This window comes from Stutzerimonas sp. LR2 (assembly GCF_055755175.1).
In genome coordinates this window covers 57,672-112,158 of record NZ_JBVTRR010000006.1, presented here as the reverse complement: position 1 = coordinate 112,158, position 54,487 = coordinate 57,672, and the positions used below count along the sequence as shown (strand labels likewise).

Genomic DNA, 54,487 nt, shown 5'->3' with positions numbered 1-54,487 from the left:
CCGTTGTTCCAGTAGGCCAGGCCGTAGACGCCGTGATCGGCCATGGAGCGCAGCAGCTGGCGCGCGGCCTCGCGCTTCTGGAAACGCTGCAGCGCCTCGGCGTCATCGAACAGGAACGGCAGATCGAACACTTGCAGTTTCTTGGTGTAGGGCGCGAACTTCGACATCGACGGCGCCAGCAGCTGCACCTTGTTGTCGAACAGCGCCTGCATCTCGTCGGCGTCGCCCACCAGCGTCGAGTTCGGATAGACCTCGACCTTCACCTTGCCGGCCATACGCTCCTCGACCAGCTGCTTGAGCAACAACGCCCCCTTGCCCTTGGGGGTGTCGTCCGCCACCACGTGGGCGAACTTAATGACGATCGGCCCGCCTTCGGCAGCCATTACGGGAGCACTCAACCAATACAGGGCTGCGACCAGCGCAGCGACACAAGACTTGTACATCCAACCCCCAATGGGAAAAGCCCGAAGGCGCCTCGTGAGCACCGTCCGAGTGGTTAGTCGATATGGATTGAAAAGGCCCGCTGACGCGCAACGCCAAGGGTCTTTTGCTGAGGTGGCCCGATCGACACGCGTGCCGCGGTCGTCGCTGGCCTTTCTTGGAATGCCGCTGCGGTGAATGCGGCGCGAGAGCCATCCGCAGCTATACGAAAGTCTTAGGGAACGCCGCAGATGGCACAAGGCCAGAAAGTGCGACCAGCTCTCAAAATGGCGTTTTGCTGGCGCATGAAAGCCCGGCGACGAGCCTGATCAGGCTCATCGCAGCGCTCTGGGCTGGGCGGCTCCGGCCGGTGAACCGGAGCCGTGGAGCTCAGCGGCGGTTGACGGTCAGCGCGGCGCGCATGATGTCCGCGCCGATCTGGCTTTCGAACGACTTCCACACCGGCTGCATCTTCGTGCGCCAGGCCTGGCGCTGTTCCGGCGTCAGGGTGACCAGCGTGGCACTGCCGCTGGCGATCAGTTGTTCGCGTTCGCGCTGGTTGATCGCCGCCGCCTCGGCGTTCACCGTCTGGGTGACTTCAAGAACGATGTTCTCCAGCTCCGAGCGCAGCGCGAAGGGAATGCTGGTCCAGAACTCGGAGTTGGCCACCAGCATGTAGTTGAGCACCCCGTGATTGGTCTCGGTAACGTAGCTCGGCTTGCCGGCGGCGCTCTGCCCGCGCAGGTTCGACCAGGGCCCTTCGGTTCCCTGCACCGTGCCGCTCTGCATGGCCTTGGACACCTCGGAGAACGGCAGGCGCACGGCCTTGGCGTCGACCGCGGCGAACTGCGCCTCGAGCACTGGCGAGGGCTGGATACGGAAGGCCAGACCCGCGGCATCGGCCGGGTTGCGCAGCGGCTGGCTGGCGGTCATCTGCTTCAGGCCGTTGTTCCAGTAGGCCAGGCCGTAGATGCCGCGCCCGGCCATCGAACGCAGCAGCTCACGGCTGGCCTCGCGCTTCTGGAAGCGCGCAACCGCGGCGTCGTCATCGAACAGGAAGGGCAGGTCGAATACCTCCAGCTTCGGCGAATACTCGATGAGCTTGGAGAGCGATGGCGCCAGCATCTGCACCTTGTTGTCCAGCAGCGCCTGCATTTCGTCGGCATCGCCGACCAGCGTCGAGTTCGGGTACACCTCGACATCCACCTGACCGGCCAGGCGCTGGCGCACCAGCTTCTGGAAAAGCAGTGCGCCCTTGCCCTTGGGCGTGTCGTCCGCCACCACATGGGCGAACTTGATGACGATGGGCTCGGCGGCTTTCGCGGCCATTGGCGAAAGCATGAGCAACAGCGCCGCACAGGGCGCAACAACCAGAGACTTGAACACGATCTACCCCCACGGGAAATAAGCCCGACACGGCGCCTCGTGAGCACCGTTCGAGTGGTGTTTGCAATTCGATATGGTTCAGCCGGCGCCGGGTGTGGCGAGGCTGGGGTACAGCGAGGGGACCAGTGCACCGCGAGCGGAGCCGCAGGCTGGTCTTTATTGGAATGGCGGTGACCGATCGGTACGGGTTGGACCCGACGGTCACCGAGCCGCGCAGTTTTGGCCATCGACGGCTCTGGCACAAGGGTTGAAGCTCCAACCAGCTCTCAAAACCGCACATTGCATCCATCGGCCGGACCGAACTTTCTCGTCACGCCCCCCTTCTACTGGCAACCACCCGCCACCGGCCAACGCCATGCCCCCCGAGCAAGCGAACCCGCAAACCGCCGTGACCGACTGCCTGATCGTCGGCGGCGGTCCCGCCGGCCTCACCGCCGCGCTGTACCTGGCGCGCTTCCGACGCAGCTGTCTGGTGGTCGATGCCGGCAGCAGCCGCGCCGCGTGGATACCGCGGTCGCGCAACTACCCGGGCTTTCCACCGGGCATCAGCGGCAACGACCTGCTGGCCAGGCTGCGCGAACAGGCCGCTGGCTATGGCGCACGCCTGGAGCACGGCCAGGTCGAGCACATCGAGCCGCATGTCGAGGGCTTCAGCGTGCGTTACGGCGAGCGCAGCTGCATCACCCGGCGGATCATCCTCGCCACCGGCATCGAGGACCGGCTGCCGGACATGCCCGACATCGAGCCGGCCATTCACGCCGGCAAGGTGAGGCTGTGCGCGATCTGCGATGGCTATGAGGTCGATGGCGACAACGTTGCGGTCTACGGCGAAGCGGAAAGCGCCATCACCCACGCGGTGTTCCTGCGCACCTTCACCGACCGGGTCACCGTCGTGGTGCACGGCGACCAGGCGGCATGCGAACAGGCCATCGCCCTGGCCGAGCACTACGCCATCCGCGTGATCGGCGACCGGGTCGAGTCCATGCAGCCCTGCGAGAACGGCATCGACCTGCTGACCTGCCGCGGCGAGCGGCACAATTTCGACATCATCTACCCCAGCCTGGGCGCACGCTTTCGCTCGGAGCTGGCGCTGCAGCTGGGTCTGGACTGCGACGAATGCGGCGGTGTGAAGGTGGACCAGCACCTGCAGACCTCGCTGCGCGGCCTCTATGCCATCGGTGACGTGACCCTGGGCCTGAAGCAGATCAGCGTCGCCATCGGCCAGGCCGCGCAGGCCGCGACCGCAGTGCACAACAGCCTGGAGGCCAACCCCTGGGGCGGCTCGCGCCAGGCCGCGGACCAGCCCGGCGCCGCGACCGCCCGGAACGACAACGAAAGCCTTCCCGATCAACCTTGACGGGCGGCCGAGGGTCTAGGCTTATACAAGCCTCGCCTGGAGCCTCCCAATGTCCCTCAGTGTCTTCGACCTGTTCAAGATCGGTATCGGCCCGTCCAGTTCGCACACGGTGGGCCCGATGCGCGCCGCCCTGCGCTTTGCCGAAGGCCTGCGCCGTGACGAGCAGCTGGCAGCGACCCGCACCATCAAGGTCGAGCTGTACGGCTCGCTCGGCGCTACCGGCAAGGGCCACGGCAGCGACAAGGCCGTGCTGCTCGGGCTGGAGGGCGAACATCCCGAATCGGTGGATACCGACAGCATCCCGGCGCGCCTGGCGACGATCCGCGAGCGTGGCGAACTGCGCCTGCTCGGCGAGTACCCGATCCCGTTCGACAGCCGGGCGCAGCTGGCCTTCATCCGCCGGCCGCTGCCCTTCCACCCCAACGGTCTGATCTTCCGCGCCTTCGACGCCGCCGGCCTGCAGCTCTGTAGCCGCGAGTACTACTCGGTGGGAGGCGGATTCGTGGTCGACGAGCAGGCCGCCGGCAGTGATCGCATCGTCGAGGACGCCACCGCGCTGGCCTACCCCTTTCGCAGCGCCGCCGAGCTGCTCGATCACTGCGCTGCCCATGGGCTGTCCATCAGCCAGCTGATGCTCGCCAACGAGGCCGCCTGGCGGCCGGAAGCAGAGACCCGCAGTGGCCTGCTGCGCATCTGGCAGGTCATGCAGGACTGCGTCGAGGCCGGCTGCCGTACCGAAGGCGTGATGCCCGGCGGCCTCAAGGTGCGTCGCCGCGCGGCGGGCCTGTATCGCCAGCTCAGCGAACACCCCGAGGCCAACCTGCGCGATGCGCTCAACGTGCTCGACTGGGTCGATCTCTATGCGCTGGCGGTCAACGAGGAAAACGCCAGCGGCGGGCGCGTGGTCACGGCGCCCACCAATGGCGCGGCGGGCATCATTCCGGCGCTGCTGCATTACTACATGCGCTTCGTCCCGGGTGCGGACGAGGACGGCGTGGTGCGCTTCCTGCTCACCGCCGCCGCCATCGGCATCCTCTACAAGGAGAACGCTTCGATTTCCGGCGCCGAGGTGGGCTGCCAGGGCGAGGTAGGCGTGGCCTGTTCGATGGCTGCCGGCGCCCTGTGCGAAGTGCTCGGCGGCACGCCACAACAGGTCGAGAACGCCGCCGAAATCGGCATGGAACACAACCTCGGGCTGACCTGCGACCCGGTCGGCGGGCTGGTGCAGGTGCCCTGCATCGAGCGCAACGCCATGGGCGCGGTGAAGGCGATCAACGCCGCGCGCATGGCCTTGCGCGGCGATGGCCGACACTTCATCTCGCTGGACAAGGTGATCCGCACCATGCGCCAGACCGGCGCCGACATGAAGAGCAAGTACAAGGAAACCGCCCGCGGCGGTCTGGCGGTGAACATCATCGAGTGCTGAGGACATGGGCCGCGCCACGCGAGCCGGCCGCACAGTAATCGCGTGCGCAAAGCCGTATCATCCGTTCGGCAGCACTGCTCGGCAGCGATGGACTCCCTGCTTCGTTCTGCTGTCTGCCCTTTAATGCCCGGAAGTCCCAATGCACCCGAGGATTCGATGAGTACCAGCCCTGAGCCGTCCGTGCCGAAGAACAGCAACCTGACCCGCAGCACGCTGCAGTTTCCGGTGGTCGGTATCGGCGCCTCGGCGGGCGGCCTCAAGGCGCTTATCACGCTGTTCGAAAGCATGCCGGCCGATTGCGGCATGGCCTTCGTGGTGATCATGCACCTCTCGCCCAAACACGAGAGCAAGGCCGACCAGATCCTGCAGAAGGCGACCCGCATGCCGGTGCTGCAGGTCACCCAGCCGACGCCCATCGAGCGTAACCACATCTACGTGATTCCCCCGGCGCTGGACCTGTCGATGAACGACGGCTACCTGCGCCTGACCGAGCCGCAGCGCGAGCGTGGCGTGCAGGTGGCCATCGACCTGTTCTTCCGCACGCTGGCCGACACCCACCACACCCACGCCATCGGCATCGTGCTTTCCGGCAGCGGTGCCGACGGCTCGGTGGGGCTGTCGCGCATCAAGGAACAGGGCGGCATCACCCTGGCGCAGGAACCCGGTGATTCGGAGTTCGAGTCGATGCCGCGCAGCGCCATCGAAACCGGCATGGTCGACATCGTTCTGCCGGTGGCCGACATCGCGCAGAAGCTGGTCGAACTGCGCCGCAACATGCAGACGCTGCTCGAGCAGTTCCGCCCGGTGCCGGCGCCCGAAGACGGCGAGCACCCCGCGGTCGAGCCGGGCGAGATGTACTACATCCAGGCGCAACCCCAGTCCAAGCCCAACGAGCTGGCGCTGCGCGAGATCCTCGCCGCGCTGCGCACCCGCACCGGCCACGATTTCCGCCATTACAAGCTGGCCACGGTGCTGCGCCGCATCGAACGGCGCATGCAGGTCAATGCCCTGCCCGACATGCCCAGCTATGCCCGGTACCTGCAGGGCAACCCGGAGGAAACCCCGGCACTGCTGGCCGACATGCTGATCGGCGTGACCAACTTCTTCCGCGACCGCGAGGCCTTCGAGGCGCTGGAACGCGACATCATCCCCGTGCTGTTCGAGCAGAAGCTCGCCACCGATGACCGCGCTCTGCGGGTCTGGGCCGCGGCCTGCTCCACCGGCGAGGAAGCCTATTCGCTGGCCATGCTGCTCACCGACCAGGCCGCCCACAGCGGGGTCGACATCCAGACCCAGCTGTTCGCCACCGACATCGACGATCGCGCCCTGGAAACCGCGCGCGCCGGCGTCTACCCCGAGGCCATCGTCACCGACGTCACCCCGGCCCGACTGCGCCAGTACTTCGTCAAGGATCAGAACCAGCTGCGCCTGCAGAAGGAGCTGCGCGAGCGAATCCTCTTCGCCCGTCACAACATCCTGCGCGACCCGCCATTCTCGCGGCTCGACCTGATCTCCTGCCGCAACCTGATGATCTACCTGGACCGCGACATCCAGATCGAAGTGCTGCGCATGTTCCACTTCGCCCTCAACCCCGGTGGCTACCTGTTTCTCGGCAGCTCCGAAACCGCCGACGTCTGCAGCCAGCTGTTCACCGCGGTGGACAAGAAGAACCGCATCTACCGCGCCAAGGAAGTGGGCTCCTCGCTGCGCCGCGCGCCCCTCGGCCCGGTGCACGGCTTCACCCTCAGCACGCCGCCGCGCCCGCCGTTCAGCGAGCCGCACCGGCGCCACCGCAAGTTCTCCTTCGCCGACGTGCACCAGCGCGCGCTCGAGCAGTACGCGCCGCCCAGCGTCATCGTCAACCAGGAGGCGGAGATCGTGCACATGTCCGACCGCGCCGGGAACTTCCTGCGCTATGTCGGTGGCGAGCCCTCATTGAACCTGACCACCCTGGTGCATCCCCAGTTGCGCCTCGAACTGCGCACCGCGCTGTACCAGGCCGCCCACACCGGCAAGAGCGTCGAGGCTCGGCGCGTGCGTCTGGAGCGCGACGGCCGCAGCTACTATGTGAACATGGTGGTGCGCCCGTTCCGCGACAACGAGGCAGGCAGCGACTACATGCTGGTGCTGTTCGACGAAGTGGAAGCCTGCATGGACAGCAGCACACTGGAGGATCCGGACACCAAGGACAGCGTGCTGACCCAGCTCGAGGCGGAACTGCAGCACACCAAGGAGCGCCTGCAGATCACCATGGAGCACTCGGAAACCTCCACCGAGGAACTGCGCGCCTCCAACGAGGAGCTGCAGGCGATCAACGAGGAATTGCGCTCGGCCACCGAGGAGCTGGAAACCAGCAAGGAAGAGCTGCAGTCGATCAACGAAGAACTCACCACCGTCAACTACGAGCTCAAGAGCAAGGTCGACGAGACCAGCAAGATCAACGACGACCTGCAGAACCTGATCTCCTCCACCGACATCGCCACGGTCTTCGTCGACCGCAAGATGCGCATCAAGTGGTTCACCCCGCGTGCCAGGGACATCTTCAACGTGATCGGCAACGATGCCGGCCGTTCGCTGTTCGACATCACCCATCGGCTGGACTACCCGCTGCTGGCCAAGGACGCCGCCGAAGCCTTCGAAGAGCTGCACCTGGTCGAGCGCGAGGTGCGCGACCGCGAGGGCCAGCACTGGTACCTGGCGCGCTTCCTGCCCTATCGCACGCTGGACGACCGCATCGAAGGCGCCGTGCTGACCTTCATCGACATCAGCGACCGCCGCCGGGCCGAGGAAGAGCTACGCGCCGGCGAAGCCCACCTCAAGCTGCTGGCGCAGAGCACCAAGGGCTACGCCATCATCACCCTGGACTGTGACGGCCTGATCACCACCTGGAACTGCGGTGCCGAGCTGATCCTGGGTTACCGCGAAACCGAAGTGCTCGGCCAGACGGTGGACATCATCTACACCGAGCAGGATCGCCAGGCCGGTGTTCCGGAAGCCGAACGCCAGCGCGCACTGCAACATGGCCAGGCCACGGACGAGCGCTGGCACGCCCGCCGCGATGGCAGTCGGTGCTTCCTCAGCGGCCTGCTCAATCCACTGGTGGATGGTACGGGCAAGGTCATCGGCTTCGCCAAGATCGCCCGCGACCTCACCGAGGAACGCCAGCGCAGCTCCGAACAGCAGAACGAACTGGAGAGTGTGCAAGCGGCCAACCTGCAGAAGGACCAGTTCTTCGCCGTACTCTCCCACGAGCTGAAGCACCCGTTGAACCTCATCCAGCTCAACACCGACCTGGTCGCCCGCTCTCAGGCGGTGAAGAACAACCCGAGCCTGCACAAGGCGACGCAGTCGATCCAGAACGCGGTGCGCAGCCAGTCGAGGATCATCGACGACCTGATGGATGTCTCGCGCATCCGCACCGGCAAGCTCAAGCTGCACTTCGCCACGCTGCGCTATCAGGACGTGCTGCGCGGCATCGAAGCGGTGTTCGCGCCGCTGGCACAGAGCGAGAACATCAGCTTCGAGAGCTTCAAGCCGGACGCCCCCATCTACATCCAGGCCGACCCGACACGCCTGGACCAGATCATCTGGAACCTGCTGAACAACGCCTGGAAGTTCTCCAAGGGTGGCGAACGCATCTGCATGCAACTCGAGCGCGAGGGCGACCAGGCCCGGCTCGACGTCATCGACACCGGCGAAGGCATCAGCGCCGACTTTCTGCCCAAGGTCTTCGATATGTTTGGCCAGGCCGAGATGCAGCATGCGCAGCGTGCCAAGCACGGGCTGGGCATTGGCCTGGCGCTGGTCAAGCAGCTGGTCGAGGCGCACAACGGGCGCATCGAGGCCTATTCGGAAGGCATCGGCCGCGGCGCGCGCTTCAGCGTCTGGCTGCCGGTGCATCTGCAGACCGAACTCGAACTCAGCGACCTGGCCAATGCCGATGACGCCGGTGGGCTCAGGGGCATCCGCATCCTGCTGGTGGACGACTCGCCGGACATCCTCGAAACCATGTGCGAGCTGCTGCAAAGCGAGGGCGCCGAGGTCACCACTGCCGACGGCGGTGCGCGGGCCATCGAGCTGGCCGAGCAGACGCCGTTCGATGTGATCGTCTCCGACATCGGCATGCCGGAGATCGACGGCCACAAGATGATGGCCATCATCCGCCAGCAGGGCGCCAATCGGGACACCCCGAGCATCGCCCTGACCGGCTACGGCACCTTGCGCGACGTGGAAAAGGCCATGGCCGCGGGCTTCACCCTGCACCTGCGCAAACCCATCGACCTGCAGGCGCTGATCGACGCGGTGAGCCAGGCGGTGCACTGACTGCCACGCTCGGTAGCAGGTTGATGGCTCGCGGACGTTCATGCTCCCGCCGAGCATGAAGCGCTCTGCGCGGCCGCCAGCAGGCCTCAGCCGTCGGCCCTGCCCACGCCATGCTCGCGCAGCTTGTTGGCGATGGTGGTATGCGACACGCCAAGGCGCTTGCCCAGCTGACGGCTGCTCGGAAACTGCTTGTACAGCCCCTCCAGCACGGCCTTCTCGAAGCGCCCGACGATGCTGGCCAGGTCGCCCTCCAGCGAAAAATCACCCAGTGGCTGCGCCGCGCCGTAGCCCGGCAGACGGATGTGCTCGGACTTGATGATGCCGCCCTCGCACAGCGAAACCGCCTGGAACAGGGTGTTCTCCAGCTGCCGCACGTTGCCCGGCCAGTGATAGCCGGCCAGGCGCTCCAGCGCCTGCGGCGAGAGCGTCGGCAGCGCACAGCCGATCTGCCGGCTGGCCTGATCGATGAAGTGCAGCGCCAGCGGCTGCAGTCCGTCCAGACAATCGCGCAGCGGCGGAATGTGCAGCGACAACACGTTGAGCCGGTGATACAGGTCCTGGCGAAATTCACCCTTGGCGCAGAGCTCGGACAGGTCCACCTGGGTCGCGCAGATCACCCGCACATCCAGATAGACCTCTTCGTCGCTGCCGACCCGGCGGAAGCCGCCGTCCTGCAGGAAGCGCAGCAGCTTGGCCTGCAGCCGCGGGCTCATCTCGCCGACGCCATCGAGAAACAGCGTACCGCCTGCGGTCAGCTCCAGCAGGCCGAGCTTGCCTTCCGGCCGCGCGCCCTCGAAGGCGCCGGGGCCGTAGCCGAACAGCTCGGTCTCGGCCATCGACTCCGGCAGGCCGGCGCAGTTGAGCGCCATGAAGGGTGACTGCCCACGCGGGCTCGACAGGTGACAGGCGCGCGCCAGCAGTTCCTTGCCGGTGCCGGTCTCGCCCTCGATCAGCAGCGGCGCATCCAGCGGTGCCATGCGCCGCGCCTCGCGCACCACCGCGGCCATCACTTTCGAGCTCTGGAAGATGCTGTCGAAGCCGCGCAGCTCCTGCTTGCGCACCTGGTAGATGCGTTCACCGACCCGGTCGGCGCGATGCAGGGTCAGCACCGCGCCGGCCAGCGCCTCGCTGTCGTCGTGTTCGGATTGCAGCGGGGCGATGTCGGCGAGGAACACATCGCCCTTGATTTTCACCCGCAGCCCGTTGATCCGCGCCTTGTTGGCGCGCACCAGTTCCGGCAGGTCGAAGTCCTCGGCGTAGCGCGACAGGCTCATGCCCGGGACCTCGTCGACGCGCACGCCGAGCAGCTGCGCAGCGGCACGGTTGGCGGCAACGATGGCACCGCTCATGTCGATGGAGAGGACGGGGAATTCCAGCGCGCCGAGCAGTGCATTGAGTTCCAGGGAATGCCGCTCGCTGGGCATCAGGCTGACCTTGCGCAGCTCGAACACGCCGGGCAGCGCCTCGATCTTCGGCCGTAGCGCCTGCAACTGCAGGTTCATCAGGTTGGGGCAGTGCAGGTAGACGGCATTGCCCTGCTCGCCGCCCACCTCGCCGCGGGCCACGTTGATGCCGTAATCCACCAGCAGGTTGAGCATGTCGCGCAGAATGCCGACGCGGTTCTGGCAGAGAATTTTGATACGCATGGCGGAGCCCTGTTGTCTTGTTGTGGGGCCGGCGCTGCAGTGCAGCGCAAATTATCGTCAAGATTATTTGACAGTTTGCTCGATTGGCAACGCCGCCGATCCAGCTGCCGACCTCTCTGTCATGGATTTCTTACAGCGCAACACCACGCACATGCGACATTGCGCCACAGCGCCTCTCCCCTGCGGCACGCCTTCGCGTTCGAATGAGGGCAACAACAAGATGCCCAAGCGGCCCAGGAGAAGCGATGAAGACCACCCACTACGTAGCCCGCGAACCGGACGCGCAGGGGCATATTCATTACCCCGACGCCGAGCACGCGGTGTGGCAGACGCTGGTCGAGCGTCAGCTGAAACTGCTCGACGGGCGCGCCTGCCAGGAATACCTCGACGGCCTCGACCAGCTCGCCCTGCCCCACGAGCGCATCCCGCAGCTCGGCGAGATCAACCGCGTGCTGGCCGCCACCACGGGATGGCAAGTGGAGCGCGTACCGGCGCTGATCCCCTTCCAACGCTTTTTCGAACTGCTGGCGAGCAAGCGTTTCCCCGTCGCGACCTTTATCCGCACCCCGGAAGAGCTGGACTACCTGCAGGAGCCGGACATCTTCCACGAGATCTTCGGTCACTGCCCGCTGCTGACCAACCCCTGGTTCGCCGAATTCACCCACACCTACGGCCAGCTCGGCCTCGAGGCCAGCAAGGAGGAGCGGGTGTTCCTCGCCCGCCTGTACTGGATGACCGTCGAGTTCGGCCTGGTGGATACGCCCGCCGGCCGGCGCATCTATGGCGGCGGCATCCTTTCCTCGCCGAAGGAAACGCTCTACAGCCTGTCCGCCGAACCCGAGCACCAGCCGTTCGACCCGCTGGAGGCGATGCGCACGCCCTATCGCATCGACATCCTGCAGCCGCTGTACTTCGTCCTGCCGGACCTCAAGCAGCTGTTCGACCTCGCCCAGCAGGACATCATGGCGATGGTGCGCGAGGCCATGCGCATGGGCCTGCACCAGCCGAAGTTTCCGCCGAAGGCGGCATGATTCGGCCCTGTGCGGCGCTCGTGGTGGGCTGAGGCTCACCACGGCCGTCATCCGTTCGACAGGGTGGGCGTCAGCCCGCCCTCTTGCCTAAGCTTCAACCTTCAAAAACGACTTCGATCATCAAGAAAGGGACCTACACCATGACCGCCCTCGCCCAAGCCCAATGCGAATCCTGCCGCGCCGATGCACCCAAGGTGTCCGATGAAGAACTGGCCGAGCTGATCCGCGAAATCCCCGACTGGAACATCGAAGTGCGCGGCGACCACATGGAGCTGGAACGTGTCTTCCTGTTCCGCAACTTCCGCCACGCCCTGGCCTTTACCAACGCAGTCGGCGCCATCGCCGAGGAAGTCGGCCACCATCCCGCCCTGCTCACCGAGTGGGGCAAGGTCACCGTCACCTGGTGGAGCCACGAGATGCGCGGCCTGCACCGCAACGACTTCATCATGGCCGCCCGCACCGACCAGCTCGCCGCCAGCGCGGAGGGCCGCAAGTAATGCACTTCGGCCAGATTCCCCGCGTGCCCGGCGACCCGATCCTCGGCCTGATGGACCTGTATCGCGCCGACACCAACCCGGCCAAGCTCGACCTCGGCGTCGGCGTCTACAAGGACGCCCAGGGCCTGACGCCGATCCCGCGCGCGGTGAAGCTGGCCGAGCAGCGCCTGCTGGACAGCGAGCAGACCAAGAGCTACATCGGCGGCCACGGCGACGCCCAGTTCGGTGCCCTCTTGCTGCGTCAGGTGCTCGGTAGCCGCGCCATTGCCCTCGGCGAGCAGCGTGCCGGCTGCACCCAGGCGCCGGGCGGCACCGGCGCGCTGCGCCTGGCCGGCGAGTTCATCGCCAAATGCCTGCCAGGGCGCAGCATCTGGCTGAGCGATCCCACCTGGCCGATCCACGAAACCCTGTTCGCCGCCGCCGGCCTGCGCGTGCAGCACTACCCCTACGTCGGTGCCGACAACCGCCTCGATGTCGACGGCATGCTCGCCACGCTGCAACAGGTGCCGCCTGGCGACGTGGTGCTGCTGCACGCCTGCTGCCACAACCCCACCGGCTTCGACCTGAATCACGACGACTGGCTGCGGGTGCTGGACGTGGTGCGCGCGCGCGAATTGCTGCCGCTGTTCGACTTCGCCTACCAGGGCTTCGGCGATGGACTGGAAGAGGATGCCTGGGCGGTACGGCTGTTCGCCGAAACGCTGCCGGAGATGCTCATCACCAGTTCCTGCTCGAAGAACTTCGGCCTCTACCGCGAGCGTACCGGCGCGCTGATCGCCGTCACCAGCGATGCCGAGCGCCTGCTCGACGTGCGCAGCCAGCTCGCGTCGCTGGCCCGCAACCTCTGGTCGACGCCACCGGCCCACGGCGCCGCGGTGGTGGCGACGATCCTGGCCGATGAGCCGCTGCGGCAGATCTGGCAGGACGAGGTGGAGCGCATGCGCCGGCGCATCGCCAGCCTGCGGCAGGGGCTGGTCGAGGCGCTGACGCCCTATGGGCTGGCCGAGCGCTTCGCGCACATCGCCCGGCAGCGGGGGATGTTCTCCTATACCGGCCTGACCGCCGAGCAGGTACGCCGGCTGCGCGCCGAAGATTCGGTGTATCTGGTGGAAAGCGGTCGCGCCAACGTCGCCGGGCTGGATGCCGAGCGCCTAGACGATCTGGCCAGGGCCATTGCACGGGTGGTGCAGGCCTGAACGATGTGAAGGTGCGCGCCGGTGACGCCGCTTCTGGCGACGCCGCCGGGTGCGCCGGAGCGAGAGAGCAGAGGCGCGGCTCGTGACCACGCGACTGGCTGCCGCAGCAGCGCCGGCACAGTAGCGCCGCAAGCTTTCAACCGGCTTTCAACGCGCGGCCGAGCTGCCTATGCTGGAGTCTGGCGCTCTACCCGGCCGACGCCATGACCGACTCCGTCACCCTTCGGCAACAGCTCGCCGCCCTGCATCAGCAGGGCTTCGTGCTGCTGCCTGCCGTACTCGATCCCGCGGGCATCGCGGCGCTGCGCGAAGCCATCGATGGCCTCGAACCCATCCACTGGGATTACCAGGGCCTGGTCGACGACCACTACAAGTGCGTCTTCAATCGCTCGCCGTTCTGGCTGCGCTTTCTTGATCTGCCCGGGGTGATCGGACTGGCCGAGGCGGCACTCGGGACGGACTGCCATATCATCGGCCAGACCGCCTGGCGCAGCCGCCCGGGCTTTATTGGCGGCGAGCTGCATGCCGACTACCTGGCCATGGAGCTGCCGGAAAGCCTGCTGGCCGATCCCGCCTTCGAACTGCCGATGCAGATCTGCACCGCACACCTGTATCTGGATGACATCGACGCCGACCTCTGCCCGACGCTGGTGATCCCCGGCAGCCACCGCGCCGGGCGCAAACCGCAGCCGGGTGAAACCCAGTGGCACGGCCGCGCGGCCGAGCCCGTGCTGTGCAAGGCCGGCGACATGCTGCTGTTTCGCAGCGACCTCTGGCACGCGGGCAGCCGCAACCGCAGCGCCGAGCGCAGCCGCTACCTGCTGCAGATCCACTATGGCCGGCGCATGGTGGCGCAGAAGTTCTCGCCCTACCTGCACTTCCGTTTCAATCCCGAGGTGCTGGCCGCCGCCACACCGCGCCAGCGCCGCCTGCTCGGTGAGCACGAGGCGGCCGAATACGACTGAACCCCCTGGCACCGAACCTGCATCGACCGAGGCCCGCCGCGCCCGCGCGGCCATTGACTCGCATTCGCCAGATGAGGATTCGCCATGATCAGCAGTCGTGAACAGGTCACCCAGATGATCGTCGCCGCCAAGGTACGCAAGGGCCTGAAGTGGGCGCATGCCGCCGAAAGCATCGGTATGTCCAAGGAGTGGACCACCGCCGGTTGCCTTGGCCAGATGGCCTTCGACAAGGCCCAGGCCGAGACCCTGGGGCAGCTCTTCGAACTCTCCGACGAAGCCGTCGCCTGGCTGCAGATCGTCCCCTACAAAGGCTCCCTGCCCACCGCGGTGCCGACCGATCCGCTGATCTACCGCTGGTACGAGCTGGTCAACGTCTACGGCACCACCATCAAGGAACTGATCCACGAGGAGTTCGGTGACGGCATCATGAGCGCCATCGACTTCTCCATGGATATCCAGCGCCAGAGCGACCCCAAGGGCGATCGCGTCAACGTGGTGCTGTCCGGCAAGTTCCTGCCCTACAAGAGCTACTGACGGATCAGCGGGTGCGGATCTCCCCGCGCGCCAGGCTTTCCACGCTGTTGCCCAACGGGTCCGCCGCATTCAGGTCCGCACCACGCTCGCGCAGCGCCTGGAGCAATGCCTCGCGCTGGAACAGCGCGGCGTACATCGCCGGCGTCTGCCCGGCGTTGTTGCGCTGGTTGGGATCGCACTCGGTGGCCAGCAGGCGCTTGGCGATGCCGAGCTCACCCTTGAAGATGGCGCCGAGCAGAGCGGTATTGCCGCGCTTGTCCTCGGCGCAGGCATCGGCCCCGGCGGCGAGCAGGCGCTCCACGGTCTCGCCATGGCCGTTGTAGGCCGCCAGGATCAGGGCGGTATAGCCCTTGTCATCGGCGCTGTTCAGGTCGTAACCGGCCCGGATGAATTCGTCGAGAACCTCGTTATCGCCGAAGCGCGCGGCATTGAAGAAGTAGTCGCGCAACTGCTGCCGGACCGCCTCGGGCGTGTCCACAGCATCCGTCAGCGGGCCATCGGCGGCCAGGGCGGCCCCGCTGCCCAACAGCAGCGCTGCCATCAGCAAAAGACCTTGCATATAGCCTCCACAAAAAAAGACCCGGGCCATCGCCCGACCCGGGTCGAAACAACCGGCACCCATGCAGCGCAAAGGAGCCTCCACTGCATGCCGGGCGCCGGTCCGGGGACCTTAGTCCTTGAGCTCGGCGGCCAGCGCCTTGACCCGCTTGAGGTCGGCCTTGGCGACCTTGGTCAGGCCCTCGCCGTAGTTGGCGTCGGCCTTGTAGAAGAACGACAGCAGGATGTGCCTGGCCTCGTCGTCCGCCTTGGCCAGCTCGCCGCCCAGGGTGTTGATCAGGTCGGTCTGCTCCTTCTTGCTGAACGAGCGATACAGATCGCCGGCCTGCTTGAAGTTCTGCTGACGCTGGATCGGTGCCTGCTGGGTGGTGCCGCTCAGCTCCAGTTTGCTGAGCACGGCGCGTGGCGTTTCCTCACGGTTCTCGCGGCGGCTCGGCTGGTAGTTGACGCTGCTGGTGGTGTGGCCGGCGTTCAGCTGGCCGTCCTGGTTACCGTTGTTGACCGGCACCTTCGGGCGGTTGATCGGCAGGCTCATGCCGTTGGCACCGACGCGGTACATCTGGGTATCGGCGTAGGAGAACAGACGGCCCTGCAGCAGGCGGTCCTCGGACGGCTCGATGCCCGGCACCAGGTTGGCCGGCGCCATGGCGACCTGCTCGGTTTCCTGGAAGATGTTGTCCGGATTCTTGTTCAGCACCATCTGGCCGATCTTGCGCTCGGGCACGTCAGGCCAGATCTTGGTGGCGTCCAGCGGATCGAAGTCGAACCTGGCCAAGTCCTCCGGCTTGAGCACCTGGATCATCAGGTCCCACTTGGGATAGTCGCCGTTGTCGATGGCGGTGATCAGGTCACGGGACAGATGGCTGTAGTCCTTGCCCTGCATCGCCTCGTTCTCTTTCGGGTCGAGGTTCTTCAGGCCCTGCAGGCTCTTCCAGCGGAACTTCACATAGTGGGTTTCACCCTGCTCGTTGACGAACTTGTAGGCGTGCACGCCGTTGCCATCCATCATCCGGTAGCTGGCCGGAGTGCCCTGGTTGGAGTACAGCAGGGTCAGGGTGCGGGTGGCTTCCGGGTGGTGCGAGAGGAAGTCGAAGCGGCGGCTGTCGTCATCCAGGTTGGTGCGCGGGTCCGGCTTGAAGGAGTGGACCATGTCCGGGAACTTGACCGCGTCGCGGATGAAGAAGGTCGGGAAGTTGTTGCCGACCAGGTCCCAGTTACCATCGGCGGTGTAGAACTTGGTGGCGAAGCCGCGCGGGTCGCGCAGGGTTTCCGGCGAGTGCAGGCCGTGCACAACGGTGGAGAAGCGCACGAACACCGGCGTGGTGCTGCCCTTCTCGAAGACCTTGGCCAGGGTCAGGTCGGAGATGTCTTCGGTCGCGGTGAACTCGCCATGAGCACCGGTACCACGGGCGTGCACGACGCGCTCGGGGACGCGCTCGCGACCGAAACGCTGCAGCTTCTGCAGCAGCTGCACGTCCTGCAGCAGGGTCGGGCCGTTGGGTCCGGCGGTCTGGGAATTCTGGTTGTTGCCGACCGGCGCGCCATTGTCGCGGGTCAGCGGAGCAGCGTGGGCAGGCAGCGCAAGGAGGCTCGCGGAAAGGACGCCCAGCGCAAGGCGCGCTGGCGTGGAGCCAAAGGTCATACGGGACATGGGTGATTCCTCTTCGATTTTCTGATGCGCTTATGGCGCGTCGGAAAGCCTAAGAGGGGGGCCGACAATGCCCCAATTGAATAAGCCGAACAGCGCGATAGAGAAAATGTCGCTCCGCCTGGAGGAACTTCGCGCCAGCGCCATGGCGGTGCAAGGCGACAGGCCCACTGCACCGCGATGAGACATTCGCCGCCGACATCCGACGCGACAGCCCTGCTTGGCCGATCGGTCAGCTATGGCATGGCATCTGCACCCCCAGCGCATTCAACCGGCGCTTGCGGAGCAACCACCATGAAACAGCCCGTCGATACCGACTACCCCCTGAGCGAAGTGCCCGCCGGCGCGCGCAAAGGGCTGTGGTCCACCTCCATCCTGCTGTTCGGCTTCACCTTCTTCACCGCCACCATGTTCGCCGGCGGCAAGATCGGCCTGGCCTTCGACTTCAAGACCATGCTCTGGGCCGCGGTGATCGGCAACCTGCTGCTCGGCCTCTATGCCGCCGCGCTCGGGCTGATCGCCTGCCGCAGCGGGTTGAACTCGGTGCTGATGGGGCGCTTCTGCTTCGGCGAGGTCGGCAGCCGGCTGTCCGACTTCCTGCTCGGCTTCACCCAGATCGGCTGGTACGCCTGGGGCACGGCGACCATCGCCATCGTCCTGGTGCGCCTGCTGGCGTTGCCGGAAAGCTGGACGATGCCGTTGATGGTGCTGTTCGGCTTCAGCTTCTGCCTGACCGCCTTCGTCGGCTACAAGGGCCTCGACCTGCTCTCGCGCATCGCGGTGCCGGCGATGCTGATCCTGTTGATCGCTTCGCTGTGGACCGCGACCCGTGACATTGGCGGGCTGGACGGCCTGCTGGCGGTGCAGCCGGGCGACAGCCTGACCCTCGGCATGGCCATCACCATGATCTTCGGCACCTTCGTCAGCGGCGCGACCCAGGCCACCAACTGGACGCGCTTCGCCCGCAGCAGCAAGGTCGCGGTATGGGCCAGTCTGATCGGCTTCTTCATCGGCAACGGCCTGATGATCGTCGCCGGCGCCTACGGGGCCATCGTCTACCAGCAGCCGGACATCGTCGAAGTGCTGGTGCTGCAGGGCCTGTCGATGGCCGCGGTGGTGATGCTCTTTCTCAACCTCTGGACCACCCAGGACAACACCATCTACAACTTCGCCGCGGCCGGCTGCAACCTGCTGCGCACCGAGCGCCGCCGCCTGGTGACCCTGGGCGGCGCCTTCGTCGGCACGCTGCTGGCGCTCGGCGGCATGTACGAGTTGCTGATCCCCTTTCTGATCCTGCTCGGCTCGATCATCCCGCCCATCGGCGGCGTGATCATGGCCGACTACTTCTACCGCCATCGCGGACAGTACCCGAAGCTGGCCGAAGCGCACCTGCCCAGGTACAACAGCCTGGGCCTGGCGGCCTATGTGCTGGGCGCCGCCTGCGCCTACTTCTCGCCCTGGGTGGCGCCCATCGTCGGCATACTGGTGGCCGCCGCAGCCTATATTGTGCTGTACGAGGGCCAGCGCCTGGCCCTGTCGCGCACGGTGCTGACGCAAACCGACGCACGCTGATCAAGGAGCCACCATGAACATCCTCAACGCCCGCTTGCGCGGCCGCAGCGGCCTGTACCGCATCGAACTGGACGGCGCGCGCATCGCCGCCATCAGCGCGCAGCAGGCGCCGGCCGAAGCCAGCGAGGGCGACATCGACGCCGCCAGCAATCTGGTGGTGCCGCCCTTCATCGAACCGCACATCCACCTGGACGCCACCCTTACCGCCGGCGAGCCGGCCTGGAACATGAGCGGCACGCTGTTCGAAGGCATCGAACGCTGGGGCGAGCGCAAGGCGCTGGTGACCCACGAAGACACCAAGGCGCGGGCGAAGAAAACCATCGACATGCTGGTCGACCACGGCATCCAGCATGTGCGCACCCATGTCGACGTCACCGATCCGACGCTGTCGGCGCTCAAATCCATGCTCGAAGTGCGCGAGGAAACCCGCCACCTGATCGACCTGCAGATCGTCGCCTTTCCGCAGGAGGGCATCGAGTCGTTCAAGGGCGGTCGCGAGCTGATGACCGAGGCGATCGCCATGGGCGCCGATGTGGTCGGCGGCATTCCGCACTTCGAGAACACCCGCGACCAGGGCGTCAGCTCGATCAAGTTCCTCATGGACCTGGCCGAGCGCACCGGCTGTCTGGTGGACGTGCACTGCGACGAAACCGACGACCCGCAGTCGCGCTTTCTCGAAGTGCTCGCCGAAGAGGCGCGGGTACGCGAGATGGGCGAGCGGGTCACCGCCAGCCACACCACGGCAATGGGCTCCTACGACAACGCCTACTGCTCCAAGCTGTTCCGCCTGCTGAAGCTGTCGCAGATCAACTTCGTCTCCTGCCCGACCGAGAGCATCCACCTGCAGGGCCGCTTCGACACCTACCCCAAGCGCCGCGGCCTGACCCGCGTGGCCGAGATCGACCGCGCCGGGATGAACGTCTGCTTTGGCCAGGATTCCATCGTCGACCCCTGGTACCCGCTGGGCAACGGCAACATCCTGCGCATCCTCGAAGCCGGGCTGCACATCTGCCACATGCTCGGCTACGAGGACCTGCAGCGCTGCCTGGACTTGATCACCGACAACAGCGCACGCACCCTGAACCTGGGCGAGCGCTACGGACTGGAAGTGGGGCGTCCGGCGAACCTGCTGGTGCTGTCGGCAGCGGACGACTACGAGATGCTGCGCACCCAGGGCCATGCCCTGCTCTCGGTGCGCAACGGTGAGGTGCTGATGCGCCGCACGCCGGCGCAGATTCAGCGTTACTGAGCGGCGGCGGTGGTCTTGCGCAGGCGGTCGATGTTGGCCGTTTCCTCGGCAGCCGTCAGCTTCAGCTGCGACAGGTAGGCAGCCAGCGCCTCGACATCCGCTGCGGACAGATGGCTGGCGACGCCGATCATCACCGAGCCGGCCCGGCTCGGGTCGTTCTCGCGGAAGCGCGTCAGCGCCTTGCGGATGTACTCGTCGGGTTGCCCGGCCAGACGCGGCATGGTCTCCATGCCTTCGGCATGAGCCCCGTGGCAACCGGTGCAGGTGGTCTGGAAGATCTTCTCGCCGGTCTTGCGCAATGCCGGGGCGGCTCCACCCTCGGGTGGGTTGACCTTCTGCTGGCTGAAGAACACCGCGATGTTCACCCGCTCCTCCATGCTCAGGTTCTGCGCCAGCTTGGACATGACGAAATCGACGCGCTCGCCGCTGGCGAACTTCTCGAACGAATGAAACAGGTATTGCGGGTTCTGCCCGGCCAGATTGGGAATGTGCTTGCGCTTGCTGTTGCCGTTCTCGCCATGGCAATAGGCGCAGAACACCGCGCGCTCCTGGCCGGCCAGGGTGGCCTGCTCGCGCCGCTGCTCGTCGGCCATGACGTAGTTGAACCGTTCGATGACCTCATCGCTGGCATGGGCGAGCGGAACGAAGCAGGCAAGCAGAGCGAGAACGAGCTTACGCATGGGAGGCATCCGTTACTGAAGTAGCCGGTGGGTGTTTTTTTAGGCGCCCGACTATAGAAAGCCTGTGCCCGGCGAAACCCGGCACAGGTCAACAAAAGCGCCCGAGAGCGACGCATCGCCCGCCTTTCGTGATCCAGATCACACTTGAGAGATTACCCCCACGAAATAACAGGCCATTCACGCCTTAGCTGATCGTATTTCCGCCAAAACCGACATGTGCGCGCCTTTGCCGCATTGACGATAGAAAAAATCGATGAAGCGTTTCGCCAGATAGGCCAGACAGACGGGAGGTATTCGACTAAAGTAGCAACCCTTCACCACCGAGGAGCCGTAACCCCCATGCTAGATGGACATGCAGAGCTGACCATGACCGTGCTGATGACGCCGGACAAAGCCAATTTTTCCGGCAACGTACATGGCGGCACGCTGCTCAAGTATCTCGACGAAGTCGCCTATGCCTGCGCCAGCCGTTACGCCGGGCAGTACGTCGTCACCCTCTCGGTGGACCAGGTAGTGTTCCGTCAGCCAGTGCACGTGGGCGAGCTGGTCACATTCCTCGCCTCGGTCAACTACACCGGCACCACGTCGATGGAGATCGGCATCAAGGTGGTGACCGAAGACATCCGCTCGAAGACGGTACGTCACACCAACAGCTGCTTCTTCACCATGGTCGCCCTCGGCGAGGACGGCAAACCGGTGCCGGTGCCGCCGCTGAATCCAAAAACCCCCGAGCAGCAGCGCCGCTTCGCCCAGGCCTACCAGCGCCGCGAGATCCGTCGTGAGCTGGAACACCGCTACAGCGAGCTGCGTGCCGGTAACGAGCGCCTCGCCGCCGTGCAGTAAGCTGCATCCCGGAATCGACGTGGTCCTGGCCGGCCTGGTGGCCACGTCGCCCGTTTTGTAACAAAACCTTATACAATGCACGGCTTTCCGCACATTCCATTCAAGGACCTGCCGTGAGCGCGCTGCCCCCCTGCCCCAAATGCAACTCCGAATACACCTATGAAGACGGCCAGATGCTGGTCTGTCCCGAATGCGCCCATGAGTGGTCCGCCAGCGACAGCGCCGCCGCCACGGGCGATCAAGACAAGGTGATCAAGGACGCGGTGGGCAATACCCTGCAGGACGGCGACACCGTCACGGTGATCAAGGACCTCAAGGTCAAGGGCTCGTCGCTGGTGGTCAAGGTCGGGACCAAGGTGAAGAACATCCGCCTGGTCGACGGCGATCACGACATCGATTGCAAGATCGACGGCATCGGCGCGATGAAGCTGAAGTCCGAGTTCGTCAAGAAGGTCTGAGCCGCGATGCTCGCCCGAAAGCCCGGCATTCGCCGGGCTTTTGCGTCTCAGAGCAGCCGCAGCAGCCAGTCCAGGCGCTCGCGGGTAAAGCCGCTGCCGATGAACAGCAGGTCGATCCAGAACGCCTGGTGCAGCACCACGATCAGCCAGAACAGCAGCTGGTAGCCGAGCTTGCGCGTCTTGTGACGAAAAACCTGCTGCGCCAGCAACGCACCCGGCCAGCCACCTGCCAGCTCGAAGAGATGCAGCGTGGTTTCCGGCGTGCGCCAGCGATCCTTCAACGCGCTGTGCTTGTCGCGCCAGTAGAGAAAGAAGGTCAGCAGGCTGGCAACGGCATAGAACGCCAGCGGCAACGCCGAGCCCAGCCGATGCAGGCTGCCCAGCAGCGGTAGCAGACAGAGCAGGGCGAACAGCGCCAGCTTGAACGGGAGCTGCTGGACATTGCCCGCAACCAGCCGCCGCGCAGGCCTGCCCCGCCCCGACTCGCGCTTGCCAGTCGAGTGCGAGCGGGCCGGCCGCTGACGAATCGCCGGCTGATCCAGCGTCAGCGGGGCATCCAGCCGCACATGTTCGGCTCGCAGACGGCCCTGCGCATCGCGCCCCGCCACGAAGAGCACCCGGTCGCCCACCAGCGGCCGGCGCTCACCATGCACTGCCGAGATATGCACGAACAGCTCTTCGCCGCCCTGCTCCGGACGAATGAAGCCGAAGCCCTTGTCGTCGTTCCAGCTTTTCAGCGTACCCCGTCGTTCCATGCCCGAGCCCGAGAATGCAAAGCGCGCATGCTAACCGAGCAGGCGACGCTCGGCATCCGCGCGGCACGTCGCTATGGCCACGGCATGGCGGTCGGCGTTATGGTCGGGTGATCATCAGCCCAGGGATGAACCATGGCCAGCAAGCCCAGCAGTGCGAACAAGCAGAAACACCTCGCGGTTCTGATCGACGCCGACAACGCGCCGGCGGCCATCGTCGAAGGCCTGTTCGAGGAGATTGCCAAGTACGGCGTCGCCAGCGTCAAGCGCATCTATGGCGACTGGACCAAACCCAACCTCGGCAGCTGGAAGAAGGTGCTGCTCGATCACTCGATCCAGCCGATCCAGCAGTTCGCCTACACCTCCGGCAAGAACGCCACTGACAGTTCGCTGATCATCGACGCCATGGACCTGCTCTACACCCGGCGCTTCGACGGCTTCTGCCTGGTTTCCAGCGACAGCGACTTCACCCGCCTTGCCGCACGCATCCGCGAGGAAGGCCTGACGGTGTATGGCTTCGGCGAACAGAAGACGCCCTCGCCGTTCGTCTCGGCGTGCGACAAGTTCATCTATACCGAGATCCTGCGCGCCGACGCGGCCAAGGCCAGCGTCGAGCCGCCGACACCGGAGAAACTCGCCGCAGCCGCCGCGCAGGTCGAGGAAGGCGCAGCCAGGCCGGCACGCACCAGCGACAAGGGCGAGGCGATCAAGTGCCAGCAGGTGCCGGTGGACTTCATCGCCAAGATTCTCGACGACCTGACCGAGGAGGACGACTGGATCCAGCTCGGCACGCTCGGGCAGAACATCAGCAAGCTGCGCCCGGCCTTCGATCCGCGCCTGTACGGCTGCAGGAAGCTCAGCGACCTGATCGCCGGCCAGCCCAAGCGCTTCGACCTGGAGTCACGCGGCAGTAGTGCCACCGGCGGCAAGGACCTTTACGTGCGCTTGCGCAAGCCCGCCAAGCACTAGCGCGCTTCAGCTGGGCTGCGCGTCGGCCGCCAGCCAGCAGACACGGTCGCGGCCTTCATGCTTGGCCCGGTACAGCGCGGCGTCGGCGCGGCGCAGCAGGCTGTCCGGCGTGTCGCTCGGGCTCAGCTCGGCGACACCGGCGCTGAGGGTCTGACTGACGCCGGTGGCGAAGGGAAATGCCCGCGCCTGCTCACACAGACGTTCGGCGAACTGTACCGCCTGCGGGCCGCTGGTTTCCGGGCAGAGAATCAGAAACTCCTCACCGCCCCAGCGCCCCACCGCATCGCTGCCGCGCAGGCAGTCGTCCAGCAGCGCGGCGAAGTCCCGAAGCACGCGGTCACCCATCTGGTGGCCGAAGTCGTCATTGATGCGCTTGAAGTGATCGATATCCAGCATGACGATCGACAACGGTCGGCGATAGCGCCGCGCCTGCTCCAGCGCCGTGGCGAAGCGCCGATCCAGCGCCGCGCGGTTGGCCAGCCCGGTAAGCGAGTCGGTCTGCGACTTGATGCGCAGCTGATCGTTGAGCCGGCGCAGGCGCCTGATCCAGAACAGACTCGTCAGCAGCATCGCCGAGAAGACCACCACCACCTGCATGAGCAACCGGTAGTCGGTGCCGGACTCGACGAGGATGGGCGCATGGCGGTTGGCGATCTGATGCAGCTCTACCGGTGTGATGGTGGCAATCGCCTTGTTCAGGATATCGCGCAGCACCGGCTCGCTCTTCAGCACGCCGATCCGAAACTGGTTGTCGAGGCTGGCCACTTGCCCGGCGATCTTCAGGTTGAACCAGCCTTCGCGGCGAATGGTGTAGGCGGCCACGGTCAGCGAGCGCACCGTCAGGTCGGCCTTGCGCTCGTTCACCAGCGCCAGTGCCTGGGCATCCGTCTCGGTGCTGATGACGTGCAACTGGGGGAAGTCGCGCCGCACGCTTTCCTCGATGAACGTGCCGGACGGCAGCGCCACCGTTGCGTTTTCCAGGGCGGACAGATCGGCCACGTACGGGTGGTCTTCCCGTGCGATTACCACGTTGGCGTCGGTGAACAGCGGCTGGGTAAAGATCAGCCAGGCATCACGCACGGGCGTCTGGTTGAGAAAGCTGAGCAGCTGGCATCGACCAGCCTGGGAAAAGGCGACCGACTGGCCCCAGTCACTGGTCGGCACGATATCCAGTTGCAGGCCTGACCGATGCGCAACGAGCCGCAGCAGATCGGCCGCGATTCCCTCGTGCTCGCCGCGCGCATTGAGCATTTCGAACGGCAGCCAGTCGGGGTCGACACAGATGCTGACCGAACGATTGGCAGCCAGCCATTCGCGTTCGGCCGCGTTGAGATCGAGCGCCACATCAGCCGTTGCCGCTGCACCACCTGCAAATGCCAGCAACGCCAGAAGCAGATACCTAGTCACTTCAGCCACCCTCGGAGGAGCGCACGTAACATTGGCGACGGATACAGTTCAACACGACGCTAATGGCACGGCAAGGAAAGTCATGGCAATGAGCTATCACATATCGTGCCAAACGGTTTTTTGACGCTAGAAAATCATTTGCAATCATTCCTTGGCGCAGCGATCGAACCGAGGGCGGATGCGCTCTTCTAAAGGGGACCGATTAATGGAGGTTTCCATGAGCAAGCAGCTACTACTCGCCTGCGGCCTGGCGATTTGCGTGCCGGCAGCGCTGGCGCAAACGCCGCAGCCAGAGATCATCACCCACCTCAACGGCCTGGACGTCGAGATCAGCCCAATGGGTGTGCCAGCCAAGTCAGAGGGTGTGGAGGGCGAACTGCTCGGCGTACGCGCGGTGAAGGTGATGAACCGTACCGGCGGCCAGATTTCCTGCGAATTCCACGTTCCAGCCGAAGCGCGCTCGGATACCTCGGCCTCGCCGGTGTTCACCGTCGCGCCAAATACCCAGCGTACCGAACGCGTGCCAGGCGACTATTCGCCCGACCAGCCCTACGCGGAGATCACCTGCCGTTCCAGCGACCAGAGCCAGAACCAGGCGCAGTAAGCCGTATGGCTTTCAGCGGCGCTCCTCGCGGATAAAGGGAATGCCCAGCGCGCCCGGCTGGTTGCCGGTGGCGTGCCTGCCGCTGGCAACCCAGATCATCACCGCCAGGGTTACCGCGTAGGGCGTCATCAGCACGAAGTACTGCGGCAGGCGCACGCCAGCGGCGGCCAGCTGCGGAATCAGCGCCTCGATGCAGCCGAACAGCAGCGCTCCGGCCAGCGCCTTCCAGGGTGACCAGCGGGCGAAGATCACCAGCGCCACGGCGATCCAGCCGCGGCCGCCGGTCATGTCGGCGATCCACAGCTTGGTGCTGAGCAGCGAGATGTAACCGCCGGCCAGACCGATCAGCGCGGCACCGGCGAGGATCGCTGCCAGCCGGTATCCGAGCACGGAAATGCCCGCGGCATCCGCCGCCTGCGGGTTCTCCCCCACCGCGCGCAGGCGCAGGCCCGTGATGGTGCGGGTGAGAAACCAGACCACGGCGAGCACGATCAGCGGCGTCATGAACACCAGCGGGTTCTGCACGAAGAGCTTGCCCAGCAGTGGCAGCTCGGACAGCGGCCAGAGCTCGACGGCAGCCAGCCCCTTGACCGGCTTGTTGGTCCAGTCCAGCAACGTGCCGAGCAGGCCGGTCAGCCCCTGGCAGAAGAACACCAGTGCCAGGCCGGCGATGACCTGATTGATGCGCAGCACCAGCACCATCAGCGTGAACAGCAGCGACACCACGGCCGCCGCCCCCATCGCCAGCAGCAGCGAAACGCCGTGACTGCCATAGGCCAGCTGCGCGCCGATGGCGGCCAGCGCACCGACCAGCATCAGGCCCTCGGCACCGAGGGCCAGCACGCCAGCACGTTCGGTGAGGATCAAGCCCAGCGCCGCGAGGGCGAAAGGCACGGCGAAGTCCGGCGTGTTGCCGAGCCAGTTGGCGATCATGTCCATCAGCTTTCGCCTCCCTGAACGCGGCGGATGCGGTGGCGGATAAAGAAATCCGAGGAGGCGACGCAGATCACCAGGATCGCCTGGATCAGCTGCACCATGGAAAAGGGGACCTGGTAGAACACCTGCAGGCTGCGTCCGGCAACGAACAGCATCGCCATCAGCAGCGCCACCACCAGTGCCGCCACCGGGTTGTTGCGGGCGAGAAAGGCGATGAGGATGCCGGAGAAGCCGTAGCCCTGATAGAACGACTGGGTCAGCCGCCCCTCCTGCCCCGCGGTGACGAGGAATCCGGCGATCCCGGCCATGGCGCCGGAGATCAGCACCGTGCCGATGATCATCTTCTGCACCGGCACGCCCACCGCGCCGGCCACCCGCGGGTTGGCATCGACAAAGCGCAGGTACAGCCCGGCGCGGGAGATGCCGAGAAACCACAGCGCCAGCAGCGCGACGACCACCGCCAGTGGCACCGCCGCGCTGATGCCATCGAACAGTTCGGGCAAGCGTTCGAACGGCTGGAACTGCGGCGAATAGGGGAACGAGCTCCTCGGGTCCTTCCAGCTGCCGTACAGCAGGTGCAGCAGGAAATTGATCGCCAGGTAGTTGAGCATCAGCGTCGAGATGATCTCGTTGACCTTAAGCCGCAGCTTGAGCACCACCGGCGCCAGCGCCCAGGCCAGGCCACAGCCAATTGCCGCGGCCAGCATCAGCGGCAGGCGCAGCGCCGGCGGGCCGACCTCGAACAGCGAGATCGCCGTGGCACCGATGGCGCCCCAGATCATCTGCCCCTCGAGGCCCAGGTTCCAGAACTTGGCGCGAAACGCCATGCAGCCGGCCAGGCCGACAAGGATCATCGGCGAGGCCTGGAACAGCACGGCCTTCAGGCTCTGCGCATCGAATACCGTGAGAACGACGAATTCATTGAGCAGCTCGCCGGCCGGTACGCCAGCGGCGACGAGGATCGCGGCGGAAATGCCCAGCCCCAGCAACAGCGCGAGGCCGATGATCACAGCCTGCCAATGCCAGGCCAGTTGCTGGCGGATCTCCAGAGCGTAGCGTCGCGACAAAAGCGGTGGCTTGGGCTGTTTCGCGGCCTGCGAGACCTGCTCGAGCATCACCGGGCCTACCTGTTCATTCATGGCTTGCCCCTTCAGCTACTGGTTCTGCGTGGCCCGGTTCGTCGTGGCTGACCATGGCGCTGCCGATGGCCTGGCGATCCGCTGGCCGGTCGAATTCGGCGACGATGCGTCCGCCGCTCATCACGCCGATGCGATCGGCCAGGGCCAGCACCTCATCGAGGTCTTCGCTGATCACCAGCACCGCTGCGCCGGCCTCGCGGGCGGCGCGCAGGCGGGCATGCACCGCCGCGGTGGCGCGCACGTCGAGGCCGCGGCTGGGGCTGTGTACCAGCACCAGTTGCGGGTCACGGGAGAACTCCCGGGCGATCACCAGCTTCTGCGCGTTACCGCCGGAAAGCAGCGCGGCCTTCTGTTTCAGCGAGCGCACGCCCTGCACATCGAAACCCGCGACTGCCTCGGCAGCCTCCGCCTCCAGACGCTTGCGGCGCAATCGGAAGAAGGAACCGTAGCGGCCGCTGTGGACCTGGCCGACACCGAAGTTCTCGGCCACCGAAAGCTCTCCCGCCAGCGCGGCGCCGTAGCGATCCGCCGGGATTGCGGCGATGCGCAGCTCGCGGCGTTGCTCGGCGCTGGCCCGGCGCAGATCGCCGAAGCCGGTCAACTCCAGCGTGCCATCGCAGGGCTCGGGCAGCCCCATCAGCACGTTGGCCAGTTCGCTCTGGCCGTTGCCGCCGACGCCGGCGATGCCGTAGATCTCGCCGGCTCGCAGGCTCAGGTTCACGCCGTTGAGCAGGCCCTGGCCGCCCGCGCCAGTCGACCTGAGGTCACGCACCTGCAACCGCACCTCGCCCGGTATCGCCGGCTGGTACTCGCTGGCCGGCGCCGACTCACCCACGGTGAGGCGCACCAGCTCGGGCACCGAGACCGTCTGCGGGTCGAGGGTCTGGATGGTGCGACCGCCCCGCATCACGGTGACGCGGTCGGCGAAGCGTTTCACATCGCTCATCTTGTGGGTGACCAGGATCACCGCCGCGCCCTGGCGGGCGAACGCGCGCACCGTTTCCAGCAGGCGTTCGGCTTCCCCGTCGGTCAGTACCGCCGTCGGCTCGTCGAGGATCAGGATGCGCGCACCGGCCAGCAGCACCTTGAGAATCTCCACCCGCTGCTGCTCGGCCACCGAAAGCGACTCGGTGATCTTGCGCGGGTCGATGCTGAAACCCAGTTCGGCCGCCTTGTCGCTGATCCGCTGCTCCAAAGCCGCCAGGCGCTGGCGATGGCTGCCCGAGAAGGCGTGGTTGCCCGGCCCCTCGGGCAGCGCCAGCTGGATGTTCTCGGCCACGGTGAAGGGCTTCACCAGCTTGAAGTGCTGATGAACCATGCCGATGTGGTAGCGGCTGGCATCCCGCGGGCCGCTGAGCCGCACCGCATTGTCGTTGATCAACAGCGATCCGCTCTCCGGTGCGTAGAGGCCGGCGGCGATGTTCATCAGCGACGACTTGCCCGCGCCGTTCTCGCCGAGCAGCGCATGGACCTCGCCCCACCTGGCGGCGAAGTCCGCCTGGGACAGGGCCATGAAGCCGTCGAACGACTTGCTGACCCCGGAAAGCTGGATCGCGTTGAGGTTGCTCATTGCTGGGTGATCACTCCCTTGACGAACCAGTCCATCTGCCACAGCGCAGGGTCGGCCATCACCTCACCGGCGGCGATGCGCTCGGTGCCGTCACGGTCGAGCATCGGGCCGGCGTAGATCTGCATCTCGCCTTTGAGCAACGCTTCGCGGGCGGCCATGATCTTCGCCTTGTCCGCTTCGGAGACCGCCGGGCCACAGCAGGCTGCATCGGTACCGCCTTCGGCCATGGACAGCAGCGCGCCGTTCTCCGGCGGCGTCCAGTTGCCGGCGCTGATCTTCTTCAGCTCCGGCGCGAGGAACCTGTCCCACACCCAGACCGACGAGCAGACGGTGGCGTCCGGGGCAAATTCGCGCATGTCGCGGTGGTGACCGGTGCCATGCACACCGCGCTCCTGGGCGACGATCTGCGGCGTCGGGCTGTCGACGTGCTGGCCGAGCACGTCGGCACCGGCATCGATCAGCGCCATCGCCGCGGCGCGCTCCTTGACCGGATCGTTCCAGGCGCCGGTGTAGACCACGGTGACGGTGGCGTCGGGGTTGATCGCCTGGGCGCCGAGGGCGAAGGCGTTGACCGTCCAGTTCACCTGACCGAAGGGGTTGGCCGCGACGAAGCCGAGCTTGCCGGTCTTCGACGCCGCGCCGGCGGCCATGCCGCACAGGTACTGGCTTTCGTAGGTGCGGCCGTAGAAGGATTCGAGGTTGGCGCTGTTGGTGGTGCCCGAGCCGTTGAGGAAGGCCACGTCCGGATACTTGGCGGCCAGCTCCTTGAAGGTGTCGGAATAACCGAAGGCGGTGCCGATGATGACGTTGGCGCCGCGCTGGATCAGCCGGTCCACTGCCGGGCGGATCGATGAAGCGTTCTCCGGCACGCTTTCGACGTACTGGATCTTGGTATCCAGCTCGGCTTCGAGCTTCTGCCGCGCCTCGTCGAAGGCCTGGGTCCAGCCACCGTCATTGCGCGGGCTGATGTAGAGCATGGCGATCTTCGCCGGCTTATCGAGGGTCAGCCCTTCCTGCGCCGAGGCGACGCCAAGGGTGGCCGCCAGGCCGAAAGCCACCGCCGCACACAAGGTCCGTTTCATCTGTTTGAGCATTTTGGGTCTTCCTGAGGGTTGGCACGTCAAAGCATGTGGTTGATGCGAAACACGTTGTCTTCCGGGTCCAGCAGCACCGCCTGATACCAGTGGTAATAGGTCTCGTAGGGCGCCTTGATCAGCCGCGCGCCCATGGCGACGGCGATGGGTACCAGCCGCTCGACCTCGTCTTTCGAATCGACGTCGATGTTCAGCAGGAACTTGCAGCCGCGGGCGTCGGCGAATGCGTCCAGCTGCAGCAGCTCGTAGGCTTCCGGCGCGTTGAAGCCGATGCAGCTCTTGCCGGTATCCAGCCCGCGAAAGATCGGCGAGGCGATCTCGGGGATGTTCCTGAAGCCGAACAGCTCGCGGTAGAAGCCGCTCAGCGCCTCTATGTCCCGGGCAAAGACGTTGACGTAGGACAGCGTGCTCATGCGACCTCCAGGCCTTTGCCGAAGGTGGTCTGCTTGACGAACTTGGAGAGCAGGTTGTCGCCGGAGGTGACCGGCGCATGACGTGGCGGATTGGTCGCGCTGCAGCAGCCCGGCAGGCATTCGATCAAGGCGTCGTAGTTGGGTTGGTGGAAGAACACCAGCGACTGGCGGCCGTTGTCCGCGGGGCTGTCGGCCGGCGGGTTGACCACCCGGTGCAGTGTGGAAATCCACTGGTCATTGGTCCACTGCATCATCAGGTCGCCGATGTTCACGGCGAAGCCGCCCTCCACGTAGGGCACGTCCACCCACTCGCCCTGGCGGTTGCGCGCCTGCAGGCCGCCGAGAGCGTTGTCCGGCTTGACGATGGTCAGGCTGCCGTAATCGGTGTGGGCACCGGCGCGCATCTGCCCCGGCTCCACCGCGCCCTTCAGGTCCGGGTAGCTGAGGCTGCGGAACATGCTGATGTGCTTGTCGATCTTGTCGTCGAAGAAGGTCTCCGGCAGGCCCAGCGCCAGGGCGAAGATGCGCATCAGCGACTGCGCCAGCGTGCTCATGGCGGCGAAGTATTCGCGATAGGCCTGCTCGAAGCCCGCGATGCCGCTGGGCCAGACGTTCGGTGCGAAATGCGGGCCGGCGGCGGCGCAGCGGTAGTAGGGCTCGTCCGGTACGCCGCTGGGGCCGATGGAAAAGGACTCCTTCAGGTCACCCGGGGCCGCCTCTTCGAGCGAATAGGACAGGCTCTCCTCGGCCACTGCGCTGTAGCCGCGCACCATGTCCGGGCTGGGCCGGTCGACCTTGCGCTTCTCGGCCAGCGGCAAGGCGAAGAACTGCCGTGTCAGCCGCGACACCCGCTCGACCAATTCGGTAGGAATCTGATGGTTGGTGATGACCAGAAAGCCGATGTCGCGACAGGCCTGGTCCACGGCGCGGGCGACCTGCAGCTTGCCCTCCGGCGTGCCGGCGAAATATGGCGCCAGGTCGATGATGGGAACGTATTGCAGAGTCATGGGTGACGCACTCCTCTGACGCAAGGCGGGTAACGAGCGCGTCGCCGATGGCGCGGGCGCTTCTCTGTATGCGTGACGCCGCCGCCCGCGTGCACGCCGGGCGACAGCGAGGAGAGAGCAGAAAGCGTGCCACTGGATCGAAGCGCTTATGGATCAGGGACTTGGCGTCGCGCCAGAGAAAAACCGGATCAAGTGGTCCGCTTCGGAGCACTTGGTTTGTGCGTCAGGCACGAAAAGCGGGCGGCCGAGGTGCGCCGGACTGAAGGGCGCTGCGGGGCGAATCGGCAGCCAGGCGGGCGATGGCGCGAGGCAAGCTGCAACATTTCATTTCCTCGCCAGCACCGCAGCACACGGAAGCTCGAACGACCGAATCGGGGGGCATCCCTGCGCTCCTTGCCGTTCCGCGGCGCCGCAGCCTCCACGCCGCGCCATGCCCCGCCGCCTACACGCGCACTTGAATGCCCGTCGGCAGTGAACTAACGACGCAGCGTCGCGATCCCCTTTTAAGCACAGTCAGAGCGATCCGGGCCGGCAGCGCGCCGCGCAGGTCCGGTCTCAAGCGATGAGGAGCCCCTCCGTGACCGTTATCACCCACCGCACGCAAACCACCCAGACCACCCACAGCGTCTCCCGCCACGTACCGAACCCCGTGCACGCGACCCTGCTTGCCGGCTCGGTCCCGCTGTTTCTCGGGGCCATGCTGAGCGATATCGCCTACTTCAAGACCTACGAGATCCAATGGAGCAACTTCTCCGCCTGGCTGATCGCCGGCGGGCTGGTGTTCTGTGGCCTGGCGCTGCTGTTCGCGCTGGCTAACCTGATCGGCGCACGGCACAAGCAGGGGCGACCGCTGATCTATTTCGCGCTACTGCTGGCCACCTGGGTGCTGGGCTTTTTCAACGCACTGGAACACGCCAAGGATGCCTGGGCGACCATGCCCCAAGGGCTGGTGCTCTCGGTGATCGTCACCCTGCTGGCCTGCGCGGCCAGCTGGATCGGCCTGAGCAACCTGCGCTCGGGAGGTGAAGCATGAAGCACTCGAGCGCATTGACCACCCTGGCCATGGCTGCCCTGCTCAGCGGCTGCGGCGGTGAAGAGCAGAACGCTGCCCAGCATTACGGACCCGATCCCAAGCTGCCCGAACCGGAGCGTGGGCTGCTGCCGAGCATGAAGATCGCCGAGCCAACCCCCTGGGGCGATCAGCTACCCACCGTGCCGGACGGTTTCAGCGTGACGGCAATTGCCACCGATCTGAAGATCCCCCGCCAGACGCTGGTGCTGCCCAACGGCGACATCCTGGTGGCCGAAGGCCGCGGCGGCAATGCACCCAAGCTCAAGCCCAAGGACGTGATCGCCGACGTGATCAAGGCACGCGGCACCACCTCGGTGGAGAGCGGCGACCGTGTCACTCTGCTGCGCGACGCCGATGGCGACGGCGAGTACGAGCTGCAGACGGTGTTCGCCGAGGATCTCAACGCCCCCTACGGGCTGGCGTTCCACGACGGCAACCTCTACGTTGCCAATCAGGACGCGCTGGTGCGCTTCGACTATCAGGACGGTCAGACCGAGGCCAGCGGCCCGCCGACCCAGGTGGCCGAACTGCCCTCCGAGATCAATCACCACTGGACCAAGGCGCTGACCATCAGCCCCGATGGTCAGTACCTCTATGTCGGCATCGGCTCCAACAGCAACATCACCGAGCGCGGCATGGAAGCCGAGATCGACCGCGCCATGGTCTGGCAGATCAACGCCGAAACCGGCGCCTACAAGCCCTACGCCACCGGCCTGCGCAACCCGACCGCGCTGGCGATCCAGCCAGGCTCGGGGCAGCTCTGGGCGGTAGTCAACGAGCGCGACGAACTGGGCGAAGACCTGGTGCCGGATTATCTGACGTCGGTCAAGGAAGGCGGCTTCTACGGCTGGCCTTACGCCTACTGGGGCCAGAACGTCGATGACCGCGTGCGCCCGCAGGACCCGGACAAGGTCGCCGCCAGCATCACGCCGGACTACGCCCTGGGCTCGCACGTCGCCGCACTGGGCCTGGATTTTTCGTCCGATGTGATGGGCGAGCGCTTCGCCGATGGTGTGTTCATCGGCGAGCACGGCAGCTGGAACCGCAAGGAACCGGTCGGCTACAAGGTGATCTTCGTCCCCTTCCAGAACGGCCGCCCCGCCGGCCAGCCGATCGACTTCGTCACCGGCTTTCGTACCGACGACGGCAAAACCCGCGGCCGCCCCGTCGGCGTGACGGTAGACCCACGCGGCGCGCTGATCGTCGCCGATGACCTGGCCAACGTGGTGTGGCGAGTGACGCGGGAGCAGTGATGGACAGCCGGCCGGTGGCCCGGGTCACCGGCCGGTCTCATGCACCCTGAGCTCAGCCTGTCGCTGTGCCAAGCAGGCTCTTCAGCCGCTGCAGATCGGCTTCGACCGCGAGCGCATCCGCCTCGAATTGCTCGTCGGTCATTCCGGGCTGGCGGAACAGACTGAAGACGAACTCACTGCCTTCGCCATACGGCATGACCCGCATGGGGTTGTGTACGGTCAGGCCCGACGCCAGCTCCACCTCGTGGTCCAGCACGCCCAGCGCATTGCGAGCGGCGAAGCGGATCGTCACCTGGCCGAACGGCGCATCCGCGATCCAGGCACCGCCCTGCTGCCTGACCTCGGAACGCGCCAGCCCCGCCGCCCACAAGGGAAGATTGCGCGGATCGGCGGCGAACTCATACACATCGTCCGAAGCTCGGGCGATAAACACACTGATATGGCGAACATGCTCCATGGTTCCTCCCGGCAGCTGCGCCCGAATGAACACAGCATCATAGAACCGCCTGTAGTATCAGGCGCAACAAACCCGATGATCGCCTTCATCGGCCTCGTCCGGCGACACCCGAACCAGAACATCGCCCTGCCCTATCGGTCTGTACCGAACAACCGCCACTGGACAGCCCCATGCTCCGCTCCATCCACCATGCCGCGATCATCTGCTCCGACTATGCCGTGTCGAAGCGCTTCTACAGCGAGACCCTCGGCCTAGCAGTGCTCGCCGAGCATTACCGGGAATCACGGCAGTCCTACAAGCTCGACCTGGCGTTGCCGGACGGCGGGCAGATCGAGCTGTTCTCCTTTCCCGATGCGCCGCCGCGTCCTTCGCGGCCGGAAGCGCAGGGGTTGCGGCATCTGGCGTTCGCGGTGAACGACGTCGCCGCCTGCAAGGCTGAACTGGAGGCGAAGGGCGTGGCCGTGGAGCCGATCCGGGTCGACGAATACACGGGCCTTCGCTTTACCTTCTTTGCCGATCCGGACGGCCTGCCGCTGGAGCTGTACGAAAAGGCATCGCGCTAGTTCGGCAGCCGGCCCATCCTGGCGGAGCTGGAAGCGAGATCACCTTGTTTCCTCGGGCCGTCCTCGGCTAGGGTGCCGCCTCGAAGAAATCGCGGTCATCAGGAGCATGCGGATTGAGCAGAACAGGGATGTTGGCGCTGGGGTTGTCCCTGGCGCTATCGGCACAGGCGGCCGAGCGACAGGTCTATCTGGTGGCCACGGTGCAGCTGGACGGCTCCAGCCTGGCGCAGAGCATTTTCCTTCATGAGCCGCAGATCACCGAGCTGCAGGGCTGCCTCGACGCCGTGCGCGACGGGCAGAGCAAGCGTGACTGGCTCCTGTACCGGCACATCTTCCGCCGCGACCGCTTCAAGGGATTCTCCGGCCATATCCGCTACCAATGCGGCTACAGCGAGCAGCGCTTCAGCAGCTGGCACGACGGCCCGCGCTACAACAAGCCGTACCTGATTGGCGTGAACGACAACGCCGAGCTCAGGGTGGTGCGTACGCCCAGCCAGGCGCAGTGCATGACCCAGCTGCGCGCGCTGCCGGCGGCGCGGCAGGCTCAGAGCTTCTGTGCGATGGGCAACCAGGAACTGCAGCCCTGAACCGGAGCCGCCCAGCCAGCAGACCAGGCGGCACGCCATGCATCAGTCCGGCTGGTAACTGCCCGGCACCGGTGCGAAGGAGACGCCGAAGCGGTTCCAGGCGTTGATGGTGGCGATGGCCAGCGTCAGGTTGGCGAGCTGGGCTTCGGAAAACTGCTCGCGCACCTCCTCGAACAGCTGCTGCGACACACCCTGGGGCAACAGGGTGTTGGCCTCGGCCCAGGCCAGCGCGGCACGCTCGCGGTCGCTGAAGAACGGGGTTTCGCGCCACGCACTCAGGGCATAGATGCGCTGCTCGGTTTCGCCCAGGACACGGGCGTCCTTGGTGTGCATGTCGAGACAATAGGCGCACCCGTTGATCTGCGAGACGCGGATCTTGACCAGCTCCATCAGCGGCTTGTCGACGCCATCCTCGCGGCGGCTCTGCCGTGCCAGGTAGGTTTCCAGCCCGATCATTGCCGTCATCACGTCGGGGGCGGCGGCCTGGTAATTCATGCGCATGGTGGTCACTCCTCGGTTTGAATGTGCAACCCAGGCTACGCAGCCGCCGCGCTGCGCTATTGTAGATTTTCGACATCCTCCTACGGCCCTCGCCATGACCCAGTCCCTGCACGAACGTCTGCCCTGCCTGCAGGGCTTCGTTGCCCGCCCGCCGACCCCGGCGTTGGCGGCGTACGTGCAGCGTTTCTGGTGGATGGAAGGTGACGGTTCGCAGGTCTACGACGAACAGCTGCTGCACCCGGACGGCGGCAGTGGCGTGATCTTCAACTTCGCCGATCCGCTGAGTTTCGATGGCACGCTGCGCGGGCCGCGGGCGCTGATCGCGGGTCCGCAGCTGGCCAGCACCCGCCTGCAGCTGGCCGGGCAGGTCAGGCTGATGGGGGTGCGTTTTCGCCCCGGCATGGGCGCCGCGGTATTCGGCATCGGCCTCGATGAGCTTCACGGGTTTCAGGAGGCCGACTGGCCCCGGCTGGGCCTGGCGCATCTGGTCGATCGGCTGGCCGAGCTGGAGCGGGACGCGCAGCAGGCCGCGATCGAACGCGAACTGCTCCGCCGGCTCGAGGAGATCCAGGCACGGCGCAACCCGGTGCAGCAGCTGCTCAACCGGATCGCCGCCAGCGAAGGCCGGGCGCGGCTGGCCGATCTGCTGCAGAGCGTACCGCTCGGCCAGCGCCAGCTGGAACGCCTGTTCCGCCATCAGGTGGGGCTGACGCCCAAGCAGTTCAGCCGCATCCAGCGCGTGGCCCTGGTGCGCCGGGAATTGCGCGCCGGCGAGGCACTGCTGGACACCGCCCTGGCCTGCGGCTACAGCGACCAGGCGCACTTCATCCACGACTTCAAGACCGTGGTCGGCATGACGCCGGGGCAGTATCGCTTGCGGATCAAGCGCAGCGGCGTCTGAAGAAGCGCAGGCCGCCATTCACAAAGTCGGCTTTCGCGGTGCTGATCGCGCATGACCGCAGGTTCGCATGGCCCGATGCTGGCAAGATTCGTGGGAACCTTGTCATTGCGACAGCGGCATCTCGGCAGCAGACTGCAGCCATCCACCCCGAGAGCTGCACCATGGACGCCACCCGCACCGTCGCCTGTCTGATCTACCCGGATGTGATGAGCCTGGACGTCACCGGCCCGATGCAGGTGTTCGCCTCGGCCAACGTCGAGCGACAGCGCCAGGGTCTGCCTCGTCATTACGAGCTGGTGCTGCTGGGCACCACGGCCGGCCCGGTCGTCACCTCGGCCGGGCTGAAGCTGGTGGCGGATGCCAGCTGGGCCGAATGCGCTCCCGCCACGCTGGACACCCTGCTGATCCCCGGTGGCGTCGGCGTGGATGCGCAAAGGCACGACCAAGGGCTGCTCGCCTGGCTGCGGGACGCCGAACCCAGGGTCCGGCGCCTCGGCTCGGTCTGTTCCGGCGCGCTGATCCTGGCCGAGGCCGGGCTGTTCGACGGGCGCAAGGCGACCACGCACTGGGCGGACCTCGCGGCGCTGGGCGAGTACACATCCATCGAGGTGCAGGGCGACCGGCTGCACACCTACGACCCGACCGATCCGCAGGCGTCGCACCTGTTCAGCTCCGCGGGCGTCACCGCCGGCATCGATCTGGCGCTGGCCCTGGTGGAAGCCGATCTCGGCCGCGCACTGGCGCTGGCAGTCGCCCAGCGGCTGGTGATGTTCCTGCGCCGGCCCGGCGGGCAGACCCAGTTCAGCCCGATGCTGGCGGCGCCGAGCGGCAACGTGGCGCGCCTCGCCGCGCTGCTGGAATGGATTCCAGGGCATCTGGGCGACGACCTGTCCATCGAGGCGCTGGCCGCCCAGGCGCATATGACCCCACGCACCCTCTGCCGCCTGTTCAGCCAGGAAACCGGCATGGGCCCGGGCCAGTACATCGAACGGGTGCGCCTGGAAGCCGCGCGCAATCTGCTGCTCGACGCCCAGGCCTCGATCGCGACGGTGGCGCGGCTGACCGGCTTCGGCCATCCGGAAAATCTCCGGCGCAGCTTCCAGAAGCACCTGTCGGTCAGCCCGCGGGACTTCTACCAGCGCTTCGGCTGACGCGACCGACCTCATTCACCGTTCCCAGCCCGCTCGGCATATGGCCAGGCAGCGCTGTGCCCGCTCGCCACCCTAAAGGAGCCGCTCATGCATCTCTTGCTCAGCAATCCCCAGGTCCTGCGCCTGTTCATCGCCCAGGCGCTGTTCTGGTCCTGTTCGATGACCGGCATCATCTTCACCGCCATCGTCGGCCTGCGCCTAGCGCCAGCGGCCGGTCTCGCCACCCTGCCGCTGGCCCTGCTGATGCTCGGCGGCCTGCTCGCCCTGCAACCACTGGCGGGCCTGATGCAACGCCGCGGTCGCCGCGCCGGCTTTCTCATCGGTGCGTTGGCCGGCGTGCTGGGCGGGCTGATCAGCGCGCTGTCGCTCTGGCTCGACAGCTTCACCCTGCTCTGTATCGGCGCTCTGCCCATTGGCGCCTATCAGGCCTCGGCGATGTATTACCGCTTCGCCGCGCTGGAAGCGGTGAGCGATGCCTTCAAGGGTCGCGCCACGGCCTGCGTGATCGGCGGTGGTGTGCTGGCGGCGCTGATCGCGCCCACCCTCGGCCATATGGCGCGCGATCTCGCTGGCGTGCCCTTCGCCGGCACCTATCTGTTGATCGCCAGTCTGGCGGCGCTGGGGTTCATGGTCTTGGCCGGGCTGCCGGCGACCTCGGGAATGCCGGCGACCCGCGCCGATGCGGCGACGGTCAGCTGGCAGGCGCTGCTCGCACGGCCGACCATTCGCGCCGCGGTGCTGACCACCGCTGCCGGCCACGGCCTGATGATCCTGGTGATGAACGCCACGCCCCTGGCGATGCATGGCGAAGGTCTGGATCTGCAGGCCAGCGGCCAGGTCATCCAGTGGCACATGCTCGGCATGTTCCTCCCGGCGTTCGTCGCCGGACCGCTGGTGGACCGCTTCGGCTGCCGACTGGTCGCCTGCCTTGGCGGAGGACTGCTGATCGTCAGCGCGGTGGTCGCCCTGCTCGGCGTCAGCCACTGGCACTTCCTGCTCAGCAGCTGCCTGCTCGGCATCGGCTGGAACCTCATGCTCGTCGCCGGCACCACTCAGCTGGGCCAGGGTCACGCCGCGAGCGAACGCGCGCGGGCACAGGGCCTGATGGAGCTGAGCAACGGCAGCGTCGCCGCAGCCATGTCGTTCGCCTCCGGCGCGCTGATCGCCCAGGCGGGCTGGGCGGCGGTGAACATCGGGCTGCTGCCCATCGTGACGCTGGTGGTACTGCTGCAGGTTGCGCAGGGCTATCGGCAAAGGCAGGCGGCGTAACGCTGCGCAGCCGGACGCGCGTTCAGGACAGTTTCTGCTCGGAAATCAGGTGGATGATGTTGGCCGGGCTGGAGATCCAGAACGCGCGGAAGCCGTCAGGCAGGGGTTCGATTTCATCTCGACGGGCGCAATGGCGCTGTTGCAGAAGGGCCGATGCAGCGTCCAGATCGTCCGTCACCACCTCCAGCCAGATCTCTGCCTGGCTGATGCCCGCCACGCGATCGAGCCAGAGCACCTTGTCGCCGAACTCGAAGCGCGGCGTCTGCTCGCCATCCGCGTCGGTCGGTGTCAGCTCCCTCAGCCCCAGGGTTTCACGGTAGAAGGCGACGGTGCTGGTGTACTCATGGGTAGGCACCTTCATCGCCATGTTTCGGCCGGGCAGAAATCTTGGATTCATCGGGTCGCTCCACTGGCGCGCCGACCAACCCGGCCGGCGCCGCTAGCAAGCTAGTACAGACGCCATCGGCCGTGCACGCAAGGCGCCAGGTAGGCGCTGCGGCTGCTCAGCGCGGCCTGACGCCGTCCAGGATCAGCGCCTGCAGACTCCTGAGCGTCTCCTCGAAGAACGCCGGATCATCCAGCGTCCTGCCCGCCACCGCCTCGACCTGCACGCGAAAATCGGCGTAGTGCTGGGTGGTCGCCCACAGCGAGAAGATCAGGTGATGCGGCGCGACGGGCGCGAGCTTGCCGGCGTCGATCCAGGCCTGGATCACTGCAACCTTGTTTTCCACCAGGTCGTGCAGCGGCTGCTGCAGCTCACCCAGCAGCAGCGGTGCGCCCTGCATGATCTCCATGCAGAACAGCCGCGATTCGGCGGGATGGTCACGGGAGAGTTCGAGCTTGACCCGCAGGTAGTCGCGGATCGCCTCGACCGGGTCTTGTTCGACGGAGAACGCCTGCAGCGGCTGCAACCAGACCTCCAGCAGCTGTCGCAGGACATTCACGTACAGCTCTTCCTTGCTGCCGAAGTAGTACAGCAGGTTGGTCTTGGAAACGTCGGCCTGCGTGGCCACCTGATCGAGGCTGGTGCCGTGCAGACCGAAGCGGGAGAACAGCTCCAGCGCGGCCTGGAGGATGCTCGTGCGCTTGCCTTCGATCATGCGCAGGCGCCGGTTCTGCGCGCTGACGCTCGGCTCGCGGACGGCGCCTTTCGGACGGGGGGTCTTGCTGGCGGTGAGACGCTTGCGTGGTGGTACGGAGGGCTGATCGGTCACGGGATTACCGGCTGGGCTCAAACGAGCCGCTACTGTAGCGCGGCGACGGCGGCCGGGACGAGCGCAATGCGTGCTCATCACCCGTACGGGCGCCTGCACCGGGTTCGTGCGTCGCGCACAAACCAGGTGCTCCGATTCGGACCAAATGGTCCACAACGCATCGGCAAAAATCGCCATCTTGTTGATTAAAAAGCCGAATCCGTTTCTGGCCTGCATCCTGCTAAAGCCTCTGCGACCCTGCCCGTCACGTTCGGGCAGCGCTTTCTAGCCATTGCGTACAGAGGTGCTACCCATGGATGTTGGTGTTTTCATTCCGATCGGCAACAACGGCTGGCTCATCTCCGAGAATGCGCCGCAGTACATGCCGAGCTTCGAGCTGAACAAGGCCATCGTGCAGAAGGCCGAGGGCTACGGCTTCGACTTCGCGCTGTCGATGATCAAGCTGCGCGGCTTCGGCGGCAAAACCGAATTCTGGGAACACAACCTGGAGTCCTTCACGCTGATGGCGGGCCTGGCTGCCGTCACCAGCAAGATCCAGCTGTTCGCCACCGCCGCAACGCTCACTCTGCCGCCGGCCATCGTCGCGCGCATGGCTTCGACCATCGACTCGATCTCCGGCGGCCGCTTCGGCGTGAACCTCGTCACCGGCTGGCAAAAGCCAGAGTACAGCCAGATGGGCCTGTGGCCGGGGGATGAATTCTTCGGCACCCGTTATCAGTATCTCGGCGAGTACGCCCAGGTGCTGCGCGACCTCTGGGCCACCGGCCGCAGCGATTTCAAGGGCGAGCACTTCCAGATGGAGGATTGCCGCGTCAGCCCGAAACCCCAGGCGGACATGAAGATCATCTGCGCCGGCTCGTCCGATGCCGGCATGGCCTTCTCGGCGCAGTACGCCGACTACAACTTCTGCTTCGGCAAGGGCGTGAACACCCCGACCGCCTTCGCCCCGGCCGCCGAACGGCTGCAGGCGGCCTGTGCCAAGACCGGCCGCCACGTCACCTCCTGCGTGCTGTTCATGGTGATCGCCGACGAGACCGACGAAGCGGCCCGGGCCAAGTGGGAGCACTACAAGGCCGGCGCCGACCAGGAGGCCATCGCCTGGCTGGGCGAACAGGGCGCGGCAGACAAGACCTCCGGTAGCGACACCAACATTCGCCAGATGGCTGACCCGACCTCGGCGGTGAACATCAACATGGGCACACTGGTGGGCTCCTACGCCAATGTCGCCCGAATGCTCGACGAGATCGCCACGGTGCCTGGCATGCAGGGCGTGATGCTGACATTCGACGACTTCATCGAAGGCATCGAAGCCTTTGGCCAGAAGATCCAGCCGCTGATGCAGAGCCGCCGGCACGTCAGTGCTCTGAAGGAGTCCGCCTGATGAGCGCCGTCGAACAGGTCTCCGGCTACGGCCTGAGCGCAACGGACGAGCCCGTGCAGCTGCCGGCGCGGCCCGAACCGTTGGCGATGAAAGCCAGTGAAACCGCGCTGATCATCGTGGACATGCAGAACGCCTACGCCAGCCGCGGCGGCTACCTGGATCTGGCCGGCTTCGATGTGTCGGCGACCCAGCCGGTGATCGCGAAAATCCGCCAGGCACTATGCGCGGCTCGCGCCGCCGGCATGCAGGTGATCTTTCTGCAGAACGGCTGGGACAACGGGTACGTCGAGGCGGGCGGGCCGGGCTCGCCGAACTGGCACAAGTCCAACGCGCTGAAGACCATGCGCAAGCGCCCGGAACTGGCCGGCACCCTGCTCGCCAAGGGTGGCTGGGATTACGCGCTGGTGGACGAACTGGCGCCGCTGCCCCGCGACATCCTGGTGCCCAAGCCGCGCTACAGCGGTTTCTTCAATTCGCAGCTGGACAGCACCCTGCGCGCCCGTGGCATCCGCAACCTGGTGTTCACCGGCATCGCCACCAATGTGTGCGTGGAGTCGACCCTGCGCGACGGCTTTCACCTGGAGTACTTCGGTGTGGTACTGGCCGATGCCACGCACCAGGCCGGGCCGGAATTCGCCCAGCAGGCGGCGCTGTACAACATCGAGACGTTCTTCGGCTGGGTCTCCAGCGTCGACGCCTTCTGCCGGAGCTTCGCGACCGCGCCAGAGGTGGCGGTCGCCAGCTGATTACACCCGAGTGCCCGACCGCGGCGCCCGCAGAGGCGTCCGCCGGGTTCGCCTGAATGCCTTGCAAGGAATCAACCACATGCCCAAGCAATCGATCATCCCCGCCGGAACCGGCAAACCGCTCGCCCCCTACGTGCCCGGGTCCATGGCCGATGGCGTGCTTTACGTCGCCGGCACCCTGCCCTTCGACAAGGACAACAACGTGGTCCACGTCGGCGATGCCGCCGCCCAGACCCGCCATGTACTGGAGACCATCAGGGGCGTCGTCGAGGCTGCCGGCGGCAGCATGGACGACGTCACCTTCAACATGATCATGCTCACCGACTGGGCCAACTACGCCAAGGTCAACGAGGTGTACGCCGAGTTCTTCCCCGGCGAGAAGCCGGCGCGCTACTGCATCCAGTGCGGACTGGTGAAACCCGATGCGCTGATCGAGATCGCCAGCATCGCCCACATCGGCCAATAGCGCCTGCCGGAGCGGGCCAGCCGGCACGCCGGCTGGCCCGCTGATACTGCACGGAGGGAGTGACATGCACTACGAACTTCATGGCCGCATGGAGCCCGATGCACCGACCCTGGTGCTCAGTTCCGGCCTCGGCGGCGCCGCTGCCTTCTGGACGCCGCAACTGCCGGCGCTGACCCAGGACTATCGGGTGCTGGTCTACGACCAGTTGGGGACCAACAGGAGCCCGGCGAACCTGCCGGCGGGCTATTCCATCGAATCCATGGCGGTGGAATTGCTGGAGCTGCTGGATACCCTGGGCATCCGCCGCTGCCATTTTATCGGCCATGCACTCGGCGGGCTGGTCGGCTTGCAGATCGCCCTGCTGCGGCCGCAGCTGCTGCAGAGTCTGGTGCCGATCAATGCCTGGAGCAGCCCCAACCCACACAGTGCACGCTGTTTCGCGGTGCGCCTGAAACTGCTGCACGACAGCGGCCCGGCAGCCTATGTACAGGCGCAGTCGCTGTTCCTCTACCCGGCCGACTGGATCGCAGCCAACAGCGAGCGACTGGCACGCGACGATGCCCATGCACTGGCGCATTTCCCGCCGACGATGAATCTGGTGCGGCGCATCGAGGCGCTGCTGGCCTTCGATATCGAGGCCGAGCTGCCGCGCATCACCACCCCGACCCTGCTGATCGCCAACCGCGACGACATGCTGGTGCCCTGGCAGCGTTCGCAGCACCTGGCCGACGTCATGCCCAATGCCCAGCTGGCGCTGCTGAACTACGGCGGCCACGCGTCCAGCGTCAGCGACAGCGAACCCTTCAACCAGATCCTGCTGGACCATCTTGCCGAGCAATGCGGCCAGGTTGCAGCAGCCTGAGGACCCGAACATGCACGCCCCCATCGACTCGAATGCCCTCGCCACGCTGTTCAGCGAGGCCCGCACCCACAGCGCCTGGCTGGACAAGCCGGTGCCTGACGCACTGCTCGAGCAGCTCTACGAGCACGTCCGTCTCGGCCCGACCGCGGTCAACAGCTGCCCGGCGCGCTTCGTCTTCGTGCGCAGCGCCGAGGGCAAGCAGAAGCTGGCGCCCTGCCTGTCCAAGGGCAACCTGGACAAGACCCTGGCCGCGCCGGTGACGGTGATCGTCGCCTATGACGAGGACTTCCCGGAGACCCTGCCGGAGCTGTTTCCCCACGCCGATGCGCGCAGCTGGTACGCCGGCCAGCCGGCACTGATCACCGAGAACGCGCTGCGCAACAGCTCGCTGCAGGCCGGTTACCTGATCCTCGCTGCCCGCGCCCTGGGGCTCGATTGCGGACCGATGTCCGGCTTCGACGACAAGACACTGGATGCAACCTTCTTCGCTGGCACCACCTGGAAGTCCAATCTGCTGATCAACCTCGGCTATGGCGACGCCAGCAAGCTGCGCGACCGCCTGCCACGCCTGCCCTTCGACCGGGCCTGCGTCCTCGCCTGATGGAGAACCGACCATGCAACTGGCTCAATGCGAAACCGCAGGGGCACCCGGCGCCCCGCTGATCCGCCAGGACTACCGCGATGCCATGGCGCGCCTGGCCGCGGCGGTCAACATCATCACCACCGACGGCCCCAGCGGCCGTGCCGGCTTCACTGCCACCGCGGTGTGCAGCGTCACCGACGAACCGCCGACGCTGCTGGTGTGCCTGAACCGCAGCGCATCGGCGCATCCCATCGTCACCGCCAACGGGCAGCTCTGCGTGAACACCCTGGCCGGTGCGCAGCGGGACCTGTCCAACCTGTTCGGCGGCAAGACGCCCATGGCCGAGCGCTTCGCCGCAGCCCAATGGAGCAACGGCGTGACCGGTTCGCCGCTGCTCGACGGTGCCACGGTGTCGTTCGACTGCCGCATCAACCACAGCGCCAGTGTCGGCACCCACGACATCCTCTACTGCGAGGTGCTCGCCGTGTACCGCCGCGACAGCAGCGATGCGCTGGTGTACTTCGGCCGCAACTACCACGGGCTGCCCGGCGCCGGCTGAACGCTCGGCTCCCATCACTACCCGAGCCCGCCGCGCGAACCGCGCCGCGGGCTTTTTCTTGCCTGCGGAACAACGCACCTACCGGTGCGCCGCTCGACACGCAAACAGCGCTTGCATCACGGACACAATTGTTATGTTATAACTCTTACATTATTTCCGACACGTGCCTCCCGATGACCGAAGCCGAACTACTCGCCCAGCCCGCCGAGGCGTACATGAACGCAGAGCAGCAGGCCTTCTTCCGCGACCTGCTTTTGCACCAGCGTGCCGAGCTGCAGGCGCGTATCGAGGAAGAATTCCAGGCGCTGCGCGAACAGGAGCCGAGCAGCGACCCCGCCGACATCGGCAGCGCCGAAGAACAGCGTCACTGGCAGCTGCGCGTGCTGGAGCGGGAGAAAAAGCTGCTCGACAAGATCGACGCCGCGCTGGACGCCATCGCCCGCGGCGAGTACGGCTGGTGCGCCGAAACCGGTGAACCCATCGGGCTGCAGCGCCTGCTGTTGCGTCCCACCACGACGCTGTCCATCGAGGCGAAGCAACGCCAGGAACAGCGCGAAAAACACCAACGTTCCGCCTGAGAGACCGCCATGAACCGCCTCCCTGTAACCGTCCTGTCCGGCTTCCTCGGCGCCGGCAAGAGCACCCTGCTCAACCACATCCTGAAGAACCGCGACGGCCGCCGCGTGGCTGTGATCGTCAACGACATGAGCGAGATCAACATCGACGGCAACGAGGTGCAGCGCGGCGTCAGCCTCAATCGCGCCGAAGAGAAGCTGGTGGAGATGAGCAATGGCTGCATCTGCTGCACCCTGCGCGAAGACCTGCTCGAAGAAGTCGGCAAGCTCGCCCGCGAGGGCCGCTTCGACTACCTGTTGATCGAGTCCACCGGTATTTCCGAACCGCTGCCGGTGGCCGAGACCTTCACCTTCCGCGATGAACAGGGCCAGAGCCTGGCCGATCTGGCTCGCCTGGACACCATGGTCACGGTGGTCGACGGGGTGAACTTCCTGCGCGACTTCCACGAGGCCGAGAGCCTGGCCAGCCACGGCGAAACCCTTGGCGAGGACGACGAACGCTCGGTCACCGAGCTGCTGATCGAACAGGTGGAGTTTGCCGACGTCATCCTGATCAGCAAGATCGACCTGATCTCCGCGGCCGACCGCGAAGAGCTGACCGCCATCCTCGGCCGGCTCAACACCCACGCCGAGATCCTGCCGATGAGCATGGGCCAGGTGCCGCTCGACCGAATCCTCGACACCGGCCGTTTCGATTTCGAACGCGCCGCCCAGGCGCCGGGCTGGCTCAAGGAAATGCGCGGTGAGCATGTGCCGGAAACCGAGGAATACGGCATCGCCTCCACCGCCTACCTGGCGCGCCGGCCGTTCCATCCGCAGCGTTTCTACAACTTCCTCAACCGCGAGTGGAGCAACGGCCGCCTGCTGCGCTCCAAGGGTTTCTTCTGGCTCGCTACCCGCCCCGAGGAAGCCGGCAGCTGGTCGCAGGCCGGTGGGCTGATGCGCTACGACTACGCCGGGCGCTGGTGGCACTTCACGCCGGAGTCGGCCTGGCCGAGCGACCGCGAAAGCCGCACGGCGATCCTTGGCAAATCCCGCGGCGAGTTCGGCGATTGCCGCCAGGAACTGGTCTTCATCGGGCAGAACATCGACTTCGACCAGCTGCGCCGCGAGCTGGACGCCTGCCTGCTGAACGACAGCGAGTGGGCCTTGGGCATCGACGGCTGGCTGCGCCTGCCGGACCCGTTCGGCCCCTGGCACGAGCAGGTCGCCTGATGCTGGCGCTTGCGGCGACTCGCCCGCAGCCGCGGCAGCTGTTCGGCGATACCCCGGCGGTGCTCGCCGAAGCCCTGCAAGATGGGGTCAACCTCGCGGTGTGGCAGCGCCGACTACCCCTGCACATCAACGGTTTCGCCGAGACGCTGCTGGCGCTGGGCGAACCGCTGGGCGAGTCCCTGACGCTGGAACCGGGCGCCGAAGGTGAATTGCAGCTGCCGACCCTGGCGGCGGCCTATCGAGACATTGCCGGCCATGCCGGCTTCGTTGCCGATGTCGCCTGGCTGACCCGCGCCTTCGCCTGTCTGGTCGACGCGCGACGCATCGGCCTGCGCCTGCGGCTGCTGAACAAGGCCATGTGCCCGCGCTTCCACGTCGATCATGTGCCGCTGCGGCTGATCACCGCCTATGCCGGCGCGGGCAGCGAATGGCTGCGTGAGGGGGTCATGGCCCGTCGGCGTCTCGGCGAGCCATCAGCCGAGCCCACCGATGCGGCCGCTGTCGAGCGGCTGCAGGTCGGCGAGGTCGCACTGTTCAAGGGAGAGAAATGGCAGGGCAACGAGGGCGCAGGGATCATTCATCGCTCGCCCCTTGCCGCACCGGATGCGCCCCGCCTGATCCTGACGCTGGACTGGCTGGCCTGAAGCAAAAAGGGCCGCAACTGCGGCCCTTCGGATCGACGAGACTGATCACGCGGCCATCTTTTCGCACTCCTCCGCACACTTGCGGCAGGCTTCGGCGCAGGCCTGGCAATGGTCGTGCTGGTGCTGGCCGCATTCCTCGGCACAGTCGCGGCAGACCTGTGCGCAGAGCTTGCAGAAGGCCTTGGCGTAAGGGCTGTCGCGGGTCATGAGCACCGCCGCGATGGCGCACATGTCGGCACAGTCGCGGTCGAGCTGGATGCAGCGCGCCATCATCTTCACGTCGTCCTCGCGCAGACATGAGGCCGCGCAGGTCTCGCATACCAGTGCGCAGTTGGAACAGGCCTGGATACAGGATTGGTAGCGGGGATTGAGCATGCACATTTCCTCCATTTCGGGGCCGATGAAATGGTCGGCACCTTCGGGTGGCGCCGAGCCGGGCCGAACGACGTTCGTACTAGGTAGGGTCGCCCGCGCCAGCGAAGTTCATTTCATTCGCCGGACGGCCCCAGCCCAGCGCAACGACGACCGCACCGTTACAATGGCTGCCCCGCACTAACAGCCGCCACCCGCCATGCCCTTCACCCTCTCCGCACCCTGCGAACTGCTGGAAGTCATCAGCAAGAGCCGCTTTCTGGCCAAGGCGGCTCCCGTGCAGAGCGCCGAAGAAGCTCAGGCATTCATCCAGTCGGTCAGCGATCCGACCGCTACGCATAATTGCTGGGCGTGGAAGATCGGCAATCAGTACCGCTTCAGTGATGACGGCGAGCCCGGCGGTACGGCGGGTCGGCCGATGCTCACGGCCATCGAAGGGCAGGACTTCGATCGGGTCGCGGTGGTGGTGATTCGCTGGTTCGGTGGCATCAAGCTCGGAACCGGTGGCCTGGCCCGCGCCTATGGCGGCACCACGGCCAAATGCCTGCAAGCGGGCGAGCGCAGCGAGCTGGTGTCACGCTCGCGCTGCCGTTGTCATTGCCGGTTCGCCGAACTGGCGCTGCTCAAGGCGCGCCTGGTGGACTTTGAAGCGCTGCTGGAAGCCGAGCACTTCGACGCCGAAGGCGCGACGCTGGAGATAGCCCTTCCCGCCGACCAGCTGCAGCCACTGGACAGATTGCTCGCTGATATCACCCGCGGGCGAAGCCGGCTGCAGGCCTTGGACTAGACGCGCCTTTGCCCACAATAACTGTGGAAGCAATTGTGGATAACAATTGTATGGTGCGCTGCGAAGCGCCTGCCGCGGGGCCTGCAGAAATCTGTACACTTTTTGACCAGAACGTGTTTCGCGCCCGGTAAGGCCGTGTTAAACGCTTGAATTTCGGTGTTTTTTGACTGGCCGGTCGAGCGATGACGTTACGCCATCAATTGCGTTCTGCCAGCTGCCAGTTATGCCCGATTCACGTGGAGAACCTTGTGGATAACGTTGGGAACAACCTTGCCAGCCCGCGCCATTCTTGGCCCGCAGACCACTGGTCAAATTTTCGCCAAATGCAACGGGAGCTTCATCGCGTTGGCATCGGCGACTGATAGCCGCTTCAAACGGCCGATGGCCATATCGGTCATGCAGCCCCGTCGCTAGAATGCCCTCATACCCGCAAGACGAGAATTTCGCGATGCAAGACTGGCTCAACAACCTGCCCAAGGCCGAACTCCACCTGCACCTGGAGGGCTCGCTGGAGCCGGAACTGATGTTCCGTCTGGCCGAGCGCAACAAGATCGCCCTGCCCTGGAATGACGTCGAAGCACTGCGCAGCGCCTACAACTTCGGCAACCTGCAGGAGTTCCTCGATCTCTACTACGCTGGCGCCGACGTGCTGCGTACCGAGCAGGACTTCTATGACCTGACCTGGGCCTACCTGCAGAAGTGCGAAGAGCAGAACGTGGTGCACACCGAGCCCTTCTTCGACCCGCAAACCCACACCGACCGCGGCGTACCGTTCGAGGCCGCGCTCAACGGCATCAGCGCCGCGCTGGCCGATGGCCGTGAGCTGCTGGGCATCAGCAGCGGGCTGATCCTCAGTTTCCTGCGCCACCTGCCGGAAGAGGAAGCCTTCAAGACCCTGGAACAGGCATTGCCCTATCGCAACGCCTTCTTCGCCGTCGGCCTGGACAGCTCCGAGGTCGGCCATCCGCCGAGCAAGTTCCAGCGCGTGTTCGACAAGGCGCGTGGCGAAGGCTTGCTGACCGTTGCCCATGCCGGCGAGGAAGGTCCGCCCGAGTACATCTGGCAGGCACTCGACCTGCTCAAGGTCAGCCGGATCGACCACGGCGTACGTGCCGCGGAAGATCCGAAGCTGATCGCCCGGCTGATCGAGGAGCAGATTCCACTGACGGTCTGCCCGCTGTCCAACACCAAGCTCAAGGTGTTTGCCGACATGCGTCAGCACAACATCCTCGACCTGCTGGAGCAGGGCGTGAAGGTCACGGTGAATTCCGACGATCCGGCCTATTTTGGCGGCTATGTCACGGAGAATTTCGTCGCGCTGCACGAAAGCCTGGGCATGACCGAAGCCCAGGCCCGCCGCCTGGCGCAGAACAGCCTGGACGCCCGCCTGGCCTACTGAGCCATTCGTCGGCGCAAGGCCGACCTGCGACACCATGGCTCGCCGCGCGAGCCATGGCTGCGCCTAGACTGTGCGGCGTTCGACACGTGAGGAGATCGCCATGCACATTCTCGTCCGCCCCATGACGCCCCACCCCGATAGCGCCTGGCAGGTCTGCCTGGATCGCCAGCGCATCACCTTTCGCAGCGAAGCCGAGGCCAGGGCCTTCGCCGAGACCCTGCAGCGGCGCCTGCAGGCGCCCCATCGGCTGCCGCTGAGCGCCTGACCTCACTCCGTGCTGGCGCGGGCGGTGCCATAGGCGACCAACGTCGCCAGCAGCCCGCACAGACTCATGATCGCCGCCAGCGGCACCGCGGTGCCGTTGTGCAGCGCCCCCACCGCGGAAGCGGCAATGGCCGCGATGGTGAACTGCAGGCTGCCGAGCAGAGCCGAGGCGCTGCCGGCATTGGCGCGCTGATCGGCCATGGCGCAGGCGGTGGCATTGGGCAGCAGGCAGCCCAGGCAGGACACACAACAGAACAGCGGGATCAGCAAGGGCCAGAGCGATTCGGGCTGCGCCGCCGCCACTGCCAGCAACGCCAGCGCACTGGCGAAGAAGAACCACACCCAGCGCCGCACCCAGAATTCCGGCCCGCGCCAGCGCACCAGCCGCACGTTCACCTGCGCCATCAGGATGAAGCCCGCCGCATTGATACCGAACAGCCAGCCGAAATGCTCGGGCTTGACGCCGTACAGCTCGATGAAGACGAACGGCGAGCCGGTGATGTAGGCGAACATCCCCGCCATGCACAGCGCGCCGGTGAGCACGTGGCCCATGAAGAAACGATCGCGGAACAACCGCAAGTACTGACCCAGGGCCCCGGCCATCGGCTGGCGCGGCAAGCCCGGCGGGTAGGTTTCCGGCAGCCAGAGCGCCACCGCCACCAGGCACAGCGCGCTGAACAACGTCAGCAGGATGAAGATCGACGGCCAACCGAACGTCGCCAGCAACGCACCGCCGGCCACCGGCGCGAGGATCGGCGCCAGGCCCATGACCAGCATCAGCTGTGAGAACACCTTGGCGCTGGTCATCGGATCGCAGAGGTCGCGCACCACGGCCCGCGCCACCACCATGCCGGCGCAGCCACCCAGCGCCTGCACGAAGCGCACGCCGATCAGCCAGTCCATCGACGGTGCGAAGGCGCTGGCCAGCGATGCCAGGGTGAACAGGGTCACGCCCACCAGCAGCGGCCCGCGCCGCCCGTAGCGATCGGCCAGCGGACCGTAGACCAGCTGACCGATGGCCAGACCGACGAAATACGCCGCCAACGACAGCTGGACGTGATCGACACTGGTACCAAAGGCCTGCGCGATCAGCGGAAATGCAGGCAGGTACATGTCGATGGCCAGGGGACCGAACGCGCTGAGCGCGCCCAGGATGAGGAGAATCCGCAAAGACATCAGAGGCTCGCAAAGCAGGAAAAGGGACGTGCCGAGGCCAATGCTTGGACCGCGGCCTCGGTGGGGCAATTGCACCGGCGTGCAAGATGCTGTTACATACACCGCCGATTGTAAACATGCATCGCGACGAGATGCCTCGTTACACTGGTCGCCTCCACCGCTGCTGGATGCCTGAAGCAGCCGCTACCGCCGAACCTGCCCATGCGCCGAACCAAAGAAGAAGCCGAGAAGACCCGCATCGCCATCCTCGCCTCCGCCGAGCGGCTGTTTCTGGACAAGGGAGTGGCCCACACCAGTCTCGATCAGATCGCGCGCGACGCTGGCGTGACGCGCGGCGCCGTGTACTGGCACTTCCAGAACAAGGCGCACCTGTTCCACGAGATGCTCAATCAGATCCGCCTGCCGCCTGAGCAGATGACCGAGCGTCTGTGCAGCTGCAATCAGCAGCAGCCGCTGCAGGCTCTGATCGCCCTGCGCAACCTGACGGTCGAGGCCATCAGCACCCTGGCCAGCAACGAGCAGAAGCGCCGGATCTTCACCATCCTGCTGCACAAGTGCGAATTCACCGACGAGCTGCGCGAGGCCGAAGAGCGACATCACGCCTTCATCAACCAGTTCATCGATCTGTGCGAGAACCTGCTGCGCAACGCCTCGGCCTGCCTGCGACCTGGCGTCTCGCCGCGCCTGGCGGCATTGTCGCTGCATGCGCTGGTGGTCGGGCTGTTCACCGACTGGACCCGCGATACCGGGCTGTTCGCGCCGCTGGTCGACACCAAGGCGCTGATCGACCCGCTGTTCCGCGGCCTGGTCCGCGACTGGCCGGACGACCCCGACCAGCTCGGTGCCTGAGTGCCGGCATGATCACGCCACCTGATAGCCCTCCTCGCTGATCGCCTGGCGAATCGCCTGCTCGCTGGCGCTGCTCTGCACCTCGACCGTCCCGCTCGCCAGATCCACCTTCACCTGGGCCTGCGCGTCCAGCGCCTTGATGGCCTGGGTGACCGCGCGCTCGCAGTGGCTGCAGGTCATTCCGCTCACGTTGAATACAGGCATCGTCGTTCTCCTCGATCGTTGGATGGATCGATTCTCAAGCTTGCCACCCTGGCAAGGTCAAGGCCTTGGCTGTCGCAGATCATGGTGTTGACCTTGCCATAGGGTTAAGGTCGATCCTGAGCGCATCGCCATCCGAGGAGACACAGCCATGTCCAGCGCCACCCATACGCTGCCGGTCAGCGGTATGACCTGCGCCAGCTGCGCCGGCCGCGTCGAACGCGCCCTGCTCAAGGTGCCGGGCGTGGCCAGCGCCAGCGTCAACCTGGCCAACGAGCAGGTGCGCGTCGAAAGCAGCGAGGCGGACCTCGCGGCCCTGATCGAAGCCGTGCAGAAGGCCGGCTATGGCGTGCCGGTGCAGAGTCTGGAGCTGGCCATCGACGGCATGACCTGCGCCAGCTGCGTTGGCCGCGTCGAGCGTGCCCTGCTCAAGGTGCCCGGGGTGCGCAGCGCGGCGGTGAATCTGGCCAGCGAGCGCGCCCACGTCGAAGTACTCGGCCCGCCGGACCCGGCCGCGCTGATCCAGGCCGTCGAGGCAGCCGGTTATCACGCCACGGCGAGCAGCGAGCGCCGCCCGGCGGCCGATGCCGAACGACGCCTGCAGCGCGAACGCTGGGCAGTGATCGCCGGCCTGCTGCTGGCCGCACCGCTGGTGCTGCCGATGTTCGGCGAGCTGTTCGGGCAGCACTGGATGCTGCCGGCATGGATCCAGTTCCTGCTCGCCACGCCGGTGCAGTTCGTCCTCGGTGCGCGCTTCTACGTCGCCGGCTGGAAGGCGGTGCGCGCCGGTGCCGGCAACATGGACCTGCTGGTCGCCATCGGCACCAGCGCCGGTTACGGCCTGAGCCTCTATCAATGGTGGGCGACGCCGGCCGGGCAGATGCCGCACCTGTATTTCGAGGCCTCGGCGGTGGTCATCGCCCTGGTGCTGCTGGGCAAATACCTGGAAAGCCGCGCCAAGCGCCAGACCAGCGCGGCGATCCGGGCACTGGAAGCCTTGCGTCCGGACCGCGCGACACGGGTGATCGACGGCCGCGAGGAAGACGTCGCCATCGCCGCGCTGCGCCTGGACGACCTGGTGCTGGTCAAGCCCGGCGAGCGTTTCCCGGTGGACGGCGAAGTGGTCGAGGGCGAAAGCCAGGCCGACGAAGCGCTGATCAGCGGCGAGAGCCTGCCGGTGAACAAGGCGCCGGGCGACCGCATCACCGGTGGCGCGATCAACGGCGAGGGTCGGCTGCTGGTGCGCACCACCGCGCTCGGTGGCGAGACTGTGCTGGCGCGGATCATCCGCCTGGTGGAAGACGCCCAGGCGGCCAAGGCACCGATCCAGAAGCTGGTGGACAAGGTCAGCCAGGTGTTCGTCCCGGCGGTGCTGGTGATCGCCGTGTTCACCCTGATCGGCTGGTTGCTCACTGGCGCGCCCGCCGAGGTCGCGCTGATCAATGCGGTGGCGGTGCTGGTGATCGCCTGCCCCTGCGCGCTCGGCCTGGCGACACCGGCGGCGATCATGGCCGGCACCGGCGTGGCGGCACGCCACGGCATCCTGATCAAGGACGCCGAGGCCCTGGAAGTCGCCCATGCGGTGAATGCGGTGGCCTTCGACAAGACCGGCACGCTGACCTCCGGCAAGCCGCAGATCATCCACCTGCATGCGCTGGAAGGTGACGAGGCGAGCCTGTTGCGCCTGGCCGGCGCTCTGCAACGTGGCAGTGAACACCCACTGGCACGTGCCGTGCTGGAGCGCTGCGAAGCCGATGGCG

General features: G+C 66.1%; 56 protein-coding genes (2 of these 56 only partly in view). 35 read left to right on the top strand and 21 right to left on the bottom strand.

Features of this window, described 5'->3' with window-relative positions; all coding sequences use genetic code 11:
• Both ACVRRC_RS19935 and ACVRRC_RS19930 read right to left on the bottom strand, forming a co-directional pair.
• A protein-coding gene (locus tag ACVRRC_RS19935; RefSeq protein WP_011914579.1) for a TRAP transporter substrate-binding protein crosses the window boundary here: on the bottom strand, positions 1-443 show its start. 556 nt of this gene lie to the left of the window's left edge; 443 of the gene's 999 nt are visible here — the first part of the coding sequence; its start codon is at positions 441-443; its stop codon lies beyond the left edge, outside the window.
• Between the two features lie 367 nt (positions 444-810).
• A complete protein-coding gene (locus ACVRRC_RS19930; RefSeq protein WP_017244448.1) occupies positions 811-1,749 on the bottom strand; it encodes a TRAP transporter substrate-binding protein in 939 nt (312 codons plus the stop codon).
• 412 nt (positions 1,750-2,161) lie between these two features.
• Here ACVRRC_RS19930 and ACVRRC_RS19925 point away from each other — a divergent pair, with 412 nt between their 5' ends.
• The 3 genes from ACVRRC_RS19925 to ACVRRC_RS19915 all read left to right on the top strand — a co-directional run bounded on the left by ACVRRC_RS19925 (position 2,162) and on the right by ACVRRC_RS19915 (position 8,912).
• Entirely contained in the window at positions 2,162-3,163 is a 1,002-nt protein-coding gene (locus ACVRRC_RS19925; protein WP_017244449.1) for an NAD(P)/FAD-dependent oxidoreductase, read from the top strand.
• Between the two features lie 49 nt (positions 3,164-3,212).
• On the top strand, positions 3,213-4,589 hold the full coding sequence (locus ACVRRC_RS19920) for an L-serine ammonia-lyase (RefSeq protein WP_472997405.1): 1,377 nt from the start codon (positions 3,213-3,215) through the stop codon (positions 4,587-4,589).
• Between the two features lie 156 nt (positions 4,590-4,745).
• On the top strand, positions 4,746-8,912 hold the full coding sequence (locus ACVRRC_RS19915; RefSeq protein ID WP_472997404.1) for a CheR family methyltransferase: 4,167 nt from the start codon (positions 4,746-4,748) through the stop codon (positions 8,910-8,912).
• Between the two features lie 86 nt (positions 8,913-8,998).
• On the opposite strand, the gene ACVRRC_RS19910 is transcribed toward ACVRRC_RS19915, so the two are convergent.
• Positions 8,999-10,558 (bottom strand): sigma-54-dependent phenylalanine hydroxylase transcriptional regulator PhhR, encoded by a 1,560-nt coding sequence (locus tag ACVRRC_RS19910; protein ID WP_011914584.1) that lies wholly within the window; start codon positions 10,556-10,558, stop codon positions 8,999-9,001.
• 245 nt (positions 10,559-10,803) lie between these two features.
• Between ACVRRC_RS19910 and phhA the strand changes: the two genes are divergently transcribed.
• The 5 genes from phhA to cynS all read left to right on the top strand — a co-directional run bounded on the left by phhA (position 10,804) and on the right by cynS (position 14,781).
• A complete protein-coding gene (gene phhA / locus ACVRRC_RS19905) occupies positions 10,804-11,589 on the top strand; it encodes a phenylalanine 4-monooxygenase (RefSeq protein WP_013984010.1) in 786 nt (261 codons plus the stop codon).
• 140 nt (positions 11,590-11,729) lie between these two features.
• Positions 11,730-12,086, top strand: coding sequence for a 4a-hydroxytetrahydrobiopterin dehydratase (locus ACVRRC_RS19900; RefSeq protein ID WP_019405301.1), 357 nt, complete (start codon positions 11,730-11,732; stop codon positions 12,084-12,086).
• A complete protein-coding gene (locus ACVRRC_RS19895) occupies positions 12,086-13,282 on the top strand; it encodes an amino acid aminotransferase (protein WP_125849704.1) in 1,197 nt (398 codons plus the stop codon). The genes ACVRRC_RS19900 and ACVRRC_RS19895 overlap by 1 nt, the downstream gene beginning before the upstream one ends.
• 203 nt (positions 13,283-13,485) lie before the next feature.
• Positions 13,486-14,247 (top strand): phytanoyl-CoA dioxygenase family protein, encoded by a 762-nt coding sequence (locus tag ACVRRC_RS19890; protein WP_239330958.1) that lies wholly within the window; start codon positions 13,486-13,488, stop codon positions 14,245-14,247.
• 84 nt (positions 14,248-14,331) lie between these two features.
• On the top strand, positions 14,332-14,781 hold the full coding sequence (gene cynS / locus ACVRRC_RS19885; protein ID WP_125849700.1) for a cyanase: 450 nt from the start codon (positions 14,332-14,334) through the stop codon (positions 14,779-14,781).
• Between the two features lie 4 nt (positions 14,782-14,785).
• Here the strand turns inward: cynS and ACVRRC_RS19880 are convergent, their stop codons facing one another.
• The gene (locus ACVRRC_RS19880) at positions 14,786-15,340 is read right to left on the bottom strand and encodes an ankyrin repeat domain-containing protein (protein ID WP_011914590.1); all 555 of its coding nucleotides are present in this window, start codon (positions 15,338-15,340) and stop codon (positions 14,786-14,788) included.
• Between the two features lie 111 nt (positions 15,341-15,451).
• Positions 15,452-16,990 carry a catalase gene (locus tag ACVRRC_RS19875; RefSeq protein WP_003280002.1) on the bottom strand — a complete coding sequence of 513 codons (1,539 nt, stop codon included), beginning with the start codon at positions 16,988-16,990 and terminating at the stop codon, positions 15,452-15,454.
• A 291-nt stretch (positions 16,991-17,281) separates the two neighbouring features.
• On the opposite strand from ACVRRC_RS19875, the gene codB reads away from it, so the two are divergent.
• Together codB and codA are read left to right on the top strand one after the other, a co-directional pair.
• The gene (codB, locus tag ACVRRC_RS19870; protein ID WP_014597707.1) at positions 17,282-18,559 is read left to right on the top strand and encodes a cytosine permease; all 1,278 of its coding nucleotides are present in this window, start codon (positions 17,282-17,284) and stop codon (positions 18,557-18,559) included.
• Between the two features lie 13 nt (positions 18,560-18,572).
• Positions 18,573-19,808: a cytosine deaminase gene (gene codA / locus ACVRRC_RS19865; RefSeq protein WP_014597708.1), complete on the top strand. Its 1,236-nt coding sequence runs from the start codon at positions 18,573-18,575 to the stop codon at positions 19,806-19,808.
• On the opposite strand, the gene ACVRRC_RS19860 is transcribed toward codA, so the two are convergent.
• Positions 19,802-20,488 (bottom strand): c-type cytochrome, encoded by a 687-nt coding sequence (locus ACVRRC_RS19860; protein WP_017244457.1) that lies wholly within the window; start codon positions 20,486-20,488, stop codon positions 19,802-19,804. The two genes, codA and ACVRRC_RS19860, sit on opposite strands and share 7 nt — an antisense overlap.
• A 339-nt stretch (positions 20,489-20,827) precedes the next feature.
• Between ACVRRC_RS19860 and ACVRRC_RS19855 the strand changes: the two genes are divergently transcribed.
• Both ACVRRC_RS19855 and ACVRRC_RS19850 read left to right on the top strand, forming a co-directional pair.
• Entirely contained in the window at positions 20,828-21,331 is a 504-nt protein-coding gene (locus ACVRRC_RS19855; RefSeq protein WP_013984019.1) for an acyl-CoA thioesterase, read from the top strand.
• Positions 21,332-21,444: 113 nt separating this feature from the next.
• Positions 21,445-21,789, top strand: coding sequence for a zinc ribbon domain-containing protein YjdM (locus ACVRRC_RS19850; RefSeq protein ID WP_011914597.1), 345 nt, complete (start codon positions 21,445-21,447; stop codon positions 21,787-21,789).
• A gap of 47 nt (positions 21,790-21,836) precedes the next feature.
• On the opposite strand, the gene ACVRRC_RS19845 is transcribed toward ACVRRC_RS19850, so the two are convergent.
• Positions 21,837-22,544, bottom strand: coding sequence for a DUF1294 domain-containing protein (locus ACVRRC_RS19845; protein ID WP_472997403.1), 708 nt, complete (start codon positions 22,542-22,544; stop codon positions 21,837-21,839).
• Positions 22,545-22,676: 132 nt separating this feature from the next.
• Here ACVRRC_RS19845 and ACVRRC_RS19840 point away from each other — a divergent pair, with 132 nt between their 5' ends.
• The gene (locus ACVRRC_RS19840; RefSeq protein WP_013984021.1) at positions 22,677-23,510 is read left to right on the top strand and encodes an NYN domain-containing protein; all 834 of its coding nucleotides are present in this window, start codon (positions 22,677-22,679) and stop codon (positions 23,508-23,510) included.
• A gap of 6 nt (positions 23,511-23,516) precedes the next feature.
• Here the strand turns inward: ACVRRC_RS19840 and ACVRRC_RS19835 are convergent, their stop codons facing one another.
• Positions 23,517-24,917 (bottom strand): diguanylate cyclase, encoded by a 1,401-nt coding sequence (locus tag ACVRRC_RS19835; RefSeq protein WP_125852821.1) that lies wholly within the window; start codon positions 24,915-24,917, stop codon positions 23,517-23,519.
• 217 nt (positions 24,918-25,134) lie between these two features.
• On the opposite strand from ACVRRC_RS19835, the gene ACVRRC_RS19830 reads away from it, so the two are divergent.
• Complete coding sequence (locus ACVRRC_RS19830) at positions 25,135-25,521, top strand: hypothetical protein (RefSeq protein WP_013984023.1); 387 nt, start codon at positions 25,135-25,137, stop codon at positions 25,519-25,521.
• 12 nt (positions 25,522-25,533) lie between these two features.
• On the opposite strand, the gene ACVRRC_RS19825 is transcribed toward ACVRRC_RS19830, so the two are convergent.
• The 6 genes from ACVRRC_RS19825 to ACVRRC_RS19800 are packed head-to-tail and all read right to left on the bottom strand — an operon-like array spanning position 25,534 to position 31,680.
• The gene (locus ACVRRC_RS19825) at positions 25,534-26,460 is read right to left on the bottom strand and encodes an ABC transporter permease (protein ID WP_472997402.1); all 927 of its coding nucleotides are present in this window, start codon (positions 26,458-26,460) and stop codon (positions 25,534-25,536) included.
• The gene (locus ACVRRC_RS19820; RefSeq protein WP_472997401.1) at positions 26,460-27,596 is read right to left on the bottom strand and encodes an ABC transporter permease; all 1,137 of its coding nucleotides are present in this window, start codon (positions 27,594-27,596) and stop codon (positions 26,460-26,462) included. The genes ACVRRC_RS19825 and ACVRRC_RS19820 overlap by 1 nt, the downstream gene beginning before the upstream one ends.
• Positions 27,589-29,166, bottom strand: a complete 1,578-nt coding sequence (locus tag ACVRRC_RS19815) for an ABC transporter ATP-binding protein (protein WP_279645470.1) — start codon at positions 29,164-29,166, stop codon at positions 27,589-27,591. The genes ACVRRC_RS19820 and ACVRRC_RS19815 overlap by 8 nt, the downstream gene beginning before the upstream one ends.
• A complete protein-coding gene (locus ACVRRC_RS19810; protein ID WP_472997400.1) occupies positions 29,163-30,260 on the bottom strand; it encodes a BMP family ABC transporter substrate-binding protein in 1,098 nt (365 codons plus the stop codon). The genes ACVRRC_RS19815 and ACVRRC_RS19810 overlap by 4 nt, the downstream gene beginning before the upstream one ends.
• A 26-nt stretch (positions 30,261-30,286) precedes the next feature.
• Positions 30,287-30,673 (bottom strand): VOC family protein, encoded by a 387-nt coding sequence (locus tag ACVRRC_RS19805; RefSeq protein ID WP_003280024.1) that lies wholly within the window; start codon positions 30,671-30,673, stop codon positions 30,287-30,289.
• Entirely contained in the window at positions 30,670-31,680 is a 1,011-nt protein-coding gene (locus ACVRRC_RS19800) for an isopenicillin N synthase family dioxygenase (protein ID WP_125849690.1), read from the bottom strand. Before ACVRRC_RS19800 ends, ACVRRC_RS19805 begins: the two co-directional genes overlap by 4 nt.
• A gap of 562 nt (positions 31,681-32,242) precedes the next feature.
• Between ACVRRC_RS19800 and ACVRRC_RS19795 the strand changes: the two genes are divergently transcribed.
• Both ACVRRC_RS19795 and ACVRRC_RS19790 read left to right on the top strand, forming a co-directional pair.
• On the top strand, positions 32,243-32,713 hold the full coding sequence (locus ACVRRC_RS19795; protein ID WP_011914608.1) for a DUF2231 domain-containing protein: 471 nt from the start codon (positions 32,243-32,245) through the stop codon (positions 32,711-32,713).
• Positions 32,710-34,005 carry a PQQ-dependent sugar dehydrogenase gene (locus ACVRRC_RS19790; RefSeq protein ID WP_045159675.1) on the top strand — a complete coding sequence of 432 codons (1,296 nt, stop codon included), beginning with the start codon at positions 32,710-32,712 and terminating at the stop codon, positions 34,003-34,005. Before ACVRRC_RS19795 ends, ACVRRC_RS19790 begins: the two co-directional genes overlap by 4 nt.
• Positions 34,006-34,057: 52 nt before the next feature.
• On the opposite strand, the gene ACVRRC_RS19785 is transcribed toward ACVRRC_RS19790, so the two are convergent.
• Complete coding sequence (locus ACVRRC_RS19785; protein ID WP_011914610.1) at positions 34,058-34,462, bottom strand: SRPBCC family protein; 405 nt, start codon at positions 34,460-34,462, stop codon at positions 34,058-34,060.
• Between the two features lie 170 nt (positions 34,463-34,632).
• Between ACVRRC_RS19785 and gloA2 the strand changes: the two genes are divergently transcribed.
• Both gloA2 and ACVRRC_RS19775 read left to right on the top strand, forming a co-directional pair.
• Entirely contained in the window at positions 34,633-35,025 is a 393-nt protein-coding gene (gloA2, locus tag ACVRRC_RS19780) for an SMU1112c/YaeR family gloxylase I-like metalloprotein (RefSeq protein WP_019405315.1), read from the top strand.
• Positions 35,026-35,153: 128 nt separating this feature from the next.
• Positions 35,154-35,612: a hypothetical protein gene (locus tag ACVRRC_RS19775; protein WP_014597721.1), complete on the top strand. Its 459-nt coding sequence runs from the start codon at positions 35,154-35,156 to the stop codon at positions 35,610-35,612.
• A gap of 42 nt (positions 35,613-35,654) precedes the next feature.
• On the opposite strand, the gene ACVRRC_RS19770 is transcribed toward ACVRRC_RS19775, so the two are convergent.
• Positions 35,655-36,113: a carboxymuconolactone decarboxylase family protein gene (locus ACVRRC_RS19770; protein ID WP_049340457.1), complete on the bottom strand. Its 459-nt coding sequence runs from the start codon at positions 36,111-36,113 to the stop codon at positions 35,655-35,657.
• Between the two features lie 94 nt (positions 36,114-36,207).
• Between ACVRRC_RS19770 and ACVRRC_RS19765 the strand changes: the two genes are divergently transcribed.
• The 3 genes from ACVRRC_RS19765 (at position 36,208) to ACVRRC_RS19755 (ending at position 39,434) form a co-directional block, all read left to right on the top strand.
• Positions 36,208-37,014 (top strand): helix-turn-helix domain-containing protein, encoded by an 807-nt coding sequence (locus ACVRRC_RS19765; protein ID WP_472997399.1) that lies wholly within the window; start codon positions 36,208-36,210, stop codon positions 37,012-37,014.
• Between the two features lie 161 nt (positions 37,015-37,175).
• The gene (locus ACVRRC_RS19760) at positions 37,176-38,165 is read left to right on the top strand and encodes a GlxA family transcriptional regulator (RefSeq protein ID WP_126525969.1); all 990 of its coding nucleotides are present in this window, start codon (positions 37,176-37,178) and stop codon (positions 38,163-38,165) included.
• 87 nt (positions 38,166-38,252) lie between these two features.
• Positions 38,253-39,434, top strand: coding sequence for an MFS transporter (locus ACVRRC_RS19755; protein ID WP_472997398.1), 1,182 nt, complete (start codon positions 38,253-38,255; stop codon positions 39,432-39,434).
• A gap of 22 nt (positions 39,435-39,456) precedes the next feature.
• Here ACVRRC_RS19755 and ACVRRC_RS19750 read toward each other — a convergent pair whose 3' ends face one another.
• Together ACVRRC_RS19750 and rutR are read right to left on the bottom strand one after the other, a co-directional pair.
• Positions 39,457-39,831 carry a VOC family protein gene (locus ACVRRC_RS19750; protein WP_011914617.1) on the bottom strand — a complete coding sequence of 125 codons (375 nt, stop codon included), beginning with the start codon at positions 39,829-39,831 and terminating at the stop codon, positions 39,457-39,459.
• Between the two features lie 106 nt (positions 39,832-39,937).
• On the bottom strand, positions 39,938-40,648 hold the full coding sequence (gene rutR, locus ACVRRC_RS19745) for an HTH-type transcriptional regulator RutR (protein WP_026012426.1): 711 nt from the start codon (positions 40,646-40,648) through the stop codon (positions 39,938-39,940).
• 292 nt (positions 40,649-40,940) lie between these two features.
• On the opposite strand from rutR, the gene rutA reads away from it, so the two are divergent.
• The 9 genes from rutA (at position 40,941) to ACVRRC_RS19700 (ending at position 47,679) form a co-directional block, all read left to right on the top strand.
• Positions 40,941-42,029, top strand: coding sequence for a pyrimidine utilization protein A (rutA, locus tag ACVRRC_RS19740; RefSeq protein WP_014597725.1), 1,089 nt, complete (start codon positions 40,941-40,943; stop codon positions 42,027-42,029).
• Positions 42,029-42,775 carry a pyrimidine utilization protein B gene (gene rutB / locus ACVRRC_RS19735; RefSeq protein WP_170800663.1) on the top strand — a complete coding sequence of 249 codons (747 nt, stop codon included), beginning with the start codon at positions 42,029-42,031 and terminating at the stop codon, positions 42,773-42,775. The genes rutA and rutB overlap by 1 nt, the downstream gene beginning before the upstream one ends.
• Before the next feature lie 79 nt (positions 42,776-42,854).
• Positions 42,855-43,241 (top strand): pyrimidine utilization protein C, encoded by a 387-nt coding sequence (rutC, locus tag ACVRRC_RS19730; protein WP_014597727.1) that lies wholly within the window; start codon positions 42,855-42,857, stop codon positions 43,239-43,241.
• Positions 43,242-43,305: 64 nt separating this feature from the next.
• Positions 43,306-44,103: a pyrimidine utilization protein D gene (rutD, locus tag ACVRRC_RS19725; protein ID WP_196111537.1), complete on the top strand. Its 798-nt coding sequence runs from the start codon at positions 43,306-43,308 to the stop codon at positions 44,101-44,103.
• 10 nt (positions 44,104-44,113) lie between these two features.
• On the top strand, positions 44,114-44,704 hold the full coding sequence (locus tag ACVRRC_RS19720; protein WP_472997397.1) for a malonic semialdehyde reductase: 591 nt from the start codon (positions 44,114-44,116) through the stop codon (positions 44,702-44,704).
• A 13-nt stretch (positions 44,705-44,717) separates the two neighbouring features.
• The gene (gene rutF, locus ACVRRC_RS19715; protein ID WP_472997396.1) at positions 44,718-45,245 is read left to right on the top strand and encodes an NADH-dependent FMN reductase RutF; all 528 of its coding nucleotides are present in this window, start codon (positions 44,718-44,720) and stop codon (positions 45,243-45,245) included.
• 173 nt (positions 45,246-45,418) lie between these two features.
• Positions 45,419-45,823, top strand: a complete 405-nt coding sequence (dksA, locus tag ACVRRC_RS19710) for an RNA polymerase-binding protein DksA (protein WP_017244483.1) — start codon at positions 45,419-45,421, stop codon at positions 45,821-45,823.
• 9 nt (positions 45,824-45,832) lie between these two features.
• On the top strand, positions 45,833-47,035 hold the full coding sequence (zigA, locus tag ACVRRC_RS19705; RefSeq protein WP_017244484.1) for a zinc metallochaperone GTPase ZigA: 1,203 nt from the start codon (positions 45,833-45,835) through the stop codon (positions 47,033-47,035).
• Positions 47,035-47,679, top strand: a complete 645-nt coding sequence (locus ACVRRC_RS19700) for a DUF1826 domain-containing protein (protein WP_472997395.1) — start codon at positions 47,035-47,037, stop codon at positions 47,677-47,679. Before zigA ends, ACVRRC_RS19700 begins: the two co-directional genes overlap by 1 nt.
• A 45-nt stretch (positions 47,680-47,724) precedes the next feature.
• Here ACVRRC_RS19700 and ACVRRC_RS19695 read toward each other — a convergent pair whose 3' ends face one another.
• On the bottom strand, positions 47,725-48,054 hold the full coding sequence (locus ACVRRC_RS19695; RefSeq protein ID WP_017244486.1) for a four-helix bundle copper-binding protein: 330 nt from the start codon (positions 48,052-48,054) through the stop codon (positions 47,725-47,727).
• 196 nt (positions 48,055-48,250) lie between these two features.
• On the opposite strand from ACVRRC_RS19695, the gene ACVRRC_RS19690 reads away from it, so the two are divergent.
• From ACVRRC_RS19690 to ACVRRC_RS19680, 3 genes are all read left to right on the top strand, one after another.
• Positions 48,251-48,838 carry an IMPACT family protein gene (locus ACVRRC_RS19690; protein WP_045159682.1) on the top strand — a complete coding sequence of 196 codons (588 nt, stop codon included), beginning with the start codon at positions 48,251-48,253 and terminating at the stop codon, positions 48,836-48,838.
• 448 nt (positions 48,839-49,286) lie between these two features.
• Positions 49,287-50,237, top strand: a complete 951-nt coding sequence (locus tag ACVRRC_RS19685; protein ID WP_014597735.1) for an adenosine deaminase — start codon at positions 49,287-49,289, stop codon at positions 50,235-50,237.
• A 100-nt stretch (positions 50,238-50,337) separates the two neighbouring features.
• The gene (locus ACVRRC_RS19680; RefSeq protein ID WP_011914631.1) at positions 50,338-50,502 is read left to right on the top strand and encodes a hypothetical protein; all 165 of its coding nucleotides are present in this window, start codon (positions 50,338-50,340) and stop codon (positions 50,500-50,502) included.
• Positions 50,503-50,504: 2 nt separating this feature from the next.
• Here the strand turns inward: ACVRRC_RS19680 and ACVRRC_RS19675 are convergent, their stop codons facing one another.
• On the bottom strand, positions 50,505-51,677 hold the full coding sequence (locus ACVRRC_RS19675) for a Bcr/CflA family multidrug efflux MFS transporter (protein ID WP_017244488.1): 1,173 nt from the start codon (positions 51,675-51,677) through the stop codon (positions 50,505-50,507).
• A gap of 201 nt (positions 51,678-51,878) precedes the next feature.
• On the opposite strand from ACVRRC_RS19675, the gene ACVRRC_RS19670 reads away from it, so the two are divergent.
• Entirely contained in the window at positions 51,879-52,526 is a 648-nt protein-coding gene (locus ACVRRC_RS19670; protein ID WP_011914633.1) for a TetR family transcriptional regulator, read from the top strand.
• Positions 52,527-52,538: 12 nt separating this feature from the next.
• Here the strand turns inward: ACVRRC_RS19670 and ACVRRC_RS19665 are convergent, their stop codons facing one another.
• On the bottom strand, positions 52,539-52,730 hold the full coding sequence (locus ACVRRC_RS19665; protein ID WP_011914634.1) for a heavy-metal-associated domain-containing protein: 192 nt from the start codon (positions 52,728-52,730) through the stop codon (positions 52,539-52,541).
• A 148-nt stretch (positions 52,731-52,878) separates the two neighbouring features.
• On the opposite strand from ACVRRC_RS19665, the gene ACVRRC_RS19660 reads away from it, so the two are divergent.
• Positions 52,879-54,487 carry the 5' portion of a heavy metal translocating P-type ATPase gene (locus ACVRRC_RS19660; RefSeq protein ID WP_045159683.1) on the top strand. 770 nt of this gene lie beyond the right edge of the window, so 1,609 of the gene's 2,379 nt are visible here — the first part of the coding sequence; it begins with the start codon at positions 52,879-52,881; its stop codon lies off the right edge, out of view.

Excerpts from the sequence above, each read along its gene's own strand:
- ACVRRC_RS19930 (WP_017244448.1), bottom strand. The coding sequence starts at position 1,749 with ATGGCCGCGAAAGCCGCCGAGCCCATCGTCATCAAGTTCGCCCATGTG.
- ACVRRC_RS19925 (WP_017244449.1), top strand. The coding sequence starts at position 2,162 with ATGCCCCCCGAGCAAGCGAACCCGCAAACCGCCGTGACCGACTGCCTG.
- ACVRRC_RS19920 (WP_472997405.1), top strand. The coding sequence starts at position 3,213 with ATGTCCCTCAGTGTCTTCGACCTGTTCAAGATCGGTATCGGCCCGTCC.
- ACVRRC_RS19915 (WP_472997404.1), top strand. The coding sequence starts at position 4,746 with ATGAGTACCAGCCCTGAGCCGTCCGTGCCGAAGAACAGCAACCTGACC.
- ACVRRC_RS19910 (WP_011914584.1), bottom strand. The coding sequence starts at position 10,558 with ATGCGTATCAAAATTCTCTGCCAGAACCGCGTCGGCATTCTGCGCGAC.
- phhA (WP_013984010.1), top strand. The coding sequence starts at position 10,804 with ATGAAGACCACCCACTACGTAGCCCGCGAACCGGACGCGCAGGGGCAT.
- ACVRRC_RS19900 (WP_019405301.1), top strand. The coding sequence starts at position 11,730 with ATGACCGCCCTCGCCCAAGCCCAATGCGAATCCTGCCGCGCCGATGCA.
- ACVRRC_RS19895 (WP_125849704.1), top strand. The coding sequence starts at position 12,086 with ATGCACTTCGGCCAGATTCCCCGCGTGCCCGGCGACCCGATCCTCGGC.
- ACVRRC_RS19890 (WP_239330958.1), top strand. The coding sequence starts at position 13,486 with ATGACCGACTCCGTCACCCTTCGGCAACAGCTCGCCGCCCTGCATCAG.
- cynS (WP_125849700.1), top strand. The coding sequence starts at position 14,332 with ATGATCAGCAGTCGTGAACAGGTCACCCAGATGATCGTCGCCGCCAAG.
- ACVRRC_RS19880 (WP_011914590.1), bottom strand. The coding sequence starts at position 15,340 with ATGCAAGGTCTTTTGCTGATGGCAGCGCTGCTGTTGGGCAGCGGGGCC.
- ACVRRC_RS19875 (WP_003280002.1), bottom strand. The coding sequence starts at position 16,990 with ATGTCCCGTATGACCTTTGGCTCCACGCCAGCGCGCCTTGCGCTGGGC.
- codB (WP_014597707.1), top strand. The coding sequence starts at position 17,282 with ATGAAACAGCCCGTCGATACCGACTACCCCCTGAGCGAAGTGCCCGCC.
- codA (WP_014597708.1), top strand. The coding sequence starts at position 18,573 with ATGAACATCCTCAACGCCCGCTTGCGCGGCCGCAGCGGCCTGTACCGC.
- ACVRRC_RS19860 (WP_017244457.1), bottom strand. The coding sequence starts at position 20,488 with ATGCGTAAGCTCGTTCTCGCTCTGCTTGCCTGCTTCGTTCCGCTCGCC.
- ACVRRC_RS19855 (WP_013984019.1), top strand. The coding sequence starts at position 20,828 with ATGCTAGATGGACATGCAGAGCTGACCATGACCGTGCTGATGACGCCG.
- ACVRRC_RS19845 (WP_472997403.1), bottom strand. The coding sequence starts at position 22,544 with ATGGAACGACGGGGTACGCTGAAAAGCTGGAACGACGACAAGGGCTTC.
- ACVRRC_RS19840 (WP_013984021.1), top strand. The coding sequence starts at position 22,677 with ATGGCCAGCAAGCCCAGCAGTGCGAACAAGCAGAAACACCTCGCGGTT.
- ACVRRC_RS19830 (WP_013984023.1), top strand. The coding sequence starts at position 25,135 with ATGAGCAAGCAGCTACTACTCGCCTGCGGCCTGGCGATTTGCGTGCCG.
- ACVRRC_RS19825 (WP_472997402.1), bottom strand. The coding sequence starts at position 26,460 with ATGGACATGATCGCCAACTGGCTCGGCAACACGCCGGACTTCGCCGTG.
- ACVRRC_RS19820 (WP_472997401.1), bottom strand. The coding sequence starts at position 27,596 with ATGAATGAACAGGTAGGCCCGGTGATGCTCGAGCAGGTCTCGCAGGCC.
- ACVRRC_RS19815 (WP_279645470.1), bottom strand. The coding sequence starts at position 29,166 with ATGAGCAACCTCAACGCGATCCAGCTTTCCGGGGTCAGCAAGTCGTTC.
- ACVRRC_RS19810 (WP_472997400.1), bottom strand. The coding sequence starts at position 30,260 with ATGCTCAAACAGATGAAACGGACCTTGTGTGCGGCGGTGGCTTTCGGC.
- ACVRRC_RS19805 (WP_003280024.1), bottom strand. The coding sequence starts at position 30,673 with ATGAGCACGCTGTCCTACGTCAACGTCTTTGCCCGGGACATAGAGGCG.
- ACVRRC_RS19800 (WP_125849690.1), bottom strand. The coding sequence starts at position 31,680 with ATGACTCTGCAATACGTTCCCATCATCGACCTGGCGCCATATTTCGCC.
- ACVRRC_RS19795 (WP_011914608.1), top strand. The coding sequence starts at position 32,243 with ATGAGGAGCCCCTCCGTGACCGTTATCACCCACCGCACGCAAACCACC.
- ACVRRC_RS19790 (WP_045159675.1), top strand. The coding sequence starts at position 32,710 with ATGAAGCACTCGAGCGCATTGACCACCCTGGCCATGGCTGCCCTGCTC.
- ACVRRC_RS19785 (WP_011914610.1), bottom strand. The coding sequence starts at position 34,462 with ATGGAGCATGTTCGCCATATCAGTGTGTTTATCGCCCGAGCTTCGGAC.
- gloA2 (WP_019405315.1), top strand. The coding sequence starts at position 34,633 with ATGCTCCGCTCCATCCACCATGCCGCGATCATCTGCTCCGACTATGCC.
- ACVRRC_RS19775 (WP_014597721.1), top strand. The coding sequence starts at position 35,154 with ATGTTGGCGCTGGGGTTGTCCCTGGCGCTATCGGCACAGGCGGCCGAG.
- ACVRRC_RS19770 (WP_049340457.1), bottom strand. The coding sequence starts at position 36,113 with ATGCGCATGAATTACCAGGCCGCCGCCCCCGACGTGATGACGGCAATG.
- ACVRRC_RS19765 (WP_472997399.1), top strand. The coding sequence starts at position 36,208 with ATGACCCAGTCCCTGCACGAACGTCTGCCCTGCCTGCAGGGCTTCGTT.
- ACVRRC_RS19760 (WP_126525969.1), top strand. The coding sequence starts at position 37,176 with ATGGACGCCACCCGCACCGTCGCCTGTCTGATCTACCCGGATGTGATG.
- ACVRRC_RS19755 (WP_472997398.1), top strand. The coding sequence starts at position 38,253 with ATGCATCTCTTGCTCAGCAATCCCCAGGTCCTGCGCCTGTTCATCGCC.
- ACVRRC_RS19750 (WP_011914617.1), bottom strand. The coding sequence starts at position 39,831 with ATGAATCCAAGATTTCTGCCCGGCCGAAACATGGCGATGAAGGTGCCT.
- rutA (WP_014597725.1), top strand. The coding sequence starts at position 40,941 with ATGGATGTTGGTGTTTTCATTCCGATCGGCAACAACGGCTGGCTCATC.
- rutB (WP_170800663.1), top strand. The coding sequence starts at position 42,029 with ATGAGCGCCGTCGAACAGGTCTCCGGCTACGGCCTGAGCGCAACGGAC.
- rutC (WP_014597727.1), top strand. The coding sequence starts at position 42,855 with ATGCCCAAGCAATCGATCATCCCCGCCGGAACCGGCAAACCGCTCGCC.
- rutD (WP_196111537.1), top strand. The coding sequence starts at position 43,306 with ATGCACTACGAACTTCATGGCCGCATGGAGCCCGATGCACCGACCCTG.
- ACVRRC_RS19720 (WP_472997397.1), top strand. The coding sequence starts at position 44,114 with ATGCACGCCCCCATCGACTCGAATGCCCTCGCCACGCTGTTCAGCGAG.
- rutF (WP_472997396.1), top strand. The coding sequence starts at position 44,718 with ATGCAACTGGCTCAATGCGAAACCGCAGGGGCACCCGGCGCCCCGCTG.
- dksA (WP_017244483.1), top strand. The coding sequence starts at position 45,419 with ATGACCGAAGCCGAACTACTCGCCCAGCCCGCCGAGGCGTACATGAAC.
- zigA (WP_017244484.1), top strand. The coding sequence starts at position 45,833 with ATGAACCGCCTCCCTGTAACCGTCCTGTCCGGCTTCCTCGGCGCCGGC.
- ACVRRC_RS19700 (WP_472997395.1), top strand. The coding sequence starts at position 47,035 with ATGCTGGCGCTTGCGGCGACTCGCCCGCAGCCGCGGCAGCTGTTCGGC.
- ACVRRC_RS19695 (WP_017244486.1), bottom strand. The coding sequence starts at position 48,054 with ATGCTCAATCCCCGCTACCAATCCTGTATCCAGGCCTGTTCCAACTGC.
- ACVRRC_RS19690 (WP_045159682.1), top strand. The coding sequence starts at position 48,251 with ATGCCCTTCACCCTCTCCGCACCCTGCGAACTGCTGGAAGTCATCAGC.
- ACVRRC_RS19685 (WP_014597735.1), top strand. The coding sequence starts at position 49,287 with ATGCAAGACTGGCTCAACAACCTGCCCAAGGCCGAACTCCACCTGCAC.
- ACVRRC_RS19680 (WP_011914631.1), top strand. The coding sequence starts at position 50,338 with ATGCACATTCTCGTCCGCCCCATGACGCCCCACCCCGATAGCGCCTGG.
- ACVRRC_RS19675 (WP_017244488.1), bottom strand. The coding sequence starts at position 51,677 with ATGTCTTTGCGGATTCTCCTCATCCTGGGCGCGCTCAGCGCGTTCGGT.
- ACVRRC_RS19670 (WP_011914633.1), top strand. The coding sequence starts at position 51,879 with ATGCGCCGAACCAAAGAAGAAGCCGAGAAGACCCGCATCGCCATCCTC.
- ACVRRC_RS19665 (WP_011914634.1), bottom strand. The coding sequence starts at position 52,730 with ATGCCTGTATTCAACGTGAGCGGAATGACCTGCAGCCACTGCGAGCGC.